Below are 57671 nucleotides of genomic sequence, written 5' to 3' on the forward strand. Positions count from 1 at the left end.
AATCGTGCCTTCATTTGTCCGTCCTTTTGTTGGGCGGACTCTACACAAATTTGGAGGAGTTTTAGGGGCTCAGGTCAGTCCAGATATAGCTTATGTCACCTGCCCACTTCTGGTTTGGTTCGTTTGCTGCGAAGTTTCGATCCAGTAGGTTTGGCGCGATGTTGAACTTGTGATTGCTGTCTGTCGTCACCTTATGTTTGCACGTTCTGATGACTGATATGCCGTTCTGGCGCATCAACCGGCCAACACGGCGGTGACCGATATCCAGGCCAATCTCTTTCAACTCCTCAGTCATGCGCGGCCTGCCACTCTCATTGAATGCAAGCATTCAACTGCCGTGCGGTGCATAGCTGCCAAGCCTAAGACGAGATTGTTCTCTGATGTGCGCCAACGTGACCAAATCAGATCGCTGCCTACGGCTGGCAGGACGGCTGCGGAACGCCCGCAAACCGCGTGGGCTGACGTCCATAACATCACATAGCCGATTGGTCGGGAAGCTTTCGCTGTGTTCTTCAATGAACCTAAACCTCACGGCTTTTGGCTCGCGAAGAACTGCGTTGCTTTTTTAAAGATATCCCTCTCCTCCTTGAGAACACGGTTCTCGCGCCAAAGCCGGTCATTCTCTTGAGCGAGGCTCAAATCCTCTTTTGACATCAAATCCATGTCTCGATGCACCGTGATCCACTTGTTCAGCGTCGACATGCCCACGCCCAGATCATCAGCTACTTGCTTGCGTGTAAGCCCGCTGGTCAGTGCGATGCGCACCGCATCCTTGCGGAATTCGTCAGTCCGTTTCAGCCCAATAGTTCATCTCCTTTGTCGCAGTAAATGCTATCAAAGGAGCGGCATCAAACGGTGACAGGTCCATGTTGAAGTGAAATGTAAGCATAGACTTTTAACATGCAGCTTTTTTACTCCGCTGCTGCCCCTAGCTCTTAAGAAGTCAACAGAAAATATGGTGTCATTTGTGTCTAGATTGGCTAGCAAAAGATTGTTCAACCAAGCGCTCGACCGCGTCTATATGTTGAAGTGAGCGCTCAACGGCGCGGTCAACATCGCGCGACTTAAAGCACTCCAAAATTTCAAAATGCTCTGTTTCTGCCTGTGCGCCATACTCGTGGTTTGTCCAGAGTACACAGGAATACCGATCAGCTTTGCGGTACAAGTTTTCTATAAACTCAAGCAAAAGTGCATTGCCGCACGGCTTGTATAGGCATAGATGAAAATCCCAATTCAATTTTACAAGGGACAGGTTATCAGACTCTTTTGTTGATGATCTGACGATAGTTTCGGCGGTACGAAGCTCAGGTTCGGTGATGCGAACGATGGCTTGCTCGATCGCCATCGGTTCCAGTTTGCGGCGTAGACTCCAGATGTTGCGCAGCTCTTCTAAGCTGATGCTCGCGACAAATGCACCTCTGTTGGCAATCTGCTCCACAAGCCCTTCAAACTTTAAGATCTGAAGGGCTTCACGTACTGGAATATGGCTAACGCCAAACTGGCTCGCAATATCGTTTTGTCGCAGCTGCATTCCTGCAGAATACTTGCCGGACAAAACGCGCTCACGTAAGGCTTGGCAAATCTTCTCGGTTGTGGATTTTGTTGGCTGGGTCACAGCCAAAGCCGAGTCATTTGCGATGGCCATTGGGGTCACGTGCTCACTTTTGTTACACCGATCATGCTGTCGCGACTAACTAAAGAAGCCAATTCTGACTCTGCCAGATGCTCTGTCCCTTTAGGTCGCAACGGAAGGACTAAATATCGGCAATCGGCCGTGCTGTCCACCACGCGCAGATTAGTACCGGCCGGGAGGACGGTGCCAAACTCAGCTAAAACTTCGCGGGGCTCTTTCACCACGCGAGAACGATAATTACGTGATTTGTACCAAACAGGTGGAGGGCCAAGAATTGGGCGCGGGTAGCATGAACATAATGTACATACCACAACGTGGTGCAAATCCTCCGTATTTTCCAAAATCAGAAAAACTGGGTGCGGTGGCATTGATATCCCGATCTGTGCTGCCGCGGCCGGCAAGTCGTGGCGAGCCAGTTCTCGGAACTCAGGGTCTACCCAGCAGCGCGCGATTAGCTTTGCGCCCTCGGTAGGGGTGCGGCCTTCCATGTCTTCGATTTGAGCTGTGACTTCGGCAGTGGTCAGCAGTGCACTTTCATCCAAAGCGGTTAGAACTTGAGATAGAAGCCTATCAAACGCTGCGCGGGGTTCGCTGTGATCGCGAGAGGTGGGGTGGGGGTGATCGTGTGGCATCATTATTTGTCCTGAGCTGTTTTGCGGAGCCAGTGTTCGTAGACTTCGACCTGAAGTGTGTCAGTGTTATCGCCGGTATAGTTGTCCCAAAGCTCTGACAGGTTAAATTCTACCCAATACAAAGGGGATTCCGGCAAGCCGCTGCCTCCATAGGCTAGGTCTTCTGGGTTTTTATAGCTTCCTATGTAGCTAACAATTTTGCCATAAGCCCCACGCACATAGAGTGGCGTGCGGCAGTGACCCAAAGATTCATCTTGGATTACTTGTACGCACTGCCCGTCAGCGAATTTAGGCGCCTTGGATTGGTCACACCGAACTGAGATCATGGTGCCCTCAGCTACTTGCTTGTGGGATATCTAGGGCGCTTGCCTCTACATAACCCTTTTCAATAAGCAGCAGAGACATCGCTTTCAGCCAACGTTCGTAATAGCTTAGGCCAAAGTAATCTGCCTGAGAAAAGCTTTCCACTGTTCGCCTTACTTCATCCATCGTGAAAGCTGCCTTTTTAGGGCTCGTCAGCAGCGCATAAAGCGCATCCACTCTTTTGTCGAAGAACGTTAATTCATGCTCTGTCTGGTCTATTTTGCCGGCCGGTAGCCCGCCTAGATCGTGTGTACGCTCCATATTCCATTCCCTTTATGCGCATTTTTATAGCAACTTTTTGCGGTTGCATTTTTTTTGTGCACGCCCATCGTGCGTTACCTCTTGATACTTTGGGGTTCCAAATTTCTATTGAGATAATATAATATATTATATCTTATATGAATCAGGGTGGCAATAATTAAGGTCTACCCAACGGGGGGAATATGAAAATTCGGTCGGAAAATATGTCTTTTGCAAGCAGAGAAAAAACGCTGAAAGCCTTTGTACATATTGCGGATGATGTGGATACATCTGCGAATTGCGCGGAAGGCAATGCAACCGTGCCGCTGTCGAAGGCAACTCTTGCAGTAAAGGATCTATTTGACGTCGCGGGAATGCCGACAGGTTTCGGCTCGCCGATCTACGATGGCAACACTCCAGTGACTACAGCAGAGGCTGTGCGCCGTGCAAAGAGCGCTGGGGTTAAGGTGGTTGGCAAGACGGTTACGACTGAATTCGCAACTTTCAAACCTGGTCCAACCGTCAACCCGCAAAACTCTGCCCATACTCCAGGTGGTTCATCTAGCGGTTCGGCTGCCTCAGTTGGTGCTGGGTTGGTATCGCATGGAATTGGGACACAGACAGCTGGCTCTGTCATTCGTCCAGCAGCGTATTGTGGGGTCGTTGGTTTCCTGCCGACGATGGGCTGTGTTTCGCGCAATGGATTAAAGGTTATTTCACCATCATTGGACCGAGCGGGCGTTTTTGGGCGCAGCGTTCAGGCCGTTTCCGATCTGGCAGGTGTGATTGCAGATCTCCCCAAAATCGCTAAGAGCGCCGACGCACCAAGACGCATTGGGTTCTTTGAGGACGAAACTTGGGCCGACGCAGACAGCGCTACCCAGCAAACCTTGCAGGCCTACAAATCGAAAGTAGCAGAAGCGGGGGACGTTGTTGTAAATTTGGGCAACGGAAAGATCTTGTTAGATCTGATCCAAGCGCAAAGCGACGTCATGGGGTTCGAAGCCCTAAATTCGCTTGAAGACGAACTCACAAATCATGAGGCACTCATATCCGATCAGCTCAGCGCCTACTGTGCGGAAGCTGCTGGAATTACGCCAGAAAAATATGCAACTGCGCTTGAATTCGGGCAAGCAGGGCGAGTCTGGATCGAGACACTTTTGGCGAACCTAGATGCGATCGCCTCGCCATCAGCAAAGACTTTGCCCCCAGCCACTCTGGCCAGTACTGGGGATCCGTACGTCAACCGTGCATGGTCTTTGCTTCATACCCCTTGCATCACTTTGCCAACTGCGCCCCTGCAAAACAACCTCAAAGGGGCTGTTCAACTGGTGGCCGGTTTTGGGCAGGACCTCAATCTTCTGGAAATTGCGAAACAACACGAAATGCGGGTCGCTGAAATTGGCCTTAGCTAACAAGAAATTCTGAAAAATCAGGAACAATTCACAACAGAGAGGACTAAAAATGAAGAGAAGACAAATTTTGACCGGCGGTGTCGCGGCACTGGGTGGTGCCGCACTCGCAGCTCCGGCCGTTGCGAGCTCTGAGCAAACCTTTAAATGGAAGATGACGACAGCTTATCCTCCAAGTTTGCCTATGTATTCTGTCGGGCCAGGTAGCCTGACTGATTTAACTGATCGCATTCGGGCTATGTCCGGTGGGCGATTGAATATCGAGGTCTTTCACGGCGGCGAACTGGTTCCCCCATTTGAAGGCTTTGATGCTGCTCAGTCAGGCATTGTCGAATGTAACGGCTGGGTTTCCTATTTCGGGGCAGGCAAGCGCCCATGGGCACAGTTCTTTGGTGGGGTGCCATTTGGTATGAACTATCAAGGTCAGAACGCTTGGATGTACGAAGGGGGCGGTTTGGACCTTTGGCAAGAGCTTTATGCTGACATCGGAATGGTGCCCTTCCCATGTGGAAACACCGGTGTGCAAATGACGGGCTGGTTCAAGGATGAAGTCAACACATTGGAAGATCTAAAGGGATTGCAAATGCGTATCCCTGGGCTCTCTAGCCGGATTTATGCCGCGGTTGGCGTGGACGTGAAGTTGTTACCACCTGCCGAGATTTTTCCTGCACTGGAGCGTGGCGTTATTCAGGCCGCTGAATGGGTAGGTCCTGCTCAGGATAAAATTCTAGGTCTCCATAATGCTGCATCATATTACTACACCACTGGCTGGTCCGAGCCAAATAACGTGGTTGAATTTGCGGTAAACAAAGACGCATGGGAAACCTTGCCCGAGGACCTGCAACACATTGTTCGTAATGCTTGTGCATCTACTAACGTCCGTTCGCAGGCTTGGTCCGAAGCGGTCAATGGCGAAGCTCTGCAAGACTTGGTCGAAAACCATGGAACACAGTTGCGTACTCTTTCCGATGACATTCTCGACGGTCTACGCGAAGCAACTCCTGGTGTGCTCGAAGAACTTGGATCTGGGGATCCACTGTTCGCTCGGGTTCGGGATCACTACTTTGATTTCAAAGCCAAACATGATGCATGGACCAATGTCAGTGAAGGTCAATGGCATCGCCGAATTCGAGGGTGATGGCGTTGCAAGTTTTTCTTAAACTTGCCGACAAATGCGAAACTGTTGTGACCTTTCTTGGAAAGGTCGCAATGGTTTGCGTTTTCGGAACTATTGTAACGGTCACGGCAAATGTGCTCGTTCGATATCTGTTCGGAATTGGAACCGTCTGGACCCAAGAATTGGAGTGGCATTTTCTTGCTGTGATCGCAACATTCGGTGTGGCCTATACCTATCAGCAAGGCGAACATGTCCGTGTTGACGTGATCTACAAACCCGCAGGTCCCCGAACCAAGGCTGCAATTGATCTTGCAGCGGCGATTGCACTGATCGTTATAGCGATTTTGATCTGCAACTACACGTTGCCCTATATTCAACAATCTTGGCGCAGCCTTGAGGGATCCGCCGATCCAGGTGGTTTGCCGATGCGCTACCTCTTGAAGGCCACCATCTTTGTCGGTTTTGCCAGCCTTGTCTTGCAGGCGTTTGCAGAAATCATTCGCCATTTATCCACTCTAATCACTGGGAAGGTAGGGACTGACTGATGGAGCTTCAAATTATTCTAATGCTGTGCGCCTTTTTCGGGCTCCTCATAATTGGCTTCCCTGTCGCCATCGCTATCGCAACTGCGGGCTTTGTTTTTGGGTTCACCGGTCTGGAAGGGAAACTTTTCAGCCTCGTCCCGCATCGGATTTATGGGGTCATTACGAAATACGAATTCATTGCGATTCCATTGTTTGTTTTCATGGGGGTGGCGCTTGAAAAATCCCGTATTGCAGAAGATCTGTTAACTGTAATTGGCTATGCAATGGGCGGTCTACGCGGAGGTTTAGGCATCGCCATTGTCCTGTGCGGCGTATTGCTGGGTGCTGCAACTGGAATCGTGGGAGCGACCATCGTCACCTTAACAATGCTAACGCTGCCCATTCTATTGGCACGAGGATATTCTAAAAGTCTGTCCTGTGGCCTAATTTGCGCATCAGGCACACTTGGACAGATAATTCCGCCCAGCTTGGTCCTCATTTTAATGGCCGATATCGTTGGTTTGTCGGTTGGCACATTGTTCGCAGCTGCTTTTGTCCCAGGAATGCTGTTGGCATTCCTGTTTGTGGCATATCTATTGGTGCTTGCTCTTCTTAATCCATCTTCGGTTCCCGCTATTGACGCAGAAGAACGCGCTCAAGTCAGCTTCAAAAGCCTTATGAAAAAGATGGTTTTTGTTGTTTTACCACCAATGGCACTCGTAGTCTTTGTGTTGGGATCCATCATTGGTGGTATCGCAGCGCCAACTGAAGCTGCCTCGATTGGAGCGAGTGGTGCCATTGTGATTGCTGCCCTTTATGGAAGGCTAAGTACCACACTAATTAAAGAGACTGCACGAACGACGTTGATCATATCAAGTATGATTTTCTTCATTCTGTTATCTTCTCAGGTCTTCTCCATCGCGTTCCGCGGCCTTGGCGGCGAGCACTTTGTGAAGAACTTATTTGCAGGCATCCCTGGTGACGTTAACGGTGCGATCTTGTTCTTGCTGCTGATCATTTTTGTGTTGGGATTCTTCATGGAATGGATTGAAATCAGCTATATTGCGCTGCCAATCATGTTGCCATTCTTCCGCTTGGAAGGCGTGGACATGGTTTGGCTTTCCATGCTGATCGCCGTCATCCTGCAGACATCATTTTTAACACCTCCCTTTGGATGGTCGTTATTTTTCTTACAGGGCGTCGCCCCAAAGGAAATTAGGATGAGAGACATCTATGTCGGTGTTTTGCCATTCATTGGCATTCAGCTTTTCGTAGTGGCCCTTGTTTTTGTCTTTAGCGACTTGGTGCTTTGGCTCCCCCGCGTCATTGGATGGTAAATAAAATGAGTATTGAAGTTGGAACAATCGTTCCTGCAAAAGTCGGCATGCATGTTTCGGAAATTGAAACACCAGCGTTAATCGTTGACCTCGATGCATTCGAACGCAACCTGGAAAAAATGCGAGATATTGCAAGAACGCATGGCGTGGGGCTTCGAGCCCACGCCAAAGCTCACAAATCGGCGGATGTGGCACATCGGCAATTGGAAATTGGTGGCGCACATGGGTTTTGTTGCCAAAAAGTTTCCGAAGCAATTGCCTTGGTTGACGCTGGTATCAAGGACATTCTGATTTCTAATCAGATCGTTTCGCCGAGCAAAATTGCCAGACTGATCGACCTAAGCAAAAGAGCAAATCTTCGTGTATGTGTCGATGATTCCGAAAACATTATAGCCCTTTCCAAGGCCGCCGTCGAAGGTGGCATCGAATTGGGTTGTTTAGTGGAAATTGACGTTGGCGCAGGACGATGTGGTGTCACGCCTGGCCGGGATGCGGCCGAACTCGCGCACCAAATCGCGACTGCACCAAACCTGCGATTTGATGGTTTGCAAGCCTACCACGGCCCGGCTCAGCATTGCGTTGACGCAAATGAGCGGCAATCAATCTTTGAAAGTGTCGTCGTAAAAGTTGAGAGGACTTTAACCGCACTCAAGGACCAAGCTCTTGAGTGCCCAATCATCAGCGGTGCGGGAACCGGCACATTTCAAAAGGAAGCGGCATCTGGTCTCTTTACCGAGCTCCAAGCAGGCACCTATTGTTTCATGGATGCTTCATACATGTCGGTGCGAAATCAAGAGGGTGGGCAGGAAGTACCGTTTGAAAACGCGCTCTTTTTGTTGTGCTCGGTCATGTCTGCCGTTCGAGCTGGTACCGTGGTTTGTGACGGTGGCCACAAAAGCCATGCAATCGATTCTGGATTGCCCGTTCTCGTGGATGTCGAAGGTGCTGAATATGTAGGCTGCAACGACGAACACGGTGTGATCAATGATCCAAATAATCTCTTAAAATTGAACGACAAAGTGCGTCTGATTCCAGGTCACTGTGACCCCACCTGCAATTTACATGACACATTGATTGGGGTGCGGAACGGTTTGGTCGAAACGGTTTGGCCAGTCACGGCACGCGGGAAACTTTGGTAATGCGCTCTGCAAAAAGGGAAAAATGATGAAACTTCACCTAGAAGGAAAGACGGCGCTTATTACGGGCGGCTCAAAGGGTATCGGCCTCGCGAGCGCTAAGCTTCTCGCCCAAGAGGGATGTGACATCGTTTTGGTGGCCCGTGATCCCAATGCATTGTCTGATGCAGTGGCTGAGATCCAGACAGAGACAGGCAAAACGGCACAAACAATGACTTGTGATGTGGCAAATCAAGAAACTCCGGAAAAGCTTGTGGAGCAATTTCCAGATATAGACATTCTTGTGAACAATGCAGGTGCTATTCCCGGCGGTTCCTTAGATCAGGTCGCTGCAGATGCTTGGCGGCAATCTTGGGATCTCAAAGTGTTTGGAATAATTGAAATGACACGTCATTTTTACGCATCAATGGCGACGCGACGGTCAGGAGTGATTATCAATGTCATTGGTTGGGCAGGACTGCGCGTGGACGCGAACTATCTTGCCGGAAGTATGGGCAATGCTTCTTTGGTCGCGATGACCCGCGCCCTTGGCTCTACCAGTCCCGCAGATGGCGTGCGTGTCGTTGGTATTAATCCCGGCCCGGTTGACACTGATCGATTAGAGTTTTTGCAACGTAAAAAGGCTGAGGTGCTGCTTGGAGATGCCAACAAGTGGCGCGAGCTTGTGGCAAAACTTCCCTTTGGCCGCGCCGCCCAAAAGGTCGAGATAGCTTCAGCTGTTGCATTTTTGGCCTCTGAAGTGTCAGGGTATACTTCCGGTTCAGTTCTCGAAATCGACGGTGGCTTGTCTTGGAAAATTTAGATACTTCAAAAGTATACGCAGTTTGAACAAAGTCGAAATATTGCAATCTCGCTTTGTCATGATTGTTTGGGCCAGAATTGCAGGACGAGGACCCTTGAACCCTACTTGGGCGTAAAGATAGCAAGGCACGCGCGCAGGCGTGTTCAAGTACGCTAAGAGGCTATTTAAAGTAAGCATTTAGACAAACTGTCAAAAGACAGGTTCAATGCTTATTGATTGGCGGCTTTGTTCAATTGGAAAGTTTTCATTCTTGATCGCAGCGAATGACCGCTTTCCGCCGATTCTGTTGAAAAACAACGTATTGCAAGCGCAGAAAATAGAGCTTCAAACAGTGCGCGAGCGCCTTTTCTATCAGGCTTTGCGCATTTGCTGCGGTGCAGGAAAGATCTTGGCTAATTTGCGGAGGTTTTGGGCGGTTGCGGCGAGGAGGAATTCATCATTTGCACCACATGGGCCGCGTAATCGCAATCGTCCCAATCCCAAGATCCGTTTGAGGTGGGCGAAGAGCATTTCGACCTTCTTCCGCAACCGCATTGAGATCGCATATTGCTTGGTCTTGGCAATATCGCGGGCAACCTGACGGGCATCTTCATGTTCTTCACGCGTGATCTTGCGCGCATCTGCTTTCGGGCAGCACTTCATCTTCGATGGGCAGGCTTGGCAGGTGTGTTTCAATGCCTGATACTTGGCGACCCCTTTGCCAGATGGACCACGGTTCGGATCTGAGTAGTTGCGTCGGAACTGTTTGAGCGGCTCACCTTCGGGGCAGATGTATTGGTTGTTCTCGGCGTCCCATTCGAAGTCAGCGCGAGACCAAGTACCGTCTGTGCGACCAGATTTATCTAGCACGGGAATGTGTGGGTTGATGTCACGATCAACGACCCATCCCAGCATAGGGCCTGAACCATAGGCGCTATCCGCGATGAGCCGTTCTGGATCGATGTCATGCCGATCTTTGATCCGATCCAACATCGTGCGGACAGAGCCAACTTCGGCTTGTCGGATTGATCTGGTGCCCTCGACATCGAGGATGACACTGTGGTCCGTGTCGATCAGGTAATTGGTCGAATAACTGAAGAATGCAGGGCCTTTGCGCGCTGCCGTCTATTACCGGCAGGTGATTGCATGCAATCACCGAGAGGCATTGGCTTGCGGGATCGGAATGAGATGTGAACTTGGGTTGAACCTCCGATGCTGCGCCGAATGCCGCATCGTCCAGCACATCCAAATACTCCTTCACTGCGCGTGGCGCATCGTTTGGATCAATGGCGTTACGATCCCAATCTTCTTTTGGCGTTGAATTTTGCTTGTTGGCATCGGCTTCAATCAAGCTGGCGTCTGCCGCAAGGCGCTGGCCACTTACCAAACCATCCGCGATGCACCGTGCGACAGTCTTTTCAAAAAGATGCCTCAGCAACGCACTTTCCCGAAAGCGCCCATGCCGGTTCTTGGAAAAGGTCGAATGGTTCGGCACTGGATCAGACAGATCGAGGCGACAGAACCAGCGATAGGCCAGATTCAAATGCACCTCTTCACACAATCGACGCTCTGACCGAATACCGAAGCAATAGCCGACCAACAGCATCCGGATCAGAAGTTCGGGATCAATCGATGGGCGGCCGGTGTGGCTGTAAAAGTCTGCGAGATACTGGCGGATGTCGCTTAGATCGACAAACCTATCAATGGAGCGCAGCAGATGATCTGGGGGCACATGATCGTCAATCGAGAACTCGTAAAACAACGCGCCTTGCGCTTCCTGCTTCGGTCCCAACATCGCCAATCCCCTCGTTACTAAGGACAATTGAATCACTGGCCAAGATTCAAATCAACAAGAGTTTTTCAACAGAATTAGCCCTATTGGAGCAATATTAAACTACGCATTTGAGGGCCGGTAGGATCCGGCGGTTGCTCCCTCCCGCAACCAACACTAATTCTTCAATATTATCAATAGTCTGAGATTCTGATCTCGGGCCTTCTTTGCGTTGGGCACCGGAAAAACAATAATCTCAGCTCCAAGCAACTTTCTTATTAGCCTGGATTGAAGTGGTCCAACTAATGGTGCTCGAGCATCTTGCTACCCGCGATAAGGCTCTATCTTATCCGCTGACAAAGCATAGCCAATCTCCGCAAGGTGCGTCCTTAAAGATGAGACGCCGAACATCCCTATGACATTCACCGGTTCAAACATGCCTTTGCTCTCATAGGGTGTTGGAGACGTGACAAAAACGAGTTGGTTTGCAGGTGGTGGCGGAACGTGAACGCAGGCGCCAACATAGGGCACCAGAATAAAAGCGGTAACACCGGATCCATTATAGTCAATTGGGACGATAAAGCCTGGAATACGGACGATATGGCCATTCCAATCCGTTCTGACCCCGGTGGAGGTCGGTTGCTGGCTTGACAGTGGTACTTGTTCATCATGGGGCAGCAGTTCGCGGATCGCATTTGGGATGGCTGTTTGATCTTTTGGCAGCAGATCGTCCCAGTCTAGCTCAATGAAACCCTCGGCACGTGCGACACTGGCCAACAAGCTTGATGCGGTTATTCCTGAGAGAAACGCGCGGCGATGTAGAACGTGGCTCACCATATGTAGGTTTCCAAGTCATCCGCAGAGATCGAGTAACCGATTTGCCCAAGTGTCGTGGATTGCAATTGCGTTCTTATTGTACCTGTCACCCAAACCGGCTCCCATAGTTCATCATCAGGCCAAGGCTTTGACGAATTGACCATCACAAGTTGGTTCGCGGGCGGAGGAGGTGTGTGAATGCATGCGCCGACATAGGGCACTAGCATGAAGTCGGTTACACCTTCGGCGCTCGTTTCCAAGGGAATAATAAAGCCGGGCATCTTGATATAGGTGCCGTTCAGCTTTTCGTTTAGCTTGATTCCATTCTCATCGTAGACGGGAAGCCATGTATCATTGGCTTCGTCTAGCTCACCTTCGCCGATGATTTCAGAATAAGGCAGGCCAGGCGGGATCAAATCATCCCAAGTGATTTCACGCGGGGTGGCTGCAAGGGCGGTCTTCGGTGTCAATACCGAGCCGGACAAAAGCATTAACGCAGTTCTTCGGTTCAACATTGCAATCAACCCACTTTCAGCATCACGTTTTAACCATCATACCATCTGCGACGGACAGCCTGTAAGCCCTTAATGCAGGGACCAAGCTCACGATTGCGCCAGCGCAGATCACGGCTAGGACCACCCAAACTTCACGCATCGTTGGTGCGTTTATGGGCAACCATAGGCCATAGGCGCTATCAAGGATGGGTTGGGCGATGATCAATCCGATGTACAGTAGAACCAAACCAAACAACGCGCCAACGGCTGCCATCAGCATGGCCTCAAGAACGAGCATGCTTAGAATGGTTGAGGGCCGCGCGCCCATAGCGCGAAAGATCGCCATCTCGCGACGACGTTCGTTTAGGCTGGAAAAGATCGTGGCCATCATCCCGATGAGTGCTGTGACAACCACCAAGGATGACACCGCCAAGAGCGCAGTTTCCGCAATGCCAACGATACTCCAGAGTTCCTGCAACGCGACGCCGGGTAAGATCGCGAGCAAAGGCTCTTCTGTGTATTCATTGATGGCACGCTGTAGGGAAAAGATCTGGAGCGGAGATTCAACGCCGACCAGAACGGCAGTAACCGCTTTGGGCGTAAGTTCCATGTTACGGATCACATCTGCTGGTGTTGATTGACCGGGTACTTTCGCGCCGCTTTTCCAATCGACGTGGATCGCCTCTATCGCTTCCATGCTCACGATGACAGTACGGTCAACGGGTGTTCCTGTCTTTTCCAGAATGCCAGATACACGGAACGGCTGATCTTTGTGTTCGGTAAAGGATGCGAGGCCATGGGCGACGATAATTGGGTCGCCGATACTATATCCCATGGTTGCAGCAACATCCGCACCGATTACTGTATCAAACAGATCATCCATGATGACACCATCAGAGACAGCCAATGATCTGCCTTGCCGGTATTTATAGTGCTCGAAAAAGGCACGAGAGGTGCCCATCACACGAAACTGGCGGTGACTATCGCCCAGCGAAATGGGCACGATCCAGTCGACTTCTGGTCGCGCGGCAATATCTTGGTAGCTTTCCCAAGTCACATTGTTGGTCGCGTTGCCGATGCGAAAAACAGAATATAGTAACAGTTGCACAGACCCCGATCGTGCACCGACAATCAGGTCGGTGCCGGAAATTGTATCGGCAAAGCTTGCCTTTGCACCTGTTCTTACCTTTTCAACCCCAAGAAACAGGGCGACAGATAGGCCAATGGCGAGGATCGTCATGCCCACAGTCAGCGCACGCGCACCGAGCGAAGCAATGGCAAGGCGCATGATCATACAGAGGCTCTTTCTATCTGTGCGATGTCTTCCATCTGGATCACGCGGTCAAAACGTTCGCCAAGCCGCGGGTCATGGCTGACCATCAAAAGTGACGTGTTGTGCTTGGTTGTTTGTGCAAACAGTAAATCAAGAAACGCAGATTGACTATTCGCATCCAGCGCTGAGGTCGGTTCATCTGCGATGATCAAGGGTGGTTGCCCAATCAGCGCACGTGCGACTGCAACGCGTTGCTGTTGACCAACACTCAGGGCCGTTGCCTTTGCATATATCGCATCGGCCGGTAACCCGAGCGCTGCACACAACGCAGTTGCCTCAGCCGTAGCATCACTAACACGCTTGCGGCGCGCAGGGGCAAAGCGAAGCGGAAGCAAGATGTTATCCAGCAAAGAGCCGAAGGGCAGCAAGTTAAACTGCTGAAAGATCACACCAATCTGTTCGGCCCGAAACTTGTCACGTGCACCACCTGACAAGCTGGTGATGTCCGTTCCCGCAATACATACGCGTCCTTGATCGGGCACAATCGTACCGCAGATCAACGACAAAAGCGTAGATTTCCCAGACCCGCTTTCGCCGAGCAATAAGACGGACTCGCCCTTTGCAACCGACAGGTCAGGGACGGTGAGTGAGAACCCAGAACGCCCTGACCAGCGATAGGCAACGTCGGTAATTTCAAGAGGCGCGCCTGTCACTTAGGATCAGCTCCCCAAGGTTAACACAGGCGTGTCGCGTTCAACTTCGAAAGCCTGCGCGCCGGATTTCGTGATGATTTGCACTTCTACTTCATTTGCGTTTGCAAATGCCTCAAAGTAGTCAAAAGTGATCTGGGTGAGCGCATCAGGATTGGTGCAATTCAGCGTGTATTCCGCATGGAATTCTGTGTGACCCGCTTCATCCGCGTGATCGTTTTTTTCATGATCGTGGCCTGCATGTTCGTCGTGACCGTGGTCGTCATGCTTATCATCTGCATGATCCTTATGATCATCGTGATGTTCTTCACCGTGATCGTCATGTTCCTCGCTTTCAAGTGCTGCCATTGCTTTAACGACGGAACAACCGGCCGCACTCGGCATCACGAACAAATCAAGTGGTGCGCCAAGTGTGCCGACAGCTGCCTCTATGGCCGCAAGATCTGCATCACTTTCGGCCGCGTATTCGAAGCCAACAATGTCAGCGCCGGGCGCTTCGAACGCCATCGCGACTGTTGTGCCTTCGATTGCAATATTAAGCGTGCCAACGCCATGTTCATGGGCGTCAAGCTGGCGTGCTTCTTCCGCAAGGGCAGGAAAAGCTGCGACAAAAGCGATAAGAGAGATTGCTTGTTTCATGTTACTTCCAGTTTGAATGATTGTGTTGGTCACGCCGCGCAGGTGCCGCACAACCCGTGAATTTCTACGATATGTCGATCCGCGCGAAAGGCGTTTCGCTCGGTCAAGGCGGTTAGCTTGGGCAACAGATCGCTGCCGTCATGTTCTTCGACCGACCCACAGTCTTCGCAGATCGCTAGGACAGGTACGCTTTCGACATGGTTACAGCGGCAGGGCACAAAGGCCTTGATGGATTCAAGACGGTGCGCGCGCCCTTGGTCAGTAAGTGCCGAAAGTGTTCGATAAACCGTTGGCGGTGCGATGTCCGGTTCGCTGGCCTGAAGCCGCTCAAGGATTTGGTATGCCGTCATCGGGCGATCACAGGATTTTAGAACGCTTAGAACATCTGTTTGCCGAGCTGCCGCGCGTTTTCTCATGTGTTGATCTCCCTGATTAGCAATTTATTATTTTATAAAGTAACAAACAGCAAGGCGTGAATGTCGCAATGGCTTGTCCTTGGTGGCATTCTAATAAATCACAAATAATGATATGTTATAATATATCTAGTCATGTTAATCCCTCCCGAATCTTGTGTTATTATTTCGGAGACATTTCATGATAAAACCTCTTAGCGCCGTAATTTGCATCGCAATTGCGGGGGCAGCCCTCCAAGCAACAGCAGAGACAAAATCGAGCGTCACCATTGCCTCTCCGTGGGAAGTGGCAAGCTATGATCCTGCGATTGCTGGATTTGCGATCCAGAAACTGCAAATCATGGAAAACCTTGTTGATGCGGATGTAAATGGTGCGTTGCGCCCAGGTTTGGCAACAGCATGGACCGCTTCAAAAGATGGCCTGTCTTGGCAGTTCACCTTGCGAAGTGGCGTCAAATTTCATGACGGGTCTGACTTTACTGCAGAGGCTGCGGTTACGGCGCTGACCCGTGCTTGGAAACAACCAGGTGTTCTGAAAAAAGCACCAATTATTGGCATTTCTGCAAGCGGTGAAACTGTTGTTATAACGCTTGAAAAACCATTCACGGCGCTTCCCGCGTTTTTGGCGCATGCCACAACAATCATTCCTGCACCCGCAGCATTTGATGCGGACGGGAACCCCGCGCAGATGATTGGTACCGGCCCATTCAGCGTTTCAAACTTTACGCCGCCACAAAGCATTTCACTGGTACGAAATGATGCATATTGGGGTGAAAAAGCGAAGCTAGATAGCGCAACTTACCTTGCAGCTGGGCGTGCTGAAACACGTGCGCTTTTGGCAGAAAGTGGTGATGCGGATGTGGTATTTACTCTTGATGCGGCGGGATATTCCCACTTGCAGCACGTGGATACCATTGAAACATCAGCCGTACCGATCCCCCGCGTTGTTGCTTTAAAAGTAAACGCAGGGCACCCGTTCTTTAGCGATGCAAAGGCGCGTCAAGCATTAAGCCTCGCCATTCCAAGAGACGGTATCGCCCGTGCGATTACCCGCTTCCCCGAAGCTGCGGCTGATCAACTGTTTCCACCTGCCTTGAATACATGGCACTCTGCCGACCTAGAGCCACTTCAAACGGACATAGAGGTCGCCAAATCTTTGCTTTCCGAATTGGGCTGGGTTGCAGGTCCGGATGGTATCCTAACTCGTGATGGCGAACGGTTTTCCATTACGCTACGCACCTTCCCCGATCGCCCAGAGTTGCCATTGATTGCAACTGCGCTGCAGGATCAATGGCGCGAGATCGGTATCGAGCTTGAGGTCAGTGTCGCAAACTATTCTGAAATTCCTGCGGGTCATCAGGATGGGTCGCTGCATGTGGCACTTTATGCTCGCAACTACGGCCTAACACCTGATCCAATTGGTTCTGTGCTGCAGGACTTTGGTACAGGTGGCGGTGATTGGGGTGCTATGGGGTGGCACAATCAAAAGGTTGTCGAGGCTCTCGACATCATTGCATCAACCGTCGATCCGGATCAGCGCCAAGCAAGCATCGCGACGGTTGCCAAGGAACTGCACCAAGAACTGCCAGTGATCCCTATCGTTTGGTATCAACACACCGTGTCAATTGATAAGAACCTAAAGGGTGTCATCATTGACCCGCTGCAGCGTAGCTACGGGTTAAGCGATATGTATTGGGCTAACTAAAATATGAGCCCTCCACTTAAATCAATGTTGGGGGTCCTCGCCGCGCGAGGCCTCCAAGCTGTAATTGTAGCGTTGATCGTTGGTATCGTCAGCTTTGCTATGATGTATGCGCTGCCCGGCGATGCGGCGTATCGTATTGCAGCAGGTCGTTATGGATATGACATGATGGACGCCGCTGCAGCCGAAGTTGTGCGTCTTGAGCTTGGTTTAGACGATCCCTGGCTCATCCAGTTGTGGTCCTGGATTGGTCAGCTAATGCAATTCGATTTGGGCAATTCTCTTGTCTATGGATCACCTGTGGTGGATGAGATTGCGACGCAACTTGGCTTTTCCCTACTCTTAGCCGGCGGAGCGGTGGCGGCGTCACTTTTGATCGCCTTGCCGGTTGGAATTGTGTCGGGGCTTAATCCAGGTGGATTGTTTGATCGCACCAGCATGGGCTTATCCGTGTTTCTGCGGGCGATCCCGGCATTCGCACTTGGGATCGTGCTGGTATTGGTTTTCGCGGTTCAGCTAAAGCTTTTCCCGGTGGCAGGTTTTCGGGGTTTTGATAACTTAGTGCTGCCTTCCTTTACTTTGGGTATTGGCCTTGCGGCCGTTTCAAATCGTGTTGTTCGTGATGCCGTTGTGGACGCAATGAATGCAGACTGGCGATTGTTTTCCCGCACCAAAGGATTGTCATCTCGTCTAACATTGATCCGTCATGTTCTACGCAATGCCGCCCTTCCCGTCGTGACATATGTCGGGGTGCAACTTGCCTATTTGATCGAAGGCGTTGTGATCGTTGAAACCGTGTTTGCTTGGCCGGGAATTGGCCACGCGCTGGTACACGCAATCTTTGGTCGCGACATCGCAATGGTGCAGGGGACCGCTTTGACGCTTGGTCTGCTTTACGTGGCGTTGAATCTGATCATTGATCTTGCGTGCCGCTTGATTGACCCACGCGGGAGTGTGGCATGACAGATCAATCAAACATGATGGCTTTGCCACATCTGCAACACAAACCATCAAAGCTGCGTCTGGCGCGCGTCTTGGGTTTCGCGCTTTTGCTTTGGCTTGCAATCGTCGCTGTCGGCGGACCGGACTTGATCGGTCAAGACCCGGCAAAACAATCTCTCTTATCCACGCTTGAGCGACCAAGTCTCGCACACCCGCTTGGCACAGATCATCTGGGGCGGGATATGGTCGCACGGCTGCTTTCCGGTGCGCAATTATCGCTTTCTTTGGCATTCTTGTCGGTCATTACCGCAGGGTTGCCCGGAACGATCATTGGCATAACAGCAGCTTGGTTCGGAGGTTGGATAGATCGTATTTTAGGGGCCTTCGCCGATGCCGTTTTGGCATTACCCGGGCTACTGCTGGTCCTGATGTTAGCCGCGATGTCCCCCGGGTCTTGGTGGGCGCTGTATGCGGGCATCTCACTCACGCTTTGGGTGGAGTATTTCCGCTACACGCGCCAACGCGCGCGGATCGTCTTGGCAGAACCCAGCGTAGAAGCCTCGCGGCTATTGGGCCTTGGACCTTGGCTATTGGTACGCCGCCATCTCATCCCGGAAATTGGCCCCGGTCTGTTAACCATTGCAGCTTTCGGTGCCGCGACCGCGGTGACGTCAGTTGCCGCTTTGGGGTTTGTCAGCGTCGGCATCCGTCCCCCAACCGCAGAATGGGGTGTGATGATGACTGAACTTTTACCGTATTGGCGGGAAGCACCGTTTCTAATCCTGCAACCAGTTGGTTGCTTGGTCATCACTGTATTGGCGCTTCACCTTTCTGTAGGGGGCATGCGACGTCCATGATTTATTCCATTGAAGTAAAAGACCTATCCGTCTTCGCCGGATCAACACACCTGATGGGCCCCGTGAGCTTTAAGGTGAAGCCGGGCGGAACACTTGTGATCATGGGGGAAACCGGCGCTGGCAAAAGCCTTATTGCGCAAGCCATTCTTGGCACGCTCCCGGGTGTGCTTAGGGCCGAGGGTGAAATCACTGTAAATGGTCGCCGTGTTGATCAATTGTACCAGATCGATCGCGCAGCGCTTTGGGGCCGTGAAATTGCAACGTTACCCCAAGAGCCTTGGCGCGCGCTTGATCCGTTGATGCGTTCTTTCAAGCAGGTGAAAGAAGCTCATCGCTATGTTGCAGATCGTCAAGCAATCGAAGCAGATCTTGCGACCACTGAAGCGTTTGAAGCCTTGGGGCTATCTGGTGCAGAACAGCGACTCCCCGGTGCATTATCTGGCGGCATGGCGCAACGCGTCGCTTTTGCCGCGGCGACCGCTGCGAATGCACCGATCCTTTTGGCAGATGAACCCACAAAAGGGCTGGATTCAGCACGCCATGCAAAAGTCGTTGGTTTGCTTGCTCAAGTCCCACAGGCTGGCGGGACGCTTTTGGCGATTACACATGAGGCATCCGTGGCCCGCCATTTGGGTGGCACCCTGATAGTCATGCGCGATGGGACGTTGGTAGAGCAGGGCGCAACAGATGCTGTTCTCAAAACCCCAAGCGATCCTTTTACGCGCGACCTTCTAAATGCAGATCCCCAAAACTGGCCCAAAACGCAGAGCCACACGACAGCGGAGACAGTGTTAACGGTACGTGATCTCGCTGTGGAACGTGGCAAAAAATGCCTGTTCGAAGGGTTCAACCTTGATGTGCATGCCGGTGAAAAGATTGCATTGACGGGGCCAAGTGGGATCGGAAAAACTACTCTGCTGGATGCGATCGCTGGTTTGTTAAAGCCTGCATCAGGAACCGTGACACGCGGCCAATCACTGCCCAGACATGGCGTGCAAAAGCTCTATCAAGATCCACCAGCAGCGTTCCCCAGTCGAGTGCCGCTTGTGCACACGTTACGAGACGTGGCGCGGCGACACAAAACAGACTGGTCACGTGTCATGCAGTTTCTTGAACAGCTAGGTATTCACCCCTCGTTGCTGGAGCGATTGCCGGATGAAGTGTCAGGGGGCGAATTGCAAAGAATTTCCATCGCGCGCGCACTGACCGTGGGCCCAAAGGTGCTTCTCGCAGATGAACCAACGTCACGCCTTGATCCCATCACGCAACGCGAAACGCTCTTAATGCTAGATCGCATCGCTGAAGATGAGAAAATCGCAATTATTCTCGTCACCCACGACCAGAGTATTGCCCAAAAGTGGGCGGATCGAGAGATTTCACTCGTATGAAACCTAAGATGCCTGATTACGCGTCAGGCATCTTTTCAAACCCATCAATCGGCACCGGGATCAAAGATTGTATTGCGGAGCGATACGTATGCGCCAAGACCAATCCGACTCATGTCATATTTAAGACGCCAGATCGTCGTTTGGCATGGTGAAACGGCCTTCCACTCCCTGCAATGTTTCCCTGCGGTAGACGATTTCGTTTGAGTGCTCTGATTGATGCCCATTCCGATGCTAAACCTTGTCTAAAATTTGCCTCATTTGTGAGAAGCCCGCACAGTCTACCTCGGGGTATTGGCGAGGTGATTGGTATGTCGCAATTGAATGACAGCAGAGTGGAAAATGAAACTCAGCATGGATTTGGCCTGAACGAAGAAACGATGCGCGTTATCCGTGAGGTCATGCGTGATGACTACGGCCAAGCAACCGCGCAGGATGATCAATACGAGTCACCCCAGCCGAAAATGCGGCACCGCCTATTTTCGAAACTGAAAATACCGCAGATCACCCCAAGACGCGCTGCCATTGTTCTAATCATGGTCACAGTTCTCCTAAAACCATGGTTCTTACCAACTGTCTTTCTTTGGATGGCGCTTTTCGTTGCGTTTTTCCTGCTGGTATTTGGCCGAGATCGTTGTGGGCGCGTCTTGTCAAAGGCTTGGGGCCTTTACGCATCCCGTCGTCCTGAAAAGGCAGAGAAAATTCGTTCCCGAGTGGATGCTCGTCTGTCTCGGCTTCAAGCACGCCTAGAGCGGTTGCCACTGCCATCTCGTATTGATCTGCCGCGTTGGCAGAGCAAAGATATGGATTTGGCAGCAGACTATGCCTATGCCAACCGCATGGATCGTATTGCTCAAGAGCAGCAGTCTAAACCCTACTCAGGCTAGATCGGTCGAAACCAACCCTTGAATTCAAGCGCTGTGCGGCGTATGTCAGCCATTGATCCAATCAAAGAAGATGCATCATGGCCCGTACGAATCCAGCACAGTTTATTCAACAGACCCGCGCCGAAGTCTCCAAGGTCGTTTGGCCGACCCGTCGCGAAGTCGTTCTGACCACTGTTATGGTCTTTGTCATGGCGGCGCTAACCGCCGTATTCTTCGCACTTGTGGATCTTGGCATTCGCAGCGCCCTCGAAGCAGTTCTGACTGCATTCTAAGTTCGATGCGCCTGCGGACAAAGCTCTTGAAATTGCCGGGCTTCCCCGTTAGTTCACACGGTACTTTGTAAATGGCGCGCTGCGATTCGAGTTGCGCGCCGATTTTTATTGCAAAGGCGGGTGAATAGCCCACAGAAATTAAGAATTTTCGGCATTGTGCCGAATTGACGAGAAAGAACGGTCATATGGCATTGCGTTGGTACTCTGTAAGCGTCCTCTCGAACTTCGAGAAGAAGATTGCCGAACAGATTCGCCAGTCCGCTGAAGAAAGCGGCCTGCAGGATCAGATCGATGAAGTGCTGGTTCCGACTGAAGAAGTCATCGAAGTGCGCCGTGGTAAGAAAGTTACCGCAGAGCGCCGCTTTATGCCGGGCTACGTTTTGGTCCGCATGGAAATGAGCGACCAAGGCTATCACTTGATCAGCTCGATCAACCGCGTCACCGGTTTCTTGGGTCCTCAAGGCCGCCCAATGCCAATGCGCGACGCTGAAGTTCAAGCAATCCTAGGTCGTGTTGCCGAAGGCGAAGAAGCACCACGTACGCTTATCTCCTTCGAAGTTGGTGAAAAGGTTCAGGTCAACGATGGTCCGTTCGAAGGCTTTGACGGTATGGTCGAAGGCGTGGACGATGATAACCAACGCCTGAAAGTGACTGTTTCGATCTTTGGTCGTGAAACTCCGGTTGAGCTGGAATTCACTCAAGTATCCAAGCAAATGTAATCGCTGCATTACATGACTAATTAGACAAAGCCGCCTAACTGGGCGGCTTTTTTCTTTTCTGCAAATTGCTTGCTTCGGATTTCATGGGGATGAATATGCGAATTACACCAGCAATCGTTGCGACCGGCCTTATGGTCTGCAGTGCGTCAGCACTGGCTCAAAGCACATTGTTCGAATTTGACATGGTTACGAGCTAAGATTGGCGCGACGGCTTAGCCGTTAACTCCTCTGGTTTCGGCGGCAAGCCAGGCGCTGGGCAGGAACGCCAGCGCACACCAGCACTGCCAGACATGCTACGCGCCATCGGTGCCGTGCCTATTGTTGGCTAAAGACCCGTAAATACAGGGCTTACAGCGTTCAGGCCCTTGCAATGCGTGGCAGTGCGGTGTACTCGCGCGTCTAAGCCGATTTATCGGTGATTCCATGTGGGAGGCGAGATCATCGCGATGATCAAACCAGACCACACAACTCGTTGCCCCAAAGACGCGTCCGCGGGGTGTTGAAAAGGAGAAGCCTCCATGGCTAAGAAGCTAGCTGGCACAATGAAGCTGCAGATTCCTGCAGGTGCAGCCAACCCATCCCCACCAGTCGGCCCAGCATTGGGTCAGCGCGGGATCAACATCATGGAATTCTGTAAAGCGTTTAACGCGAAAACACAGGAACTGGAAAACGGTGCGCCGTGCCCAACCGTGATCACATATTACCAAGACAAGTCCTTCACCATGGACATCAAGACGCCACCAGCGTCTTACTACCTGAAAAAAGCTGCTGGCCTTAAGCCAGTTGGTAAGCGTAACCGCCCACGTGGCGCGGAAGCACCAGGTCGTGAAGTTGTTGCATCCGTGACAGTGAAACAGGTTCGTGAAATCGCTGAAGCGAAAATGAAAGACCTGACTGCGAATGACGTAGAAGCAGCAATGCAGATCATCATGGGCTCCGCACGCTCCATGGGTATCGAGGTGAAAGGGTAAGTCATGGCTAAACTAGGTAAACGTACCCTCGCCGCTCGCGAAGCATTCGCAGGCAAAGCTGACCTTTCTGTTGAGGAAGCGGTCGCACTGGTTAAAGGCAACGCAGGCGCGAAATTCGACGAAACCGTTGAAATCGCAGTATGCTTGGGTGTTGACCCACGTCACGCGGACCAAATGGTTCGTGGCGTTGTTGGTCTGCCAAACGGCACCGGTAAATCTGTTCGCGTTGCGGTATTCGCACGTGGCCCGAAAGCTGAAGAAGCTCAAGCAGCTGGCGCAGACATCGTTGGCGCAGAAGATCTGATGGAAATCGTTCAGGGCGGTAAGATCGAATTCGATCGTTGCATCGCAACTCCTGACATGATGCCTGTTGTTGGTCGTCTGGGTAAAGTACTTGGCCCACGCAACCTGATGCCAAACCCAAAAGTTGGCACTGTGACTATGGACGTTAAAGCGGCCGTAGAAGCAGCAAAAGGCGGCGAAGTTCAGTTCAAAGCTGAAAAAGCTGGTGTTGTTCACGCCGGTGTTGGCAAAGCATCCTTCGACGAAGGCAAGCTAGTTGAAAACGTTCGTGCCTTCATGGGTGCGATTGTTAAAGCTCGCCCAGCAGGTGCCAAAGGCGCGTACATCAAGAAAGTTGCACTAAGCTCCACAATGGGCCCAGGCGTAACAATCAACGTTGATACCGTTTCTGAGTAATCTGCTCACACAATGATTTTTAAAAGGCGCTCACTTCGGTGAGCGCCTTTTTCTATTTTAAGTTCGCATTTTTTGTTTCTAGAACGTAAAGTTAAGGCGAGGTTAACGTTCACGTGCCTCACAACATAACGATCCAAAAGAGATCGGCGCCCAATCTGGGTAACTTTGAGTTTAAGAGCTGTAGAAATGCCGACGACATTTAGTGTGATTTCCTTGGGTCAGCATGCGCTGATTGACCCAACCGAAGGGAACAGTACCGCTGAGAATGCATCGCTTTTGGTGGGCGAGACTTTTGGCGGTCCCGGTGACCCATTGCTGAACAACTTTCAGGTTCTCAGCAGTGAGGGGCATCGTGGCGGGGTTCGTTCTGCCTATGACCAAAATAACAATTCGTCCAATGATCGGTTCTCAATTGATGGCGGACCCGATCAAACCTTTGATGCGGCGGCGACTTACAATGCGACTGTGGTCTATGTTGATGGCTCTACGGCGACGATCACTGCTGTTGTTTTTCAGGACACCGATGGCAACACCTATTTGGCTCCAGAATATTCGAATAACTCCGACCAGGGGAATATCGAAAGCGGGGCCATTCAATCGATCTCATTGGATAGCTTGCATGGCGCGTCCTATTCCGGGTTAAGAGCTTCGCGCGAAAATTGGGACTTTGTGACGTGTTTTGTCGAAGGCACGCGTATTCTGACGCCAGCGGGCGAGCGCAAAATCGAAGACCTCTCTGCAGGTGATCTTGTTGAAACCCGCGACAGTGGCGCACAGACAATCCTGTGGATCGGAAAGACAACACGCAGGGTAGAACCAAAGTTCGCTCCAGTATGCATCACAGCGGGATCGTTGGGGGCAGGGCTGCCGCGTCGCGATCTGTTGGTGTCCCCGCAGCACCGCATGCTGGTTCGGTCACGCATCTCAAAGCGATTGGTGGGCGAAGGCGAAGTTCTCGTGGCCGCGAAAAAGCTATTGGCTTTGCCGGGCGTGATGGTCGCTAGTGATGTTACTCATGTGACTTACTACCATATCCTATGCGAAGAGCATGAAATCCTCTTTGCCGAGGGTGCGGAGTCTGAATCCTTCTACCTCGGTGCTATGGCGCGTCAGGCCTTGGATGCTGAGGCGATCGAAGAGCTTCAGGCCTTGTTTCCCGAACTAGTAGGAGGCGATCCAGAGCCTGCTCGATCCATCGTTGCGGGCCCGGTTCTAAAGGAATTGGTGGCGCGGCATCGCAAAAACCAGCAGGCGCTTTTCTCGGCCTAAACCTGCGCGCGTCCGGCGGTATCCGCTTTGCTCAATTGCTAAGTCATTTGAACCCAGCCAGATAACGTGCTACGATATTTTAACGGCAAGCTAAGCCAGTGGGCTTTTTTAGGGGAGATACCGTCTCCCCCCTTGCGCTGTCCGTTAATCCAAACTAAATGATCCTGTACGAACCAGCGTGCGATTCTTCGTGCGCTGTTTTGTATTTCGTCCAAGACGGTGAGTGAGGGTTTCCCTCTTAATTTCTTGCCTGAGACGGGAAAGACCAGATTAAACGAGGTATTTCCTCGGGTGGTTTTGGTTCAGCCCCGTAATTCGGACCTGAACGCTGGGTTTCGGCCTGGCAAATATGAGCCGGGGGGCTATGCCTCCCAAATTTGGAGTAAAACTGTGGATAGAGCACAAAAAGAGAAATTGGTCGACGAACTCGGCCAGATCTTTGAAAGCTCTGGCGTTGTAGTGGTTGCCCACTACGCGGGTCTTACAGTTGCTGACATGCAGAACCTTCGTGCGTCCGCACGTGATTCAGGTGCTGCAGTTCGCGTTGCCAAAAACAGGCTCGCCAAAATCGCCCTCGACGGAAAGCCTTGTGAAAGCATCGGTGAATTCCTGACGGGTATGACCGTTCTAACCTATTCTGAAGACCCTGTGGCTGCGGCCAAAGTGGCGGAAGAATTCGCTAAAGAGAACTCGAAATTCGAGATCCTCGGCGGTGCAATGGGTGAGAACGCTCTTGATCGTGCTGGCGTTACAGCAGTGTCCAAAATGCCATCCCGCGAAGAGCTTATTGCTACTATCGCTGGTATGCTTGGTGCACCTGCTTCCAATATCGCTGGCGCAATTGGCGCTCCTGCTTCGAACATCGCGGGCATTCTGTCTACCATCGAGGACAAGGCAGAAGCTGCGTAAGCAACTTGTTGAGAACCGCGTTTGGTTAATTACTGAACGTTGGAACACATATCTTATAACGGAAAGAGTCTAAAATGGCTGATCTGAAAGCACTAGCAGAAAGCATCGTGGGTCTAACCCTGCTGGAAGCACAAGAACTGAAAACAATCCTCAAAGACGAGTATGGCATCGAGCCAGCTGCTGGTGGCGCCGTAATGGTTGCTGGTGGCGCAGACGCCGGTGGCGCAGCTGCTGAGGAAAAAACTGAATTTGACGTAATCTTGAAAGCCGCAGGCGACAAGAAAATCAACGTCATCAAAGAAGTTCGTGGCATCACTGGCCTCGGTCTTAAAGAAGCAAAAGAGCTTGTTGAAGCTGGCGGCAAAGCTGTCAAAGAAGGCGTCGACAAAGCAGAAGCAGAAGACATCAAAGCGAAGCTGGAAGCAGCTGGCGCAGAAGTCGAGCTTAAGTAATCTATTCCGGGATTTTTCCCGGAGTGATTGTGAGCAGGGTACGGATTTCCGTACCCTGCTTAACCTGTCTTAGTAAGGTCCTTTTCTGTAAAGGAGTTTTCTAAGACGAGGTTACGGATCGGGAGGCCTCTGGTGGGACAGGGCCGGGAATTGATCCATCGTCTGTCTCGATAGGGAATGGTGCCGGGGCCCGACGGTATGCAGACCCGATGAGAAACTTGAAAGGTGTCATCGAACATGGCTCAAACTTTCCTTGGCCAGAAACGCTTGCGCAAATATTTCGGCAAAATCCGCGAAGTGCTGGAGATGCCGAACCTGATTGAGGTTCAAAAATCCTCATACGATCTTTTCCTTCGCTCCGGCGATGCTCCACAGCCTATTGACGGCGAAGGCATCAAAGGCGTGTTCCAGTCGGTTTTCCCGATCAAAGACTTTAACGAGACTTCGATCCTGGAATTCGTGAACTACGAACTGGAAAAGCCAAAGTACGACGTCGAAGAATGTATGCAACGCGACATGACTTACAGCGCTCCGCTGAAGGTCACATTGCGTTTGATCGTGTTTGACATCGACGAAGATACTGGTGCGAAGTCCGTTAAGGACATCAAAGAACAAGACGTATTCATGGGCGATATGCCTCTGATGACGCCAAACGGCACATTTGTGGTTAACGGCACCGAGCGTGTTATCGTTTCCCAGATGCACCGTTCACCTGGCGTGTTCTTTGACCACGACAAGGGTAAAACCCACTCGTCTGGTAAACTGCTATTTGCTTGCCGCATTATCCCATATCGCGGCTCGTGGTTGGATTTCGAATTCGACGCAAAAGACGTAGTTTATGCGCGTATTGACCGTCGTCGTAAGTTGCCTGTGACAACCCTGCTTTATGCTCTGGGTCTGGACCAAGAAGGCATCTGTGACGCGTATTACGACACCGTGAACTTTAAGCTTGAGAAGGGCAAAGGTTGGGTCACCAAGTTCTTCCCTGAGCGCGTTCGTGGCACACGTCCAACACACGATCTTGTTGACGCTGCGACTGGCGAAGTGATTGCTGAAGCCAGCAAGAAAATCACACCTCGTGCCGTTAAGAAGCTGATCGAAGAAGGTCAGGTCACTGAACTTCTGGTGCCGCATGATCAAATCATCGGCAAGTATGTCGCTAAAGACATCATCAATGAAGAAACCGGTGCGATTTACGTCGAAGCGGGTGATGAGATCACTGTTGAATACGACAAAGACGGCGACGTCATTGGCGGCACACTGCAGGATCTGATGAACGCCGGTATTACCGATATTCCAGTTCTGGACATCGATAACATCAACGTTGGTCCGTATATCCGTAACACTATGGCTGTTGATAAGAACATGGGCCGCGACACTGCGCTTATGGACATTTATCGCGTCATGCGTCCGGGTGAGCCACCCACCGTCGAAGCAGCGTCCGCGTTGTTTGACACATTGTTCTTCGATTCAGAGCGCTATGATCTTTCCGCGGTTGGCCGTGTGAAAATGAACATGCGTCTTGCTTTGGATGCCGAAGACACCCAGCGTACTCTGCGCAAAGAAGACATCATTTCCTGTATCAAAGCGCTTGTTGAACTGCGTGACGGCAAGGGCGATATCGACGATATTGACCACCTTGGTAACCGTCGTGTTCGTTCCGTTGGCGAATTGATGGAAAACCAATACCGCGTTGGTCTGCTCCGCATGGAGCGCGCGATCAAAGAGCGTATGTCTTCTGTTGAAATCGACACTGTGATGCCACAGGACTTGATCAACGCGAAACCAGCAGCGGCTGCCGTTCGTGAATTCTTCGGCTCTTCGCAGCTGTCGCAGTTTATGGACCAAACCAACCCGCTGTCCGAAGTGACGCACAAGCGTCGTCTTTCTGCGCTTGGGCCAGGTGGTCTGACACGCGAACGCGCAGGCTTCGAAGTCCGCGACGTTCACCCAACCCACTACGGTCGGATGTGTCCAATTGAAACGCCAGAAGGTCCGAACATTGGTCTGATCAACTCACTGGCGACATTTGCACGCGTTAACAAATACGGTTTCATTGAAACACCTTATCGTAAGGTTGTCGAAGGTCAGGTAACGGACGAAGTCCAATACATGTCTGCGACCGAAGAAATGCGTCACACAGTGGCTCAGGCCAACGCGACGCTGGATGCAGATGGCAAGTTCGTCAATGAAATGGTCAACACCCGTCAGGCGGGCGACTATACAATGGCGTCTGTTGCGGCTGTCGATCTGATCGACGTTTCACCAAAGCAGTTGGTCTCTGTTGCGGCATCTTTGATCCCGTTCCTAGAAAACGACGATGCGAACCGGGCCCTGATGGGTTCGAACATGATGCGTCAGGCTGTTCCACTTCTGCGCGCCGAGGCACCACTTGTTGGTACCGGTATCGAGGAAGTTGTGGCACGCGACTCTGGTGCGGCGATCATGGCGAAACGCGCGGGTATCATCGACCAAGTTGATGCACAGCGTATCGTTATTCGTGCAACCGAAGATCTGGAACTCGGCGATGCCGGCGTTGACATCTATCGTCTGCGTAAATTCCAACGGTCTAACCAAAACACCTGCATCAACCAGCGTCCGCTGGTGAAAGTAGGCGACAAGGTTACCAAAGGCGAAGTTGTTGCTGACGGTCCATCCACAGACATGGGTGAATTGTCCTTGGGTAAAAACGTGGTCGTCGCGTTTATGCCTTGGAACGGCTACAACTACGAAGACTCCATTCTGATCTCCGAGCGCATCGCGCGTGATGACGTCTTTACTTCGGTTCACATCGAAGAATTCGAAGTCGCTGCACGTGATACAAAGCTTGGCCCAGAAGAAATCACTCGCGACATTCCAAACGTCGGTGAAGAAGCTCTGCGCAACCTCGACGAGGCTGGCATTGTTTACATCGGTGCAGACGTTGAACCGGGTGACATTCTTGTCGGTAAGATCACACCAAAAGGCGAAAGCCCGATGACGCCAGAAGAAAAGCTTCTGCGCGCTATCTTTGGTGAGAAAGCGTCTGACGTTCGCGATACATCCCTGCGCGTTAAGCCAGGCGATTTCGGTACTGTTGTTGAGGTTCGTGTTTTCAACCGCCACGGCGTTGAAAAAGACGAACGTGCGCTGCAGATCGAACGCGAAGAAGTCGAAGCACTGGCACGTGACCGTGACGATGAGCTGGCGATCCTTGATCGTAACATCTACGCTCGTTTGCACGACCTGATCATGGGCAAAGTGGCTGTCAAAGGTCCAAAAGGTGTTCGTCCGAACTCTGTCATCGACGAAGATTTGCTATCTATGCTGACCCGCGGTCAGTGGTGGCAGTTGGCTCTCGAAGACGAGAAAGACGCTCAGATCGTCGAAGCTCTGAACGAACAGTACGAGATCCAGAAACGTGCGCTAGACGCCCGCTTTGAGGATAAAGTCGAGAAAGTCCGCCGTGGTGATGATCTACCACCGGGCGTTATGAAGATGGTCAAAGTCTTTATCGCCGTGAAGCGTAAGCTTCAGCCAGGTGATAAAATGGCGGGTCGTCACGGGAACAAAGGTGTTATTTCCAAGGTTGTACCTATGGAAGACATGCCATTCCTCGCAGACGGTACTCCAGTTGACTTCTGTCTGAACCCACTCGGCGTTCCATCTCGTATGAACGTTGGTCAGATCCTTGAAACCCACATGGGTTGGGCCGCACGCGGCTTGGGCATCAAAATTGATGACGCCCTTCAAGACTATCGTCGCACAGGCGACCTGACACCGGTACGCGAAGCGATGGAGCATGCATATGGCTCCGAAGTTTACGCCGAAGGTCTGGTTGGCATGGACGAAGATGATCTGGTCACAGCAGCGGCAAACGTCACACGCGGTGTTCCAATCGCGACACCAGTATTCGATGGCGCAAAAGAACACGACGTCAACGATGCGCTGGTTCGTGCTGGCTTTGACACAAGCGGTCAGTCCATCTTGTTTGATGGTCGTTCAGGCGAGCAATTCGCACGCCCTGTAACCGTTGGTGTTAAGTACCTGCTTAAACTGCACCACCTTGTGGATGACAAAATCCACGCGCGTTCTACTGGTCCATACTCGCTGGTTACTCAGCAGCCATTGGGCGGTAAAGCACAGTTCGGTGGTCAGCGCTTTGGGGAAATGGAAGTCTGGGCTCTTGAAGCTTACGGCGCTGCATACACCCTGCAGGAAATGCTGACAGTGAAATCGGATGACGTGGCTGGCCGGACGAAAGTCTATGAAAGCATCGTTAAAGGCGAAGATAACTTCGAGGCAGGCATCCCAGAATCGTTCAACGTTCTGGTGAAAGAAGTCCGTGGTCTTGGCCTGAATATGGAACTCCTGGATGCGGAGGAAGAGGAATAAGGGCCTCGGCCCTTCTTCCCCTCCACCCTTCCGCACGAATTTGAGGTATCAAAATGAACCAGGAACTGACCAACAACCCGTTTAACCCACTGACACCACCAAAGGTCTTTGACGAAATCAAAGTCTCCTTGGCGTCACCGGAACGGATTCTTTCATGGTCCTATGGCGAAATCAAAAAGCCAGAAACCATTAACTACCGTACGTTCAAACCAGAACGCGACGGTCTGTTCTGCGCACGTATCTTTGGCCCAATCAAAGATTACGAATGCCTATGCGGCAAATATAAGCGCATGAAATATCGCGGCGTTGTCTGCGAAAAATGTGGTGTTGAAGTTACGCTACAAAAAGTACGCCGCGAGCGTATGGGCCACATCGAATTGGCCGCACCAGTTGCACACATCTGGTTCCTGAAATCGCTGCCAAGCCGCATCGGCCTGATGCTGGACATGACACTGCGTGATCTGGAACGTGTTCTGTACTTTGAAAACTACGTTGTTATCGAGCCTGGTCTAACTGACCTGCAGTATGGCCAGATGATGACCGAAGAAGAGTACATGGACGCGCAAGACGCATACGGTATGGACGCATTCACTGCGAACATCGGTGCCGAAGCCATCCGTGACATGCTGGCCCAAATCGACCTAGAAGCCGAAGCAGAGCACCTGCGTGCAGAACTTGCAGTGGCAACTGGCGAACTGAAGCCTAAGAAAATCATTAAGCGTCTGAAAGTTGTGGAATCCTTCTTGGAATCCGGCAACCGTCCAGAGTGGATGGTTCTGACAGTGATCCCAGTGATCCCACCAGAACTGCGCCCACTGGTCCCACTTGATGGTGGCCGTTTCGCGACCTCTGATTTGAACGACCTTTACCGTCGTGTGATCAACCGGAACAACCGTCTGAAGCGTCTGATTGAACTGCGCGCACCTGACATCATCGTACGTAACGAAAAGCGTATGTTGCAGGAATCTGTTGACGCATTGTTCGACAACGGCCGTCGTGGCCGCGTGATCACTGGTGCCAACAAGCGTCCGTTGAAATCGCTGTCTGACATGCTGAAAGGTAAGCAAGGTCGCTTCCGTCAAAACCTTTTGGGTAAACGCGTCGACTTCTCTGGCCGTTCGGTCATTGTGACGGGTCCAGAACTTAAGCTGCACCAATGTGGTCTGCCTAAGAAGATGGCGCTCGAACTGTTCAAACCGTTCATCTATTCCCGCCTAGAAGCCAAAGGTCTGTCTTCCACAGTGAAGCAAGCCAAAAAGCTGGTGGAAAAAGAACGTCCAGAAGTGTGGGACATCCTCGACGAGGTTATTCGCGAACACCCTGTGATGCTGAACCGTGCGCCTACGTTGCACCGTCTTGGTATCCAAGCGTTCGAACCCACACTGATCGAAGGTAAAGCCATCCAGCTTCACCCGCTCGTATGTTCTGCGTTTAACGCTGACTTTGACGGTGACCAAATGGCGGTTCACGTTCCTCTGAGCCTTGAGGCCCAGCTGGAAGCACGTGTTCTGATGATGTCTACGAACAACGTCCTATCCCCTGCAAACGGTGCGCCGATTATCGTTCCGTCTCAGGATATGATTTTGGGCATCTACTACCTCACCATCGCGCGCGATGGCATGAAGGGCGAAGGCATGATCTTCTCCTCCATCGACGAGGTTCAGCACGCGTTGGACGCGGGTATCGTTCACCTGCACACCAAAATTCAGGCCCGTATTCCTCAGATCGATGAAAACGGTTTGGAAGTGATGAAGCGCTTTGAAACGACCCCAGGTCGCGTCAAGCTTGGTGCTCTGTTGCCACAAAACGCAAAAGCGCCTTTCGAGCTGGTGAACAACCTGCTGCGTAAGAAAGACGTTCAGAACGTGATTGACACCGTCTACCGCTACTGTGGTCAGAAAGAGTCGGTTATCTTCTGTGACCAGATCATGTCCATCGGCTTTAAAGAGGCGTTCAAGGCAGGCATTTCGTTCGGTAAGGACGACATGGTTATCCCTGACACCAAATGGACCCTCGTTGACGAGACACGTGATCAAGTTAAAGACTTTGAACAACAGTACATGGACGGCCTGATCACTCAGGGTGAAAAGTACAACAAAGTTGTCGATGCTTGGTCAAAGTGTAACGACAAAGTCACCGACGCGATGATGAACACCATCTCCGCGGCGAAGCACGACGATGCGGGCGCTGAAATGGAACCGAACTCGGTTTACATGATGGCTCACTCTGGTGCGCGTGGCTCGGTTACTCAGATGAAACAGCTTGGCGGTATGCGTGGTTTGATGGCCCGTCCGAACGGCGACATCATCGAGACACCAGTTATCTCGAACTTTAAAGAAGGTCTGACCGTTCTTGAGTACTTCAACTCCACCCACGGTGCTCGTAAGGGTCTGTCGGATACGGCGTTGAAAACTGCGAACTCTGGTTACCTGACACGTCGTCTGGTTGACGTTGCACAAGACTGTATCGTTCGCATGAACGATTGCGGCACCGAGCGTTCCATCACAGCAGTTGCTGCGGTGAACGATGGTGAAGTTGTTGCAACCTTGGCTGAACGTATCCTTGGTCGTGTAGCTGCAGAAGACATTCTGCGTCCAGGCACCGAAGAGATCGTTGTTGGCGCAGGTCAGCTGATCGACGAATTGATGGCCGATGCGGTTCATGAAGCTGGTGTTGCGTCTGCACGCATCCGCAGCCCACTGACCTGTGAAGCCGAAGAAGGCGTATGTACTCAGTGTTATGGTCGTGACCTTGCACGCGGTACTGTGGTGAACACCGGCGAAGCCGTTGGTATCATCGCGGCGCAGTCGATTGGTGAACCTGGTACACAGCTAACCATGCGTACGTTCCACATTGGTGGTGTTGCGCAGGGTGGTCAGCAGTCCTTCCAGGAAGCGGGCCAAGAAGGTGTGATCCACTTCGAAAACACAAATGTTCTGGAAAATGAAGCAGGCGAAATCCTGGTCATGGGCCGTAACATGAAGTTGGAAATCATCGATGGTAACGGCGACGTTCGTGCAACACACAAACTGTCTTACGGTACCAAGCTGTTTGTCAAAGACGCTGACAAAGTCGGTCGTGGCGACAAGCTGTTTGAATGGGATCCGTTCACACTGCCGATCATTGCTGAAAAAGCTGGTAAAGCAAAATTCGTGGACCTCGTGTCCGGTACTGCTGTGCGCGACGTCACCGACGAAGCAACCGGCATGACTCAGAAGATCGTTATCGATTGGCGTTCTGCGCCAAAAGGCAACGAACTGAAGCCAGAAATCATTCTGGTTGGCGAAGATGGCGAGCCTCTGCGCAACGACGCAGGCAACCCAGTGCATTACGCAATGTCTGTTGATGCAATTCTGTCTGTCGAAGACGGTCAGGACCTTAAAGCGGGTGACGTCGTTGCACGTATCCCTCGCGAAGGTGCAAAAACAAAAGACATTACCGGTGGTCTGCCACGTGTTGCGGAACTGTTCGAAGCACGTCGTCCAAAAGATCACGCGATCATCGCCGAAATCGATGGTTACGTTCGCTTTGGCCGCGACTACAAGAACAAGCGTCGCATCTCGGTCGAGCCAGCTGATGAAAGCTTGGATGCAGTCGAATACATGGTGCCAAAAGGTAAGCACATTCCTGTACAAGAAGGCGACTTCGTACAGAAGGGTGATTACATCATGGATGGTAACCCAGCTCCACACGATATCCTTGGTATTATGGGTGTCGAAGCGTTGGCGAACTACATGATCGACGAAGTTCAAGACGTTTACCGTCTGCAGGGTGTTAAGATTAACGATAAACACATCGAAGTTATCGTGCGTCAAATGCTGCAGAAATGGGAAATCTCTGACTCTGGTGAAACAACCCTTCTTAAGGGTGAGCACGTCGATAAGCAGGAATTCATGGCCGCAAACGAGAAAGCCCTTTCTCGCGGCAAGCGTCCTGCGCAAGGCGCGCCGATCCTCTTGGGTATCACCAAAGCGTCCTTGCAGACACGTTCGTTCATCTCGGCGGCGTCCTTCCAGGAAACCACTCGTGTTCTCACCGAGGCATCTGTCCAAGGTAAGAAAGACAAACTGGTCGGCCTGAAAGAAAACGTCATCGTGGGTCGTTTGATCCCAGCGGGTACAGGTGGGGCAACCCAAGCTGTTCGCAAGGTTGCAACCGATCGCGACAACGTTGTTATCGAAGCACGTCGTGACGAAGCTGAACAAGCCGCTGCTCTGGCCGCGCCTTCTGCTGACATGGCGACAGCCGACAGCGTCTTTGACAGCGGTCTGGTTGAAACACCTGAAAGCCGCGAAGAGTAATCTTCACAGCATTAAGAATTAGAAAACCCCCGGCCTCGGCCGGGGGTTTTCTTTTTGTAAGAGATTACGCTAGTCGTTGGTGCGTATAGATCTCAGAATTTCCGAAAAAGGCATAACATGGCGATTGTAGTCACCGACAATATGCGCGGCGCCGGATATTTGGCGGCGACCATGGCCTTATTCACGCTGGGTGATGCCTGTACCAAATTCATCGGAGCCGACATTCCCCTGCTGCAATATCTATTCTTACGCGGCTTTTTGGCGTCGATTTTGATTGCAGTGTTAGCTTGGCGAACCCATGCGCTCCGCTTTAATCTGCCACGCAAAGATTGGGCTCTATTGCTCATGCGCAGTGGCGCTGAAATGATCGCAGTATACTTCTTTTTATCCGCATTGCTGCGCATGGAAATCGCCAATGCAACAGCCGTTCTACAAGTTCTGCCACTGACTGTTGCTCTAGGGGCCACGCTCTTTTTCAAAGAACCCATGGGGAAATGGCGCGTTATCGCGATCCTGATCGGGTTCTGCGGCACTCTGCTGATTGTCCGCCCCGGACCGTCTGGCTTTCCAGTCGAAAGCATCTACGCGCTGATAACCGTTGTCTTTGTCACAGCCCGAGACCTTTTAGCTCGGCGTATGTCCCCAGCCGTTCCCTCGCTTATGGGCGCGTTGATCATGGCCTTGGTCGTAACGACTGTGTCCGCCATAGCGACCTTGCAAGCCGAATGGACGCCGGTATCAATCGACACCGGTGCGCTGATAGTCTTGGCCAGTTTCCTAATCGCTGGTGGCTATCTCTTTTCAGTCATGAGCATGCGCGTTGGCGAGATCACCTTTATCGCGCCCTTCCGCTACACCAGTCTGATCTTCGCTCTGATTTTCGGCCTGCTGATTTTCGGAGATTGGCCAGACAACTTAACCTTGCTGGGCGCGGCGATCGTTATCAGCTCAGGTCTCTTTACGCTCTACCGCGAAACACGCGCCAAACGACGTCAGCTAAAAGCGCGGCGCACTTGATCGCAATCAATGGCAAAGCGTTCTTTGAAATGCGCTTCGCCCTTGGCATCTAGCAGCTCCAACTCTATCGGCTTTACGTGCTTCTTCTGGCGCGAGTCATTGAACCCATTGTGCCCCCGCACAAACATGTCCTCATCCGTGAACGTCACTGTCGGCATGACCTGCGGTAGCTTGCTGTGACCATAATTCATGATCGTCTGCTCATGCCACGGCGCAACCGCCATACCCAAGGCGACCCCATAATAGGGCATATAAGACGGCGTTGATAACACACCCTCCGCCGAAGGCTTCGCCGAATATCCGCGATTGAAATCAATACCAACAGCAGCCTGCGAGGTTATCAACCCCATACAATCCTGCGCAACCGCGCGCATGCGTTCCACAAAGTTCACCGCAATTGCATCATCATCGTCATGCCGAAACTGCAAACTCGGCAGGGCAACACTTTGATCCAAATGTCCATTGATAACCTGCTTCATCACTGCCCGATGCCGCTTGGGTTTTTCTGCAACCAGCTTGGCCTGCGGCATATCTTCGATCATCGCCCGCAACCGCTCCAGATAAGGTACGGGCATGCAGTCGCCAATCACGATCAAAAAGTCAAAGTTCTGATCCGTCTGCGCCTTCAGGCCGGGCAGGGCGATGGTTTCAAACATCCGCAACCGCTCTTCCATCCGGTCCGGCGCATACAAATAGGCGCGCCGCGCGTCGATGTCGTCATGCTCAACCTGAAAGCCCCCCAACGCCGGATACGAAAACCGGCAAAGGCCAATCACCTGCATGTCCTGACTGTTCAATGTGCTGCCCTCAATGATGGTTCTAAATGTTTTCCAAAGCATGCCAGCGCATGCGATCAAGAGCAACGTGGCAGACGCCCCTCCGGCGTATATTTTCGCACCCATCCCTCAGCGCGCAATTGTAGCAGCGCCAATTGCCTTTGATCCCTTTCCTTTGCCCCTTGTTTTGGCCCAAGGTGGCGCATTGGTTTTGGCAGGGCATAAGGCACGCAGGATGAGCAAGTCAGACGAGTTTCCAGTTTTCAACCGTGCCTACAACACGGTCTTTCAACCCGGTCGGCTCAGCATCGGATTGATCACCCCGCTAGAGGCTTACACTACCGAAGAATTCCCAACTCTAGAGCGTCATCTAGAACGTGCCAAATTGGCAGAGGCCCTCGGCTTCTCCGCCCTTTGGCTACGCGATGTACCCTTTCATGTGCCCGCCTTTGGCGACGTTGGCCAAATGCTGGATCCGTTCGTCTATCTCGGCGCATTGGCCACAGTAACCAATACCATCGGCCTCGGTATAGCCAGCGCGGTCTTGCCACTGCGCCATCCTGCCCATGTCGCTAAAAGTGCCGCATCAGTTGATATGCTCTCAAATGGCCGCATGCTATTGGGCGTCGCCTCTGGGGATCGTCCCGAAGAATACCCAGCCCTAGCCGCCGATTACGAAGGCCGAAGCGCGCGTTTCCGGGACAGCATCGACTACATCCGTGCCACCTTTGATGACTTCCCAAAATACGAAGGCCAACAGGGCCGCCTAAACGGCCACATGGATATGTTGCCAAAACCCGTTTCAGGCCGCATTCCCTTGCTGATCACTGGCGGGGCACAGCAAACCCACGAATGGGGTGCCGCGAATGGCGATGGCTGGATCACCTACCCACGCAGGCCAGACGCCCAAGAGCAAACCATCACCGCCTACCGCGAAAACGTCAGGGCCACCTGCGATACAGATAAGCCCGTGATGCAATCGCTCTATGTCGACGTCATGGATAAAAGCACACTATCCCCGCGCCCAATCGCACTGGGCTATGCCGCCGGTACCGATTTTCTACGCGACCACCTCAAGCAGCTTCAGGCCATGGGCGTGAACCATGTGGCCCTGAACTTGCGGTATAACTTTGACGACATCGAAGAAACCATGCAGCGGATCGCAGACGACATCCTGCCGCATTTTGCCTGAGATTTGGTTTGTGTCTAAGGTAGGCGATACCGCGCCAACTGGCTCGTAAAACATATGCGCCAAAGCAGAGTTGACTTACCCTCCGACTCCCCATATACGCGCGGACTATCCGGCATTGGGTTAATCGCCCTAAGCCGAAATCAAAATTTCAGTGGCTAAGGTCCAAAGCACTTTTTTCGCTTCGACCCTCTGGAAACTAACCGCGACGTTCACCTCGGAATGGGAACGTTTGCGGCTTTTGCGCTATGTGGCAACACGTTGCGCATGAATACAAGAAGCGTATGGGGCAACCCATGCAGACATGAGTTAGGAAACGGGAAACCACCCTATGCCAACGATCCAACAGCTGATCCGCAAACCGCGTCAGCCTAAAATCAAGCGCTCAAAGTCTCAGCACCTTGAGCAGTGCCCACAAAAACGTGGCGTTTGCACACGCGTTTACACCACGACGCCAAAGAAACCGAACTCCGCGATGCGTAAAGTTGCGAAGGTTCGTTTGACCAACGGCTTCGAAGTCATCTCTTACATCCCAGGTGAATCCCACAACCTTCAGGAACACTCCGTGGTTCTGATCCGTGGCGGCCGTGTAAAAGACCTTCCGGGTGTCCGTTACCACATCCTGCGTGGTGTGTTGGATACCCAAGGCGTTAAAGACCGTAAACAACGTCGTTCTAAGTACGGCGCGAAGCGTCCTAAGTAAGAGGAATATTAGATGTCTCGTCGTCACGCCGCAGAAAAACGTGAAATTTTGCCAGACGCCAAATTTGGCGATCGTGTGCTTTCAAAATTCATGAACAACCTGATGATCGATGGTAAAAAATCGGTTGCAGAAACAATCGTCTACAACGCGCTTGATCGCGTTGAGAGCAAAATCAAACGTGCACCAGTCGAAGTCTTCCACGAAGCACTCGACAACATCAAACCTTCCGTCGAGGTTCGCTCTCGTCGTGTTGGTGGTGCTACGTACCAAGTTCCAGTTGAAGTTCGCCCAGAGCGCCGCGAAGCACTTGCTATTCGCTGGTTGATCAAAGCGTCTCGCAGCCGTAACGAAAACACCATGGAAGAACGCCTTGCAGGTGAACTTCTGGACGCCGTGAACTCTCGCGGTACTGCCGTTAAGAAGCGCGAAGATACTCACAAAATGGCCGATGCGAACAAAGCATTCAGCCATTATCGCTGGTAATCCATAGGGGCTTTTGACCAATGGCACGTGACTATACACTGAACCATTACCGTAACTTCGGTATCATGGCGCACATCGATGCAGGTAAAACAACCTGTTCCGAACGTATCCTGTATTATACAGGTAAATCCCACAACATCGGTGAGGTGCACGATGGTGCAGCCACCATGGACTGGATGGAGCAAGAGCAAGAGCGCGGTATTACCATTACTTCCGCTGCGACGACCACTTTCTGGGAGCGCACCGAAGATGGCCAAACTGCAGACACGCCTAAACACCGTCTGAACATCATCGACACACCAGGCCACGTTGACTTCACAATTGAAGTTGAGCGTTCCTTGGCTGTTCTCGATGGTGCTGTTTGTGTTCTTGACGCCAACGCCGGCGTTGAGCCTCAGACTGAAACTGTTTGGCGTCAGGCTGACCGTTATAAAGTTCCACGTATCGTGTTCGTTAACAAAATGGACAAGATCGGCGCGGACTTCTTTAACTGCGTTCACATGATCGAAGACCGTACAGGTGCAACTGCTGTTCCTGTTGGTATTCCTATTGGTGCCGAAACTGAGCTGGAAGGCTTGGTTGACTTGGTGACCATGCAGGAGTGGGTCTACGAAGGCGAAGACCTGGGCGCGTCCTGGGACAAGCGCGAAATTCGTGCCGAGTTGAAAGACATGGCTGACGAATGGCGTGGTAAAATGATCGAAGCCGCCGTCGAAATGGACGACGACGCGATGGAAGCATACCTCGAAGGCGAAGAGCCAGACGTTCCGACGCTGCGCAAATTGCTTCGTAAAGGTACGCTAGACATGGCGTTCGTTCCTGTTCTTGGTGGTTCTGCGTTTAAAAACAAAGGTGTTCAGCCTTTGCTAAACGCTGTTATCGACTATCTTCCATCTCCTTTGGATGTTGTTGATTACATGGGCTTTAAGCCAGGCGACGAAGAAGAAGTTCGTGACATCGCACGTCGTGCGGATGATGACATGGCATTCTCTGGTCTTGCGTTTAAAATCATGAACGACCCGTTTGTTGGTTCTTTGACATTCACACGTATCTACTCTGGTACGTTGAACAAAGGCGACACACTGCTGAACTCGACCAAAGGTCGTAAAGAGCGCGTCGGTCGTATGATGATGATGCACTCCAACAACCGTGAAGAGATCACCGAAGCATTCGCTGGTGACATCATCGCGCTGGCAGGTCTGAAAGACACAACAACTGGTGACACACTTTGTGCTGTTAACGAGCCTGTTGTTCTGGAAACAATGACCTTCCCGGATCCGGTTATCGAGATCGCTGTTGAGCCTAAGACAAAAGCGGACCAAGAGAAAATGTCTCAAGGTCTGGCACGTCTGGCGGCCGAAGATCCATCCTTCCGTGTTGAGACTGACCTAGAATCCGGTCAGACCATCATGAAGGGCATGGGCGAACTTCACCTAGACATCCTTGTGGACCGTCTGAAGCGCGAATTCAAAGTCGAAGCGAACATTGGTGCACCACAAGTTGCGTACCGTGAGACCATCGGCCACGAAGTTGAGCATTCTTACACACACAAGAAACAGTCTGGTGGTTCTGGTCAGTTTGGCGAAGTCAAAATGGTCATCACACCCACAGAGCCTGGCGAAGGTTTCTCGTTTGAGTCCAAGATCGTTGGTGGTGCTATTCCAAAAGAATACATCCCTGGCGTTGAAAAAGGCATCAAGTCCGTCATGGACTCCGGCCCATTGGCTGGCTTCCCTGTGATCGACTTCAAAGTGGCACTGCTTGACGGTAAGTTCCACGATGTTGACTCCAGCGTTCTAGCCTTCGAAATCGCAGCTCGTATGTGTATGCGTGAAGGCATGCGCAAAGCTGGCGCGAAAATGCTTGAGCCAATCATGAAAGTCGAAGTGATCACTCCAGAAGAATACACTGGTGGTATCATCGGCGATCTGACGTCACGTCGTGGCCAAGTTCAAGGTCAAGAGACTCGCGGCAACGCGATCGCGATCGACTGTTTTGTGCCACTGGCGAACATGTTCGGCTACATCAACACTTTGCGCTCCATGTCTTCTGGTCGTGCAAACTTCTCGATGCAGTTCGACCACTACGAAGCCGTGCCGCAGAATATCTCGGACGAAATTCAGGCAAAATTTGCCTAAGCGAAATAGGGGATGCGGGTTTGCCGCGTCCCCCCCTCAGTTAATAGGAGGCCATTATGGCTAAGGAAAAGTTTGAGCGTTCCAAACCGCACTGCAACATCGGCACAATCGGCCACGTTGACCACGGTAAAACAACACTGACAGCAGCGATCACCAAGCAATATGGTGACTTCAAAGCGTACGACGAAATCGACGGCGCGCCAGAAGAAAAAGCACGTGGTATCACCATCTCCACAGCGCACGTTGAGTATGAGACCGAAGGTCGTCACTACGCACACGTTGACTGCCCAGGCCACGCCGACTACGTGAAAAACATGATCACTGGTGCCGCTCAGATGGACGGCGCGATCTTGGTTGTGAACGCAGCTGATGGCCCAATGCCACAGACACGTGAGCACATCCTTCTGGGTCGCCAGGTTGGTATCCCAGCCATGGTTGTTTTCATGAACAAAGTTGACCAGGTTGACGACGAAGAGCTTCTAGAGCTCGTCGAAATGGAAATCCGTGAGCTTCTGTCCACATACGACTACCCAGGCGACGATATTCCTATCGTTGCAGGTTCTGCGTTGGCAGCACTCGAAGATCGTGACGACAACATCGGTAAAGAGAAAATCGCTGAGCTGATGAAAGCGGTTGACGAGTACATCCCACAGCCACCACGTGCGGTTGACGAGCCATTCTTGATGCCAATCGAAGACGTGTTCTCGATCTCTGGCCGTGGTACTGTTGTAACCGGTCGTGTTGAGCGTGGCGTGATCAACGTTGGCGACAGCATTGAAATCGTTGGTATCCGTGACACCACAACAACCACATGTACTGGTGTTGAAATGTTCCGCAAGCTGCTGGATTCCGGCGAAGCTGGCGACAACATCGGCGCATTGCTACGTGGTGTTGACCGTGACGGCGTTGAGCGTGGTCAGGTTCTGTGTAAGCCAGGTTCTGTTCAGCCTCACACAAAGTTCGAAGCAGAAGCATATATTCTGACTAAAGAAGAAGGCGGTCGTCACACACCATTCTTCGCGAACTACCGTCCACAGTTCTACTTCCGTACAACTGACGTCACCGGTACCGTTGTTCTGCCATCAGGCACAGAAATGGTTATGCCAGGCGACAACCTGAAATTCGACGTTGAGCTGATCGCACCAATCGCGATGGAGCAAGGCCTCCGCTTCGCGATCCGCGAAGGCGGCCGCACCGTTGGTTCCGGTGTTGTTTCCAAAATCACTGAGTAAGATCGGTAGGGTGGGGTTTAACCCCACCATCTACAGACTTACGAAAGGGCGTCCCTCGGGGCGCCCTTTTGCATGCGTAGGGTGCGCATTCATGCGCACCATCAGACGATCCGTAGGGCGGGCTTCAGCCCGCCATCTGGCTCCATGTTCTAGAGAATTTCAGTACGCACTAATTGAAATAATCCGACAGGTTCTACTTCCAATCCGTTTAAGTCGGAAAAAGAGAGCCCATTACGGCTCCCCCAGTTTTTCAGAATGACGTAAGAATTACTCGCTTCTCAGTGCTGCTAATTTCTCTTGAGCATTCAACTCTCGTGCGGCTTGAGCAAGCTCCAGGGGAACGACACGTCGGCCAACTGGCCAAAATGATATCCCGGAGAGCTTAAATGACTGCAGCCCGAATGGAATTCCGATCAATGTGAGGCAACACAAAACCCCTGCAAATAGGTAAAGTACGAACAAAACCCAACCGAACGTTAACATCCAAATAACATTTGTGATGAACCCAATTGTCCCGGTTGTCGCTGTTTTACTATCGAGGCTTTTTGCATCCAGTTCGCGGACGTGAACGACGTCCTTTCCAAAAGGGAAGGCGGACATCTTTGCCATTTCCAATGTAGCTCTCGTTAGTGGAAGGCCAATAATGGAAAGGGCAAAGATGCCGCCGCCAATCAGCCAGAGTAAAGCAATGTACCAGCCACCCACGACAAACCAAATAACATTTCCTGCAAAGCGCATGAACTTTTCTCCAATTAAAATATGAAAATACGATGCAGATATCTACCCATGGGTAACTTCAAATTCAATGAAATTACTCAAGGTTGTTTGCACGCACGCACCTCATTATTGAACGCTGTAGAGGTTCATCCCCCCAATTCTCGAATCGTACGTTTCGCCCCTCCAAACGTACGAAACTCACATTTATCGATCGTTAATACGGCGTTTTAGCCCGCAAATAGGCGCAGCGGTGACGTGCAATCCATCGCGGAAAAGGCGCCCAATCACTCTTAGGATATCGCCAAAGGGGGCTCTGGATTTCAATCTTGGGTTGTCTATTTGGTTGTTTTTAGAGGGAAAGTCGCGGAAAATTGATGCAAATTCCTATTCTTTCCCATGAGACAATTCTGTAGAGAGGGCATAATATATGTCTAAGAATGCCCAAAAATGGGTGCAGAGCGGATACTATTTGCGATCTTCGATGAAAGTGGTGAGCTTCAGGCAAGCGTGACGAATAAGACTCAATGAGGCAAAAGTGAGTCATTTTCGCGTCATTTTGTACCGTAACTCTCAAATACCACTAGATTAACCGCGGAGATCAATTATAAATATCCACAGTTAAAAACGGGTAAAAGCCCAAGATACACTGAGCGGTGAAATCTAATGAGTTATTTAAGTTATGCTGTCCGCGGTGCGGATGGGGTTGTTGTTCGTGGCCAAACGGCAGACTTCGACCAAAAAGTTGTTTCTGTGCGGTCCTCGACAGACGTTTCCTTGAACCTGTCGCCAGCCGACATCGTTTCATACAAGCAGAACGGGAATGACCTTCTAATCGAACTGGCCAATGGTGAATTGGTCACTCTGCAAGACTATTTCGCAGGCGAAATGGCTTCAGAACGTGAGCTTTTCCTAAGTAAAGACGGTGAATTTCACACCGTTGATCTTGGTGCAACGATTGATAATCAGTTTATCGCAAATTACGAACCTGTTGATTTGAGCGGAAAATGGAGCCAGTTTGACGAACTGACATTCCTTGATCTAGAGCGCATTGAACCGGTTGTCGCGCCACTCGCAGCACCGCTGCTTGGTGGTTTTGGTGCCGCAGGCGCGGCTGTTGCGGGTGCAGCGGTAATTGCTGGCGGTGCCGGTGGCGGCTCTGGCGGCGGTTCTGGCCCGATCATCCCAACCGTTGATGACGTAGACGAAGATCGCCTCGTGGGCGGTACAGGTCCTGATAACGTTGTGGTTACAGGCACAGGCGAAGCAGGTTCTACCGTAACTGTCACTGTTGGGGATTCCGTTGAAACCACCACAGTTGGCGACGATGGCACTTGGTCCGCAGAATTTGACAGCAGCGAGCTACCGGGCGACGGCGACTATGCCTCTAGCGTTGTCGTTGTAGCGCCTGACGGAACAGAGCATACGCTGACTGGCCCAAATGTTGACATCGACACAACGCCGCCGACAATTGATGTAACAGGTGGCACGCTGTCTGTTGGCGAGACCGTAAATGCAGAAGAGCAAGCAGACGGTCACACGATTTCAGGAACAGGCGAAGTTGGTGCTTCGTTGAGCGTAACCATTGATGGTGTCACACATTCGACAACAGTGGGTGATGACGGCTCTTGGTCGGTGAACTTTGAAGCTGGTGAGATTGCGACGGGTGAATATCAGTCCGAAATCTCTATCACTTCGACAGATGCACGCGGCAACAGCGTTACCGTTACAGATACTTTGTCTGTAGACACCGTCGCTCCTGCGATTGATCTGGGTACCGTTGCAGGTGACGATGTTATCAACGCAAGCGAGGCCGCTGAAACGGTTGTATTGTCTGGTAACGGCGAGCCAGGTGCAAGCCTGTCTATCGCGTTCCAAGGCGGCACATATGACACAACTGTCGGCAGCGATGGCACATGGTCCTTTGATATTGATAGCTCTGCCATCGCGAGCGGCACGTACAGCAGCGAGATCACACTGACTGCGACTGACGCCGCAGGTAACGTGACAACGCAGGCCTATACTGTGCAAGTCGACACCGATGGCGCGGTTTCGTTGACCACGCCAATCGAAGGTGACAACGTTGTAAACGAAAGCGAATTGTCTGATGGCGTTACGCTAACAGGCATGGCCGAAGCTGGATCTTCGGTTGCTGTTACGTTGCAGGGTGTTACCAAAACCGTAACTGCGGATGGCAATGGCAACTGGAGCGCAGAATACTCAACGGCGGAAATTCCTGCTGGCGAATATGATGCGTCTGTTTCCATCACAGCCACTGATGCGGCTGGCAATGTGACCTCGACAAGCGGCACACTGCGCGTAGATACAACAACATCTGTTGGTATCGACAACGGCCAAGCAGGTGGTGACGACATCGCGAACGCGGCAGAAGTATCAAGCGGTATTTCTCTGACGGGTACAGCGGAAGCTGGCTCTACTGTTCAAGTAACGCTGCAAGGCGTCACTAAAACGGTTCAAGCTGGTAGCGATGGCACTTGGTCCGCGGACTACGCTTATGCGGATATTCCACAGGGTGAGTATGACGCTGCTATTTCTGTGACATCGACAGATGCCGCAGGTAACACAGCAACATCAACAAGCACCCTGCGTGTTGATACCGAACTGGGTGTCGCAATTGATGCGAACCAAGTTGGTGGTGATGACATCGCAAGCGCGGAAGAAGTGGCAAACAGCCTGACATTGACTGGTACGGCTGATGCTGGATCAGTGGTGCAGGTTAGCTTGCATGGTGTGACCAAAACAGTCACAGCCGCCGGTGATGGAACTTGGTCGGCGACATATGCGTCAACTGAGATCCCTCAGGGTGAATACGATGCAGAGTTGACCGCGACAGTAACAGATGTAGCAGGTAACACAGCAACAAGCTCTAGCTCCATTCGCGTTGATACGCAGACATCGACATCCATTGCGGTGCAGCAAGCAAGCATTGATGGTGTGGTGAATGCAGCGGAAATCCAAAGCGGCGTTGTCCTGGACGGCTCTGCTGAGGCCGGCGCAGCCATTCGTGTCGAAGTCGAGGGTGTCGTGCGCGAAACCACGGCGGACGCAAGCGGCTATTGGTCTGTGCTCTTCGAAGAAGGCACATTGCCAGGCGGGACTTACACTGCAACGGCTAACGTTACTGCGACAGACCTTGCTGGTAACACAGCAACCTCTAGCAACGACTTTGGCATCGACACTGAGGTTACGAATTCCATCGTAACATCTGTGACTTTCACCGGCGATGACGTAAGCTCAGTTTCTATCGAGACCGAAGCGCAAGACTACTCTGTCAGCGCGCTGAATGCAGATGGTTCAACAACTTCGTTGAACACAACTGAGGTTTCCCTAGGTGGCAATGAGAGCTTGTTTGTTCTTAATCCAAAAGCGTCAGATGGCACACATCTGGTGGTTTCTACAGAAGATGCCGCGGGCAACGAGTCTGACACAATGATCGTGCTAGACGACAACACGACCAACGCAGGTACATTGGACCACGCAGGTGTTGCAAACTTCCAGATCGAAGCGATTGAGCTGGATTACGCATCCGATACGTCTTTGGTGCTGACAGAAGAGCAAATTCGCGAACTTTCTGACACGTCAGACAGCCTCACCATTCACGGTGGCGCTGACGATCAAGTTACGATCGCTGGGGCAACCAACACTGGTGAAACCCGCGAGATTGATGGCGATAACTACGATGTCTACACCATCGGCGATGACGGTGTGACACTCGTGATCGACCAAGACATCAACGTCGTAATCTAAGAAACCATAGGGCGGGCGGACAATGGTTCGCCCTTCCTAGATTCTTCACACAGGGGACTACCCGGGGTGGCTCGCTTACATTCCATATCTTTGATGCTCGCATTTTCGGTACTGTCTGGCTGTATGCCTGACATGCCCTTTAGCGAAGGCTTGCCTTTTCTTAAGGAGCGTTCAGAGGCCAAGACAGAAGCGAAAGCTGAACCTGCGCCATTGGCCAGCAGCTTTGCCCAGAATAAGGGCGAGGCGAATTCAGAATTAATTGAAGACCTGCTTGGTCGTCGCTCGATATTGTCGGGCGGTGTCTATCAAGAGGTTGCAGATGCGACACTCGCATCAGCTGCGACCGCGGCAGAAGCTGAACTGCGAACAGCGAAGCTGCGCGCAGAAGCAGAAGATAAGAACTGGCTCCCTACGATTGGCCCATCCATCAGCCTATCCAGCCTTGGTGATGCGATTGCCAGCTTGGTTGTGGATCAGGTGGTGTTTGATAACGGCCGCCGTAAGGCTGATCGCGCCTATGCTGCAGCAGATGTCGAAGTCGCCGCTGTTACTTTGGCCGAAGACGTCAATGAACGTGTGTACACAGCGCTTGCCCTTTATGTGGCGGGTGTTCGTGGTGATGAGAAGTCGACCACAGCACGTAAGGCGCTATCGAAAATGCACCGCCTAGAGCAGATTGTTGTCGGGCGCGTTGAAGGCGGTGTTTCCAATAAAGGCGATCAACGTACTGTCGAAGGCAAAGTACATGATCTGCAATCGACCCTGAAAACCGCAGGTGAAGCTGCAGGTTTGGCTAGAGCAGAACTGACCGCAATCACCAAGAAAACATTTGTCGGCGCCTACGAAGGCCCTTTGGATGTGTCTGCGACCACAGAAGACAAACCGCTCGCCGTTATGCGGGCGATGGCCGAAGCAAAGCGTAGCATTGCCCAGGCGACGTCTGAACGTGCTGGCCAATTGCCGGGCATCAATGCTTCTGCAAATGTCGGAACGGGTGGAAGTAAAGCGGGTCTTAAGCTGGGTGGGGACAACACATTTGGTTTTGGAACCGGTGCGCGCTTGAAGGCTATCGAAAGCACAAAAGAGACTGCAGAACGCCAAGTTGCTGAAGCAGAGCAAGATGCTGGTCGGGCGCTGCGTCGCGCTGAACTTCGGATTGCGAGCTTGCAGCGCAAAGAACAAGACGCCGCACGGCTTGCCAAAGAATCCTATGACACGTACGAGCTTTTTGAGGCGCAGTTCCGTGCTGGCCAAAGGTCAGTATTGGAAGTCATCAACATCTATGAAAAAGCGGTTGAACGGGAAATGGACCAACTTGATGCCAAGTTTGATGTGCTGATCGCGCAATTAGAGATGGCACGGGATCTTGGGATTTTGGCCGATGGAGACGCGATTTGACCCAGCCCAAAACCCCAGTTGTTCTGTCGATCAATTCAGTAAAAGCAAACAAAAAGCCGGCCGCGGAAGCGCCGGCTGAAGTGGTTTCTGCACCAGTCGACGATGTTCAGGGTATTCATGACCTGATTGAGGGAACCGCACACCGAATTCAGCACCGCGCATCCTTGATTTCGATGCTGGCCTCTTTGAATGGCACCGATATGCCTGTAGCGGATGTTGCAGAGTTCATGTGGACCTCGGCGCCGGGTGATGTGACCATGAAGGCGCTTTCCAAGGCGTTGGGGCACACAGGTGTCGACCCGAAGGTTTCTAAACACGCACCAATTGAGGAATCCTCTTGGCCCGCGATTACCCTGATGACAAACGGTCAGTCTGTACTGGTATTGTCTCAAGATAAAGACATCCTAACCATCTACGATCCGACCTGTCAGGACAATCGGACCGAAGTTTCTGTTGCTGAGTTTCAGCCCTTCTTCTCTGGAACTATTCTGTCTGCCAAGGTCAGCCTGCGTCAAATGGCGGAGCGGCATGTGCCAAAGCTTGCGACGGGGCATTGGTTCTGGGGTGAGTTCCGCAAGTTCCGTACCTACATTGCCGAAATTATGCTGGGTTCGCTTGTTGCAAACCTCTTGGCCGTGGGCGTCGCGCTGTTCTCTTTGCAGGTCTATGACCGCGTTATTCCGCACCAATCAGAATCCACGCTTTGGGTTTTAGCCATTGGGGCGTTGTTGGCGATTGGCCTAGAAGGCATGTTAAAACTTGCCCGGGCCAAGATGAGTGACGTCGCGGGTCGCCGGATTGAGCTTTCTATTCAAAACACATTGATGCGCCGTCTGCTGGGCATGCGCTCAGACCGTCGTCCGCTTCCTGCATCTGGTCTTTTTGCGGCGATGCGTGACTTTGGTGCTGTCCGGGATTTCTTTACCTCTTCGACGATCTCGGTTCTGGCGGATATTCCGTTTATCTTCATCTTCCTCGCGCTAGTGGCCTCTATCGCGGGTCCACTTGTGTGGTTGCTGGTGTTTGGTGGTATCTTGATGGTGCTGCCCGCCTACGCGTTCCAGCGCAAGCTGCTGGCGCTCACGCGTAAAACCCAAGGCGCGACGACAAAAGCGGGGCGTTTGCTGCAAGAAGTCATCACCGAGCTTGATACCGTTAAGACCCAACGTGGCGAAGAACGGGTTCTGCGCCTTTGGGACGAGCTGAACGAACTGTCGTCTCATAGCTCTGCAGAGCAACGCCGCCTGAGCAACACTCTGACCTATTGGTCGCAAGGGGTTCAGCAAACGACTTACATCGCGACTGTTGTTATTGGCACATATCTGGTTTTCGCGGGTCAATTCACAGTTGGTACTATTATTGCGACAGGTATTCTGACCGGCCGCACCTTGGCGCCGCTGACACAATTTGCTGCAATCCTTGCGCGCTGGAGCAATGTGAAAGGTGCGCTGGAAAGCTTGGATGCGATTGCCTCTGCACCACAAGAAAAAGACAATGATCGTTCGTATCTGCGTCGTGAGAAGCTAACCGGTCAATTTGAATTGCGTGAACTAACCTTCCATTACGATGAAGCAGCGTCTGCGACTTTGGATGTGCAAGGTGTGGTGATTAAGCCGGGTCAGCGCGTCACTGTTTTGGGTGCAAACGGTTCGGGTAAGTCGACACTCTTGAAAATGCTGGCTGGTCTTTACACACCAAGCAGCGGTCGCATCCTGCTCGATGGCATGGATATGGCCCAAATTGATCCGCGCGATTTGCGTCGTGAGATTGGGTATTTGGGCCAAGACGTTCGTTTGTTTGCGGGTAGCCTTCGTGACAACTTGAATCTTAACCAGCTAGAGCGTGACGATGATCGCCTGATGGAGGCATTGGATTTCGCAGGGCTTGGTCCATATCTGCGTAACCATCCGCAGGGATTGGATTTGCAGGTGCGCGACGGTGGCGAAGGCCTGTCTATTGGTCAACGCCAGTCCATCGGTTGGGCGCGGCTTTGGTTGCAAGATCCATCAATTGTTTTACTGGATGAGCCAACGGCCGCATTGGACCAAACGCTGGAGCGTACTTTGGTGAGCCGTTTAGGTACATGGCTGGAAGGTCGCACTGCGATGATCGCAACGCACCGTACCCCTATCTTGGCGCTCAGCACGCGGACATTGATTTTGCAGTCTGGCCGTTTGGTCGTTGATGGCCCACGTGAAAAAGTTTTGGCACATCTCGCATCAGGTGAACGATCATGAGTGAAACCTCCACAGAACATCCAGACGGATTTGATGATCAAATGCGCGCCGCGCGCAAAACCATCCGTTTGGTCGGTGCCGCTGTTTTAGTGTTTGTTCTGTGGGCCGCATTTGCTTGGATTGACGAGATCGTTCGTGCAGATGGGGAAGTTGTTTCTTCGTCTCGGTCCCAAATCATTCAGAACCTAGAAGGTGGTATTCTTGCCGATCTTGCTGTGAAACAGGGTGACCTTGTTGAAACAGGGCAGGTGCTTGCCACGCTACAGGATACAAAGTTCCGTACGGCCTTTGACGACCTGCAAGATCAAATTGATGCGCTGGAAATTCGACGGATGCGACTAGAGGCTGAAATCGAAGGGGCATATGAATTTGATGTGCCTGAGGAGCTTTCTACACGAGCGCAGCGCATTCTCGCCTCAGAGCGTGCATTGCTTAAGGCGCGGCAAACAGATTTGGATAGTCGGCGCAGTGGTGCATTTACTCAGCTGGAGCAATCCAAAGAAGAACTCAGCAACATGGAGCGCCTTTACAAAAAGGAATTCGTTGCACTGCTAGAGGTTAACAAAGCGCGCAGCGAGGCGTCTGAAGCTGAGATACGGTACATGGATATTGTGACACAGGCCGAGTTGGAATTGGCTGAATCCTATTCAGAAACTCTTCAGGAATTGACGTCGCTGAAACAGGACATGCGCTTGGCGCAGGACCAGTTAAGCAGAACGATAATTACAGCGCCGATGCGTGGTATCGTGAATAATCTTGCAGTTACGACAATCGGTGGCGTTGTTCGCCCGGGTGAAGAAATCTTTGAGATCATCCCGATGGGTGAAGAGCTGTTCATCGAAGCGCGCGTACAACCTGAAAACATCGCGAGTGTTGAACGAGGGCAGGAAGCGACGATCAAGCTTTCAGCTTACGACTATACCATTTACGGCACGTTGAAGGGCACAGTTGATTTCATCTCTGCGGATACGTTCGAAGATGAGCGGAGCCAGCAAGCGGCGCCTTATTACCGCGTAACTGTCACCGTCAATAGCGCCGATATGACCGAGCGGCAAAAGGACATTGAAGTGCGGCCAGGTATGCGGGCTCAGGTAGAACTGCACACAGGGTCCAAGACAGTTCTACGCTATCTTTTGAAGCCCTTGTACAAATCTCGCGAAGCCTTCCGCGAGCCATAGGTTTTATCGTCTGTCCGGAGTTAGCCTTCGGACAGAAGCTTTTGCAGTGTACTCACACTTAGCGTTGTTCCGACGGACACATCTCGGCCGCCCATGGCTGCTTTGGCTGAAATCACAGAAACGAGTTCTGGTGGTTCGCCTTTTTGGATGGAGAGTACGGGTGCGCCTGAGGCACCAAAGTTAACCTTGCAGTTCATCACCATTGTTTCGTTTTGGCGCGCAAGAACTTGGCAGGGAAACATCATCCGTGGATCGTTCTGATTGCCGATCGTGTAGGATACGACGCCAAGCAAACCTTCGCTTGATCGTCCTGTCGAAATGGCGACAGGCTTTGCGATGTTCGCCGGAATAGGTTTCTGCAACTTTAACAAGGCAAGATCATAGCCAACCTGCGCGTTGCCGACGTTATGGCGATACTTAGGGTGCTGAACCGTGTTTTTCACCGTCCGCGTCGCCTTTGCTTTGCCAGATCGTAGGCCTGCTTGAAATTCTATCTTCCGCGGATCAACCTTTCGGCCAGTCTTGGGGCTATAGAGACAATGGGCTGCTGTAAGCACCAAATCGGACGCGACAAGCGCCCCGGTGCACATTGACCGTCCGGCAACCATAAGTCGCCCAATGGCTTCGCCTCCCGGCAATGATGCGCCTTTTGACATGGATTGCGTCGAACCTGCGCTCGGCACTGCCATGGACAAGGCGATAACTAAAGAAAATACTCGCACGTGACCTCCAACTTCAATTGAAGCCAGATGGCCTGTCAGCTTGGGCGAATTTCGGGCAAGACTCGGTTGTTTTGGCGTCGCTTTTGACCGAAATGCGCGGTTTCGGCCTAAAATGGCGTGAAAATGCGGGGAATTGCAGCGAAACAAAGGCAGGGGCACGGTAGCGCCTTAACTTTGCTAGCCCGCTTTAACTTGGCGTTAACCGCATAAAAACGATTCTATCGAAGGCTAAAGGTATTCTCGGCCCATTCAGCCTATTATTCATTGTACTCAGTTCTTATAGAGGCGCTTCGCGGCTCAGAGCCGTAGGGTTTCTTATTCTCTTTCCACTCGATTTGGCTCCTATAGGTAATTGTAGTTTTTGGTGTTGAGCGAACCACAAGATGTTGACGGATACTCAACCCGTGGTTAAAAAATCATTAAGCGGAATTGATGAATGTTGATGCCTTGAGCTGCAATTGGGCATTTGGATTTTAGGAAGGCTATTTATGCAAAAGCAAAAGATCACCTCGGATGCTGCAAAGTCATCTGCAAAACCAAAATCCGCAGGATTGCAGGTCAAAAGCGTTTCTACCGTTGGAAATATTAACGTTGGCCTGAAAGCTGTGCCAAAAAAGCCAGCGAATGTTCAGGACGCGGAAGGTGCCAAGGCCGCAAAGCCGAAACAGAAAAAAGCGGCAAAAGCTGAAAAGCCGGTTAAGTCACCTAAAGTGGCTTCTGAAAAGAAGATGCCATTCAGCGCATTAATCTCCAAATCTGGTATCGCATCATCCAGCCGCCTGCCATTGATCGGTGGTATCGTTGGCGTTTGCGTTGTGTTTTTGTTGGTCCTGCTTGTTGCAGGCGGCTCTGACACGAAAGAAGCGGACGTCGCAGCACCTGTAGCTGCGCCAAAACCATCAGCTGTTGCGCCAGTGGTTACTGCCAAACCTGCAGCGCCAGAAGTTGAACCAACTGCACCGGTGACTGTCGCCAAATCCGAAGAAGCTCCTGTTGCGCCCGCAACAGAAGCATCAGGTCAAAGCACGCAGCTTTTGATGGGCAATATCATCAGCGCGCTGCGTCAACACGATGACGCTGCTGAAACTGCCGCTGCTGAAAGCAATACCGCAGCAGAAACAGAGTTAACCTCTGTCTCTAATCTGGCAAAAATGGTTGTGACCGCGATGGAGCAAGGGCAATCCGAAGCTTACATTCAACAGCTACTGAATGAAGCACAGGCGAATGGTGAAATTCGTGTACCTGCGCCTTTGTTGCGCTCTGACGGATCAGTGGACACAAGCACGATCCTAAGTCTGTTCGCTAAGAACTAATTAGAATTCGGGCGATCAACCTTATCTGCAAGAGTTTGATCGCTCACTCTGGTCATAATTTTGATGGCCAAAAATAGACATACAAATCAACTGGCCAGCGGATTGAACCCTGGCACGCACATTTCCTGGGGGAAACATGAGAAAAATACTTGGCGCGGCTGCTGTCGCCTTTGCTGGCCTGGCTGCGAATTCCGTTGCAGCAGAGACATGCGGCGGTATCTACACTGTAAAGCCAGGCGATAGCCTGTCGGTCATTGCAGACTCTTTGTATAAAGATGTCGGTAAGTGGACGACAATTCACTCAAACAACATCAAAGCAATTGGTCCAGCGGCGAATGCCATTCGCGTTGGTATGAAGCTGAACATCACATGTTTGGATGGCCTGCCAACCGGATTGCCTGGTGGTCGGAAAATCGCAGAGGCGACTCCAGTAGCGGCTCAACCTGTAGAGATTAAAGCAGGCAATGCAGAAATTCGTCATCGCATCAATTTGCTAACTGCAGACGGGTTTGAGCCTTTCACGGGCAAGTCGCTGCACAATGGCGGCATGATGACCGAAATTCTGGACGCGGCCATGAAGCGCGCAGATCCAAGTCAGGGCTACGCCATTCATTGGGTTGATCTTTGGACAGCACACGAAGAGCCACTGTTATCAAACGCTCTGCTTGATGCGGGCTTCCCTTGGTACCAGCCAGACTGCGAAAGCCGTCCTGATGATGCGCGTTGCGAGAACTTCCACTTCTCTGATCCGATGTTTGAGCTGCTGGTCTTGATGTTCACCGATAAGAACCGCCCATTGAAGTTCGAAAAGCCAGAGGATTTGTTCGGCAAAACATTCTGCCGCCCACAAGGTTACGAGCTGTATCTATTTGACGAGCAAGGCCGCAACTGGCTGCGTGACGGTAAAATCAAAGTTGAGCACCCGCTGACGACTGACGAATGCTATGAAATGGTTCTAGCAGGCAAAGCGGATGCTGTTGTTATGAACGAATTCACAGGTCGTGCGCACATCAAAGAATTAGGTCTGTCTGACCGTTTCGACGTTGTCCCACAGCCTATCGCCATTCAGGCGCTGCATGTGATCATTCACAAATCTCATCCAGAGGCGAGCCAACTTCTAGACATGGTTAACACAGCGTTGCGCAGTATTCGCGAAGACGGAACCTATCAAGCGATCATCGAAGACCACTTGGCACGTATTTGGGCTGGCTTCTAAGGAGCAGAGCATATGTTGAATTCAATCAAAAGATTGCTGGCGCGGATGGCGCTGGTTGTCGGTCCCATCTTGGGTCTGGCGCCAACCGCTGCCTATGCCATTTGCGACGTCGACTATGTCGTGCAGGGTGGGGACAACTTGTTCTCCATCGCAGAGGCGCATTACGGCGGTCGCGACCGTTGGAGCCTTATCTACTACCGGAACCAAAGCGAACTTGTTGGTTCGTCCGTTATTCCGGGGCGCAAATTGTATATTCCGTGCCCGCCAGAGGATAACACGCCGGATGCAACGCCATTGCAAAAGGCCGATGCGGAACTGACATTGCTAACTGGCAATGGCGTCGGTCCTTTCACGAACAAATCGTTGCCAGGCCAAGGCATGGTGACTGAACTGGTGAACGCTGCATTAGAATTGTCTCCTTCTCCGGTGTCTTATGCGATTAACTGGGATGACACATGGTCTGGTCACCTGCCCAAACTGGGTAAGCAAGAGTTCGACATGGGCTTCCCGTGGACGAAACCTGATTGCGCCGCTCAGCCTGACCATGAGCGTTGCACAAGTTTCCATTTCTCTGATCCGCTGGTTTCTATTCCAGTCATGTTGTTTGTTCGGGATGATCAGCAGTTCCCATTTGCGAAAGACGCAGACATTGAGGGTAAGACCCTTTGCCGCCCTTCTGATCAGTTCGTCAGCGATCTTGAGCGCGCGGGCCGTCGTTGGTTGAGTGATGGAAAGATTGACCTCATCCAGCCTGAGACAGCCGTGCAGTGTTTTGAATTGCTTCAGCAAGGCAAGGTTGATGCTGTTTCGGTTGACTTGTTTCTAGGCGCGTCAACGATCGTTGATCTGAACCTGCGTGAAAAAGTGGTGCCACTTGAGCAGCCTGTTGGCGAGACAAGCTTGCATGTGGTGATTTCCAAGCGTCATTGGCGCGGTACCTCGCACCTTTATCGTGTCAATGCGGGCTTGCAATCCCTGCGGGACAGTGGCCGTTTTGAAGAGATCATGTCGCGGCATCTGGAATTGTTTTGGGCGCAATTGCAGTAAAGCGGGTGTTGTCGAGACTAAAGAAAAGGCGAGCCAATGCGGCTCGCCTTTTTTGTGAGTGGCGGGGGGGCACTGTACCTCTTCAAACAGGCCGAGCTTTGACCAATTCGGGCAATACAGATGTGCTTCGTCGCGTTGGTATTGAAGAGGTAAAAGGTTAAATTTAGCTAAGATTTGGATGTGTGGTCTAATTTTTTAGTAGATATTTTTATCGTTTAATAACAGGTATTTACATTTGCTTTTCAGGTGGATGCGCCCCGCAAAATCCTTCATTACTAAAAAATTAGTTTGACAGATCGCTGCCCTTGAACAATCTTATGTGCCAGCCATGGGGGCGACCCCAAAGGTTAAACCAACACAGGGAGGAGCAAAGATGCGTAAGTATCTTTTCTCCGCAGTTGCGGCCTCTGCCGTGATTGCGGGCACATTGGCACATGCTGACGAAACAGCGGCCAAAAAATGGATCGACGAAGAGTTTCAGCCGTCGGTTCTAAGCAAATCAGAGCAAATGTCAGAATTGCAGTGGTTCATTGATGCTGCAGCACCTTTTTCAGGGATGGAAATCAACGTACTCTCCGAAGGCATTCCAACACACAGCTACGAATCCGAGGTGCTGACGAAAGCATTCGAAGAGATCACCGGCATCAAAGTGAACCACCAGATCCTTGGTGAAGGTGAGGTTGTTCAAGCTGTTCAAACGCAGATGCAAACCAAACGGAACCTCTATGACGGATACGTCAATGACTCCGATTTAATTGGTACACACTCGCGTCTACAGTTGGCATATAACCTGACTGATCAAATGGCAGGTGACTGGTCTGCAACGACATCTCCAACTTTGGACTTGGCCGACTTTATGGGCAGCCAATTCACAACCGGTCCTGATGGTGACTTGTACCAGCTTCCGGATCAGCAGTTCGCGAACCTCTATTGGTTCCGCAAAGATTGGTTTGATCGCGAAGACTTTCAGGCCGCGTTCAAAGCAAAGTATGGCTACGATCTTGGCGTTCCTGTTAACTGGTCTGCATACGAAGACATCGCAGAGTTCTTTTCAAACGACGTAAAAGAAATCGACGGTACTGCCATCTATGGTCACATGGATTATGGTAAACGTGCGCCAGATCTTGGTTGGCGTATGACGGATGCTTGGCTGTCTATGGCCGGCGCAGGTTCGAAAGGTGAGCCAAACGGTGTGCCCATCGACGAATGGGGCATCCGCATGGAAGCGGGTTCATGTAACCCAGCAGGCGCAAGCGTCACACGTGGTGGTGCAGCGAACGGCCCAGCGGCTGTTTACGCGATCCGCAAATGGGATGAATGGCTCCGGAAATTCGCTCCTCCAGGTGCGGCCTCTTTTGACTTCTATCAGTCGCTGCCAGCACTGTCTCAGGGCAATGTTGCACAGCAAATTTTCTGGTACACAGCGTTTACTGCGGACATGGTGAAACCACAATCCGAAGGCAACAACACGGTAGACGGTGACGGCAAACCACTATGGCGTATGGCGCCA

47 protein-coding genes and 2 pseudogenes (1 of these 49 running past the window's edge) are annotated in these 57671 nt (G+C 51.8%); 34 read left to right on the top strand and 15 right to left on the bottom strand.

What is annotated here, in order from left to right:
* Positions 1 to 76: 76 nt before the first annotated feature.
* The 5 genes and pseudogenes from Q4544_RS03020 to Q4544_RS03040 form a co-directional block, all read right to left on the bottom strand.
* Positions 77 to 804 (bottom strand): annotated as a pseudogene (locus Q4544_RS03020) (IS3 family transposase); the annotation flags it as partial.
* 157 nt (positions 805 to 961) lie between these two features.
* Positions 962 to 1645, bottom strand: a complete 684-nt coding sequence (locus Q4544_RS03025; RefSeq protein ID WP_303504010.1) for a GntR family transcriptional regulator — start codon at positions 1643 to 1645, stop codon at positions 962 to 964.
* A gap of 5 nt (positions 1646 to 1650) precedes the next feature.
* On the bottom strand, positions 1651 to 2265 hold the full coding sequence (locus Q4544_RS03030; RefSeq protein WP_303504011.1) for a nitrile hydratase subunit alpha: 615 nt from the start codon (positions 2263 to 2265) through the stop codon (positions 1651 to 1653).
* A gap of 2 nt (positions 2266 to 2267) precedes the next feature.
* On the bottom strand, positions 2268 to 2591 hold the full coding sequence (locus tag Q4544_RS03035) for an SH3-like domain-containing protein (protein ID WP_303504012.1): 324 nt from the start codon (positions 2589 to 2591) through the stop codon (positions 2268 to 2270).
* A 7-nt stretch (positions 2592 to 2598) separates the two neighbouring features.
* Positions 2599 to 2889: an SH3-like domain-containing protein gene (locus Q4544_RS03040; protein ID WP_303504013.1), complete on the bottom strand. Its 291-nt coding sequence runs from the start codon at positions 2887 to 2889 to the stop codon at positions 2599 to 2601.
* A gap of 182 nt (positions 2890 to 3071) precedes the next feature.
* Here Q4544_RS03040 and Q4544_RS03045 point away from each other — a divergent pair, with 182 nt between their 5' ends.
* Genes Q4544_RS03045 through Q4544_RS03070 form a run of 6 tightly spaced genes read left to right on the top strand, consistent with a single transcriptional unit; the run spans position 3072 to position 9196 of the window.
* Positions 3072 to 4283 (top strand): amidase, encoded by a 1212-nt coding sequence (locus Q4544_RS03045; RefSeq protein WP_303504014.1) that lies wholly within the window; start codon positions 3072 to 3074, stop codon positions 4281 to 4283.
* Positions 4284 to 4332: 49 nt separating this feature from the next.
* A complete protein-coding gene (locus Q4544_RS03050) occupies positions 4333 to 5418 on the top strand; it encodes a TRAP transporter substrate-binding protein (protein ID WP_303504015.1) in 1086 nt (361 codons plus the stop codon).
* A 5-nt stretch (positions 5419 to 5423) separates the two neighbouring features.
* Complete coding sequence (locus Q4544_RS03055; protein WP_303504016.1) at positions 5424 to 5942, top strand: TRAP transporter small permease subunit; 519 nt, start codon at positions 5424 to 5426, stop codon at positions 5940 to 5942.
* Positions 5942 to 7258 carry a TRAP transporter large permease subunit gene (locus Q4544_RS03060; RefSeq protein ID WP_303504017.1) on the top strand — a complete coding sequence of 439 codons (1317 nt, stop codon included), beginning with the start codon at positions 5942 to 5944 and terminating at the stop codon, positions 7256 to 7258. Before Q4544_RS03055 ends, Q4544_RS03060 begins: the two co-directional genes overlap by 1 nt.
* A 5-nt stretch (positions 7259 to 7263) precedes the next feature.
* Positions 7264 to 8397: a DSD1 family PLP-dependent enzyme gene (locus tag Q4544_RS03065; RefSeq protein ID WP_303504018.1), complete on the top strand. Its 1134-nt coding sequence runs from the start codon at positions 7264 to 7266 to the stop codon at positions 8395 to 8397.
* Between the two features lie 25 nt (positions 8398 to 8422).
* Positions 8423 to 9196, top strand: coding sequence for a short-chain dehydrogenase/reductase (locus Q4544_RS03070; protein ID WP_303504019.1), 774 nt, complete (start codon positions 8423 to 8425; stop codon positions 9194 to 9196).
* Between the two features lie 351 nt (positions 9197 to 9547).
* Here the strand turns inward: Q4544_RS03070 and Q4544_RS03075 are convergent.
* The 7 genes and pseudogenes from Q4544_RS03075 to Q4544_RS03105 all read right to left on the bottom strand — a co-directional run bounded on the left by Q4544_RS03075 (position 9548) and on the right by Q4544_RS03105 (position 15294).
* Positions 9548 to 10970, bottom strand: a pseudogene (locus Q4544_RS03075) (transposase).
* A 300-nt stretch (positions 10971 to 11270) separates the two neighbouring features.
* The gene (locus Q4544_RS03080) at positions 11271 to 11783 is read right to left on the bottom strand and encodes a DUF3299 domain-containing protein (protein ID WP_303504020.1); all 513 of its coding nucleotides are present in this window, start codon (positions 11781 to 11783) and stop codon (positions 11271 to 11273) included.
* Positions 11777 to 12277, bottom strand: coding sequence for a DUF3299 domain-containing protein (locus Q4544_RS03085; protein ID WP_303504021.1), 501 nt, complete (start codon positions 12275 to 12277; stop codon positions 11777 to 11779). The genes Q4544_RS03080 and Q4544_RS03085 overlap by 7 nt, the downstream gene beginning before the upstream one ends.
* A gap of 22 nt (positions 12278 to 12299) precedes the next feature.
* Positions 12300 to 13550, bottom strand: coding sequence for an ABC transporter permease (locus Q4544_RS03090; protein ID WP_303504022.1), 1251 nt, complete (start codon positions 13548 to 13550; stop codon positions 12300 to 12302).
* Positions 13547 to 14242, bottom strand: a complete 696-nt coding sequence (locus Q4544_RS03095; RefSeq protein WP_303504023.1) for an ABC transporter ATP-binding protein — start codon at positions 14240 to 14242, stop codon at positions 13547 to 13549. The genes Q4544_RS03090 and Q4544_RS03095 overlap by 4 nt, the downstream gene beginning before the upstream one ends.
* A gap of 6 nt (positions 14243 to 14248) precedes the next feature.
* Positions 14249 to 14878: a DUF2796 domain-containing protein gene (locus tag Q4544_RS03100; RefSeq protein WP_303504024.1), complete on the bottom strand. Its 630-nt coding sequence runs from the start codon at positions 14876 to 14878 to the stop codon at positions 14249 to 14251.
* Between the two features lie 29 nt (positions 14879 to 14907).
* Positions 14908 to 15294 carry a Fur family transcriptional regulator gene (locus Q4544_RS03105; protein WP_303504025.1) on the bottom strand — a complete coding sequence of 129 codons (387 nt, stop codon included), beginning with the start codon at positions 15292 to 15294 and terminating at the stop codon, positions 14908 to 14910.
* 178 nt (positions 15295 to 15472) lie between these two features.
* On the opposite strand from Q4544_RS03105, the gene Q4544_RS03110 reads away from it, so the two are divergent.
* The 15 genes from Q4544_RS03110 (at position 15473) to Q4544_RS03180 (ending at position 36047) form a co-directional block, all read left to right on the top strand.
* Entirely contained in the window at positions 15473 to 16996 is a 1524-nt protein-coding gene (locus tag Q4544_RS03110; RefSeq protein ID WP_303504026.1) for an ABC transporter substrate-binding protein, read from the top strand.
* Between the two features lie 3 nt (positions 16997 to 16999).
* Positions 17000 to 17956: an ABC transporter permease gene (locus Q4544_RS03115; protein WP_303504027.1), complete on the top strand. Its 957-nt coding sequence runs from the start codon at positions 17000 to 17002 to the stop codon at positions 17954 to 17956.
* Complete coding sequence (locus Q4544_RS03120) at positions 17953 to 18792, top strand: ABC transporter permease (RefSeq protein ID WP_303504028.1); 840 nt, start codon at positions 17953 to 17955, stop codon at positions 18790 to 18792. The genes Q4544_RS03115 and Q4544_RS03120 overlap by 4 nt, the downstream gene beginning before the upstream one ends.
* Positions 18789 to 20180: an ABC transporter ATP-binding protein gene (locus Q4544_RS03125; RefSeq protein WP_303504029.1), complete on the top strand. Its 1392-nt coding sequence runs from the start codon at positions 18789 to 18791 to the stop codon at positions 20178 to 20180. The genes Q4544_RS03120 and Q4544_RS03125 overlap by 4 nt, the downstream gene beginning before the upstream one ends.
* A 308-nt stretch (positions 20181 to 20488) precedes the next feature.
* Positions 20489 to 21064 (top strand): hypothetical protein, encoded by a 576-nt coding sequence (locus Q4544_RS03130; RefSeq protein WP_303504030.1) that lies wholly within the window; start codon positions 20489 to 20491, stop codon positions 21062 to 21064.
* 77 nt (positions 21065 to 21141) lie between these two features.
* Positions 21142 to 21336, top strand: coding sequence for a preprotein translocase subunit SecE (secE, locus tag Q4544_RS03135; RefSeq protein WP_303504031.1), 195 nt, complete (start codon positions 21142 to 21144; stop codon positions 21334 to 21336).
* 185 nt (positions 21337 to 21521) lie between these two features.
* Positions 21522 to 22055: a transcription termination/antitermination protein NusG gene (nusG, locus tag Q4544_RS03140; RefSeq protein ID WP_303504032.1), complete on the top strand. Its 534-nt coding sequence runs from the start codon at positions 21522 to 21524 to the stop codon at positions 22053 to 22055.
* 518 nt (positions 22056 to 22573) lie between these two features.
* Positions 22574 to 23026: a 50S ribosomal protein L11 gene (gene rplK / locus Q4544_RS03145; RefSeq protein ID WP_058314173.1), complete on the top strand. Its 453-nt coding sequence runs from the start codon at positions 22574 to 22576 to the stop codon at positions 23024 to 23026.
* Positions 23027 to 23029: 3 nt separating this feature from the next.
* A complete protein-coding gene (rplA, locus tag Q4544_RS03150) occupies positions 23030 to 23725 on the top strand; it encodes a 50S ribosomal protein L1 (protein WP_303504033.1) in 696 nt (231 codons plus the stop codon).
* Between the two features lie 186 nt (positions 23726 to 23911).
* On the top strand, positions 23912 to 24994 hold the full coding sequence (locus Q4544_RS03155) for a Hint domain-containing protein (RefSeq protein WP_303504034.1): 1083 nt from the start codon (positions 23912 to 23914) through the stop codon (positions 24992 to 24994).
* A 390-nt stretch (positions 24995 to 25384) separates the two neighbouring features.
* Positions 25385 to 25903: a 50S ribosomal protein L10 gene (rplJ, locus tag Q4544_RS03160; RefSeq protein ID WP_303504035.1), complete on the top strand. Its 519-nt coding sequence runs from the start codon at positions 25385 to 25387 to the stop codon at positions 25901 to 25903.
* 74 nt (positions 25904 to 25977) lie between these two features.
* Positions 25978 to 26355: a 50S ribosomal protein L7/L12 gene (gene rplL / locus Q4544_RS03165; protein WP_303504036.1), complete on the top strand. Its 378-nt coding sequence runs from the start codon at positions 25978 to 25980 to the stop codon at positions 26353 to 26355.
* A gap of 237 nt (positions 26356 to 26592) precedes the next feature.
* Positions 26593 to 30729: a DNA-directed RNA polymerase subunit beta gene (gene rpoB, locus Q4544_RS03170; protein ID WP_303504037.1), complete on the top strand. Its 4137-nt coding sequence runs from the start codon at positions 26593 to 26595 to the stop codon at positions 30727 to 30729.
* Positions 30730 to 30782: 53 nt separating this feature from the next.
* Positions 30783 to 35030: a DNA-directed RNA polymerase subunit beta' gene (gene rpoC / locus Q4544_RS03175; RefSeq protein WP_303504038.1), complete on the top strand. Its 4248-nt coding sequence runs from the start codon at positions 30783 to 30785 to the stop codon at positions 35028 to 35030.
* 117 nt (positions 35031 to 35147) lie between these two features.
* Positions 35148 to 36047 carry a DMT family transporter gene (locus Q4544_RS03180; protein WP_303504039.1) on the top strand — a complete coding sequence of 300 codons (900 nt, stop codon included), beginning with the start codon at positions 35148 to 35150 and terminating at the stop codon, positions 36045 to 36047.
* On the opposite strand, the gene Q4544_RS03185 is transcribed toward Q4544_RS03180, so the two are convergent.
* A complete protein-coding gene (locus tag Q4544_RS03185) occupies positions 36023 to 36886 on the bottom strand; it encodes a putative rhamnosyl transferase (protein WP_368411198.1) in 864 nt (287 codons plus the stop codon). The genes Q4544_RS03180 and Q4544_RS03185 overlap by 25 nt on opposite strands.
* Positions 36887 to 36911: 25 nt before the next feature.
* Here Q4544_RS03185 and Q4544_RS03190 point away from each other — a divergent pair, with 25 nt between their 5' ends.
* The 5 genes from Q4544_RS03190 to tuf all read left to right on the top strand — a co-directional run bounded on the left by Q4544_RS03190 (position 36912) and on the right by tuf (position 42568).
* Positions 36912 to 38015: an LLM class oxidoreductase gene (locus Q4544_RS03190; protein ID WP_303504040.1), complete on the top strand. Its 1104-nt coding sequence runs from the start codon at positions 36912 to 36914 to the stop codon at positions 38013 to 38015.
* Between the two features lie 328 nt (positions 38016 to 38343).
* Complete coding sequence (gene rpsL, locus Q4544_RS03195) at positions 38344 to 38715, top strand: 30S ribosomal protein S12 (protein ID WP_009828243.1); 372 nt, start codon at positions 38344 to 38346, stop codon at positions 38713 to 38715.
* Between the two features lie 12 nt (positions 38716 to 38727).
* Complete coding sequence (rpsG, locus tag Q4544_RS03200) at positions 38728 to 39198, top strand: 30S ribosomal protein S7 (protein ID WP_303504041.1); 471 nt, start codon at positions 38728 to 38730, stop codon at positions 39196 to 39198.
* 20 nt (positions 39199 to 39218) lie between these two features.
* Positions 39219 to 41336, top strand: coding sequence for an elongation factor G (fusA, locus tag Q4544_RS03205; protein WP_303504042.1), 2118 nt, complete (start codon positions 39219 to 39221; stop codon positions 41334 to 41336).
* Positions 41337 to 41392: 56 nt separating this feature from the next.
* Positions 41393 to 42568 carry an elongation factor Tu gene (tuf, locus tag Q4544_RS03210; RefSeq protein ID WP_303504043.1) on the top strand — a complete coding sequence of 392 codons (1176 nt, stop codon included), beginning with the start codon at positions 41393 to 41395 and terminating at the stop codon, positions 42566 to 42568.
* A gap of 267 nt (positions 42569 to 42835) precedes the next feature.
* Here tuf and Q4544_RS03215 read toward each other — a convergent pair whose 3' ends face one another.
* On the bottom strand, positions 42836 to 43306 hold the full coding sequence (locus tag Q4544_RS03215) for a YccF family protein (protein ID WP_303504044.1): 471 nt from the start codon (positions 43304 to 43306) through the stop codon (positions 42836 to 42838).
* Positions 43307 to 43948: 642 nt separating this feature from the next.
* Here Q4544_RS03215 and Q4544_RS03220 point away from each other — a divergent pair.
* The 4 genes from Q4544_RS03220 (at position 43949) to Q4544_RS03235 (ending at position 51863) form a co-directional block, all read left to right on the top strand.
* Positions 43949 to 47050 (top strand): Ig-like domain-containing protein, encoded by a 3102-nt coding sequence (locus Q4544_RS03220; protein WP_303504045.1) that lies wholly within the window; start codon positions 43949 to 43951, stop codon positions 47048 to 47050.
* Between the two features lie 66 nt (positions 47051 to 47116).
* The gene (locus Q4544_RS03225) at positions 47117 to 48448 is read left to right on the top strand and encodes a TolC family protein (protein WP_303504046.1); all 1332 of its coding nucleotides are present in this window, start codon (positions 47117 to 47119) and stop codon (positions 48446 to 48448) included.
* On the top strand, positions 48445 to 50685 hold the full coding sequence (locus Q4544_RS03230; protein ID WP_303504047.1) for a type I secretion system permease/ATPase: 2241 nt from the start codon (positions 48445 to 48447) through the stop codon (positions 50683 to 50685). The genes Q4544_RS03225 and Q4544_RS03230 overlap by 4 nt, the downstream gene beginning before the upstream one ends.
* Positions 50686 to 50726: 41 nt before the next feature.
* Positions 50727 to 51863 (top strand): HlyD family type I secretion periplasmic adaptor subunit, encoded by a 1137-nt coding sequence (locus Q4544_RS03235; RefSeq protein WP_303504431.1) that lies wholly within the window; start codon positions 50727 to 50729, stop codon positions 51861 to 51863.
* 20 nt (positions 51864 to 51883) lie between these two features.
* On the opposite strand, the gene Q4544_RS03240 is transcribed toward Q4544_RS03235, so the two are convergent.
* Positions 51884 to 52585: a serine protease gene (locus Q4544_RS03240; RefSeq protein ID WP_303504048.1), complete on the bottom strand. Its 702-nt coding sequence runs from the start codon at positions 52583 to 52585 to the stop codon at positions 51884 to 51886.
* A gap of 488 nt (positions 52586 to 53073) precedes the next feature.
* Here Q4544_RS03240 and Q4544_RS03245 point away from each other — a divergent pair, with 488 nt between their 5' ends.
* From Q4544_RS03245 to Q4544_RS03260, 4 genes are all read left to right on the top strand, one after another.
* Complete coding sequence (locus tag Q4544_RS03245; RefSeq protein WP_303504049.1) at positions 53074 to 53898, top strand: hypothetical protein; 825 nt, start codon at positions 53074 to 53076, stop codon at positions 53896 to 53898.
* Positions 53899 to 54034: 136 nt separating this feature from the next.
* Positions 54035 to 55114, top strand: coding sequence for a transporter substrate-binding domain-containing protein (locus Q4544_RS03250; protein ID WP_303504050.1), 1080 nt, complete (start codon positions 54035 to 54037; stop codon positions 55112 to 55114).
* A gap of 12 nt (positions 55115 to 55126) precedes the next feature.
* The gene (locus Q4544_RS03255) at positions 55127 to 56161 is read left to right on the top strand and encodes a transporter substrate-binding domain-containing protein (protein WP_303504051.1); all 1035 of its coding nucleotides are present in this window, start codon (positions 55127 to 55129) and stop codon (positions 56159 to 56161) included.
* A gap of 373 nt (positions 56162 to 56534) precedes the next feature.
* A protein-coding gene (locus tag Q4544_RS03260; protein WP_303504052.1) for an ABC transporter substrate-binding protein crosses the window boundary here: on the top strand, positions 56535 to 57671 show its 5' portion. It continues 597 nt past the right edge of the window; only the first 1137 of its 1734 coding nucleotides appear in the window; the start codon lies at positions 56535 to 56537; the stop codon falls past the right edge of the window.

The sequence above is a fragment of the Cognatishimia sp. 1_MG-2023 genome (assembly GCF_030548175.1).
GTDB lineage: Bacteria > Pseudomonadota > Alphaproteobacteria > Rhodobacterales > Rhodobacteraceae > Cognatishimia.

Coding starts and splice junctions, on each gene's coding strand:
- rplA (WP_303504033.1), top strand. CDS start 23,030: ATGGCTAAACTAGGTAAACGTACCCTCGCCGCTCGCGAAGCATTCGCA.
- rplK (WP_058314173.1), top strand. CDS start 22,574: ATGGCTAAGAAGCTAGCTGGCACAATGAAGCTGCAGATTCCTGCAGGT.
- Q4544_RS03185 (WP_368411198.1), bottom strand. CDS start 36,886: ATGCTTTGGAAAACATTTAGAACCATCATTGAGGGCAGCACATTGAAC.
- rplL (WP_303504036.1), top strand. CDS start 25,978: ATGGCTGATCTGAAAGCACTAGCAGAAAGCATCGTGGGTCTAACCCTG.
- Q4544_RS03105 (WP_303504025.1), bottom strand. CDS start 15,294: ATGAGAAAACGCGCGGCAGCTCGGCAAACAGATGTTCTAAGCGTTCTA.
- Q4544_RS03100 (WP_303504024.1), bottom strand. CDS start 14,878: ATGAAACAAGCAATCTCTCTTATCGCTTTTGTCGCAGCTTTTCCTGCC.
- tuf (WP_303504043.1), top strand. CDS start 41,393: ATGGCTAAGGAAAAGTTTGAGCGTTCCAAACCGCACTGCAACATCGGC.
- Q4544_RS03030 (WP_303504011.1), bottom strand. CDS start 2,265: ATGCCACACGATCACCCCCACCCCACCTCTCGCGATCACAGCGAACCC.
- rpoC (WP_303504038.1), top strand. CDS start 30,783: ATGAACCAGGAACTGACCAACAACCCGTTTAACCCACTGACACCACCA.
- Q4544_RS03245 (WP_303504049.1), top strand. CDS start 53,074: ATGCAAAAGCAAAAGATCACCTCGGATGCTGCAAAGTCATCTGCAAAA.
- Q4544_RS03110 (WP_303504026.1), top strand. CDS start 15,473: ATGATAAAACCTCTTAGCGCCGTAATTTGCATCGCAATTGCGGGGGCA.
- Q4544_RS03065 (WP_303504018.1), top strand. CDS start 7,264: ATGAGTATTGAAGTTGGAACAATCGTTCCTGCAAAAGTCGGCATGCAT.
- Q4544_RS03120 (WP_303504028.1), top strand. CDS start 17,953: ATGACAGATCAATCAAACATGATGGCTTTGCCACATCTGCAACACAAA.
- Q4544_RS03130 (WP_303504030.1), top strand. CDS start 20,489: ATGTCGCAATTGAATGACAGCAGAGTGGAAAATGAAACTCAGCATGGA.
- Q4544_RS03220 (WP_303504045.1), top strand. CDS start 43,949: ATGAGTTATTTAAGTTATGCTGTCCGCGGTGCGGATGGGGTTGTTGTT.
- rpsL (WP_009828243.1), top strand. CDS start 38,344: ATGCCAACGATCCAACAGCTGATCCGCAAACCGCGTCAGCCTAAAATC.
- secE (WP_303504031.1), top strand. CDS start 21,142: ATGGCCCGTACGAATCCAGCACAGTTTATTCAACAGACCCGCGCCGAA.
- Q4544_RS03235 (WP_303504431.1), top strand. CDS start 50,727: ATGCGCGCCGCGCGCAAAACCATCCGTTTGGTCGGTGCCGCTGTTTTA.
- Q4544_RS03215 (WP_303504044.1), bottom strand. CDS start 43,306: ATGCGCTTTGCAGGAAATGTTATTTGGTTTGTCGTGGGTGGCTGGTAC.
- Q4544_RS03070 (WP_303504019.1), top strand. CDS start 8,423: ATGAAACTTCACCTAGAAGGAAAGACGGCGCTTATTACGGGCGGCTCA.
- Q4544_RS03180 (WP_303504039.1), top strand. CDS start 35,148: ATGGCGATTGTAGTCACCGACAATATGCGCGGCGCCGGATATTTGGCG.
- Q4544_RS03250 (WP_303504050.1), top strand. CDS start 54,035: ATGAGAAAAATACTTGGCGCGGCTGCTGTCGCCTTTGCTGGCCTGGCT.
- Q4544_RS03040 (WP_303504013.1), bottom strand. CDS start 2,889: ATGGAGCGTACACACGATCTAGGCGGGCTACCGGCCGGCAAAATAGAC.
- Q4544_RS03115 (WP_303504027.1), top strand. CDS start 17,000: ATGAGCCCTCCACTTAAATCAATGTTGGGGGTCCTCGCCGCGCGAGGC.
- nusG (WP_303504032.1), top strand. CDS start 21,522: ATGGCATTGCGTTGGTACTCTGTAAGCGTCCTCTCGAACTTCGAGAAG.
- Q4544_RS03125 (WP_303504029.1), top strand. CDS start 18,789: ATGATTTATTCCATTGAAGTAAAAGACCTATCCGTCTTCGCCGGATCA.
- fusA (WP_303504042.1), top strand. CDS start 39,219: ATGGCACGTGACTATACACTGAACCATTACCGTAACTTCGGTATCATG.
- Q4544_RS03025 (WP_303504010.1), bottom strand. CDS start 1,645: ATGGCCATCGCAAATGACTCGGCTTTGGCTGTGACCCAGCCAACAAAA.
- Q4544_RS03060 (WP_303504017.1), top strand. CDS start 5,942: ATGGAGCTTCAAATTATTCTAATGCTGTGCGCCTTTTTCGGGCTCCTC.
- rpoB (WP_303504037.1), top strand. CDS start 26,593: ATGGCTCAAACTTTCCTTGGCCAGAAACGCTTGCGCAAATATTTCGGC.
- Q4544_RS03155 (WP_303504034.1), top strand. CDS start 23,912: ATGCCGACGACATTTAGTGTGATTTCCTTGGGTCAGCATGCGCTGATT.
- Q4544_RS03050 (WP_303504015.1), top strand. CDS start 4,333: ATGAAGAGAAGACAAATTTTGACCGGCGGTGTCGCGGCACTGGGTGGT.
- Q4544_RS03045 (WP_303504014.1), top strand. CDS start 3,072: ATGAAAATTCGGTCGGAAAATATGTCTTTTGCAAGCAGAGAAAAAACG.
- Q4544_RS03090 (WP_303504022.1), bottom strand. CDS start 13,550: ATGATCATGCGCCTTGCCATTGCTTCGCTCGGTGCGCGTGCGCTGACT.
- Q4544_RS03255 (WP_303504051.1), top strand. CDS start 55,127: ATGTTGAATTCAATCAAAAGATTGCTGGCGCGGATGGCGCTGGTTGTC.
- rpsG (WP_303504041.1), top strand. CDS start 38,728: ATGTCTCGTCGTCACGCCGCAGAAAAACGTGAAATTTTGCCAGACGCC.
- Q4544_RS03080 (WP_303504020.1), bottom strand. CDS start 11,783: ATGGTGAGCCACGTTCTACATCGCCGCGCGTTTCTCTCAGGAATAACC.
- Q4544_RS03035 (WP_303504012.1), bottom strand. CDS start 2,591: ATGATCTCAGTTCGGTGTGACCAATCCAAGGCGCCTAAATTCGCTGAC.
- Q4544_RS03085 (WP_303504021.1), bottom strand. CDS start 12,277: ATGTTGAACCGAAGAACTGCGTTAATGCTTTTGTCCGGCTCGGTATTG.